Genomic DNA, 57,671 nt, shown 5'->3' with positions numbered 1-57,671 from the left:
TGCCGCGCCGCCGAAGAGCGCACTGGACCAGGGTCGAAATAGACGCCTCATAGTTCTTTTCGTAATTGTCGGATTGTCGGTCGAAGAAGGGCCGCGAAACCGAACCCGGTGACTGCCATCAGGCCGCCCGGCCCCGTAGGTGGTCAGCGAACAGCCCGCTGCCCGGCAGCGCTCGCTTGCACCTCGCTCTCTCCAATACCCAAGGCTATTCCAATAACGGCGCGTATGCCGGCCAATTGAGCCGTACGGCAGTGGCGGGTTGATTATTTCAAGTAGCTTCGCTTTAGACATGAGAAACCTCTTCATCCGCTCTCCTTGGCACCCCGTTACACTTTCTGCTTGCGGGCAAGGCGTGCCATGGGATGTAGCAAGTCACCTAAAATGTCGTGGTGCACGCCGCTCAAGACGCGCGCCACCAATCCATCCAGGCCGACAGCTAGCTTAAGTTTATTCGAGCGCCGCGAAGCCATTATCGAGCTCGGCGACGCCTCATCTCGGCGCGACAGGCGTAAGCCTTGCCTTCCGGACGCGATACAGATCGAAGCCACTTGGGAGTGCGGCTCGCGCGGCGCGGCGGATGCGGCGCAGCTTCAATCGGCGGGATCGCATTCATGGTGTAGCGTCTATGGCATCGATTTGGATCCAATTGAGCAAGTAGCATCTGACCGCGCGGCACAGGTGTCTGCGATGTCGCGGTGTTCCTGCAATTGACGTGCCGTTAGACAGACGCATTTTGCCTTCTCGAAGAGCGGCAAAACGACATGCTTCGTGCGAGGTCGACGTACTTGTGTCGGGCTACTGCCAACGTGTCGCGAAGCCGACGTCGAGCAGGAAAACTTGCAGCGCGAGAGTTGGCTCAGTTTCTGCATGGTTGCAGGCATCATGTAGTGAGTGCCGCCCCGAAGAAATGTTGTTTCGGTAGCGGCGTCGAAAGAACCGGAAGTCTCACGTGATGCGCAAGGTGTCTATTGCTGCCGTTCTAGTGCTCGTCTCATCCCATGCTATCGCGAACGACGATTTGCTGATGGCGGCAGAACGAATTTTCAAACCGATCCCATCTGCCATCCCCGCGGTAAAAGACAATCCTGTCACGACCGAGAAAGCCGAGCTCGGCAAGATGCTGTTTTTTGACCCTCGGCTCTCGGCGAGTGGGATCATTAGCTGCAATACGTGCCATAATCTCGGCACCGGCGGCGTCGACGCCGGTCCGACATCCGTTGGTCACGGCTGGCAAAAGGGACCGCGTCGAGCGCCAACCGTCTACAATGCGGTGTTCAATGTCGCGCAGTTCTGGGACGGACGCGCGGCGGATCTCAAGGCACAGGCCAAGGGACCCGTTCAGGCGAGCGCCGAAATGAATGCGACTCCGGGTCACGTGACGAGGACGTTGAATTCGATGGAAGACTATGTCGGCAAGTTCAAGCAAGCGTTCCCGCGTGATACACCGCCGGTCACCTTCGACAATTTCACGAAAGCGCTCGAGGCTTTTGAAGCGACCCTCACGACACCGGCGGCTCCGTTCGACCAGTATTTGAATGGCGATGCCAACGCGCTGGACGATCAGCAAAAGGCGGGATTGCGGCTGTTCATGAACAAAGGATGCGCCTCCTGCCATAACGGAATCAATATTGGGGGACAGGATTTTTTCCCGTTTGGTGTAATCAAAAAGCCTGATATCAAATTGCTTCCTGCGGCCGACAAGGGACGGTTCGCGGTCACCACGGCCCCCAGCGACCAATACGTATTCCGCGTCGCTCCCTTGCGCAATGTTGCCTTGCGGGCTCCCTACTTCCATTCGGGTCAGGTTTGGACTCTCAAGGAAGCCGTGGGAATCATGAGCGAAGTCCAGCTCGGCGCCAAGCTCAGCGAGAAGGAGAACAACGATATTGTTGCGTTTCTTAATTCACTGAGCGGGCGCCTGCCCAAGATCGAGTATCCGATACTGCCAACGCGCACAAAGGAGACGCCGCCACCCTCCTTGAGCAGATAGTGTCGTTCTTCTACAAACGGGATCGCTAGGCGTCGGATCGATCTTGTCTACGGTTTACTTGCGGCGCGGCTGCTGCGTTGGCAGCGGCCGCGATTCCGAGTGCATTCAGGCCCATCGAAGTGATCCCCAAGCAATCGCGACCCTCTCCATGTCGGCCGGAAGAAGCACCGGATCAGGGTGAAGAACAGCAAGCATCCCGCGATCGGCCTGAGCGCTGTAACGGAGGTCAGATGACGACAGTCATTCAAAATCTGCTCGCCCGAAAGCAGAAGCTCATTGAGCAACTTGATTTGACCCAAGACGTCGAGCAGCGCGAGGAGATAGAGCGTCAGCTTGAGCAGGTAAACACTGCCCTTGACCTTCTTGATCGACCTAAGCAGGCTCGCAAGTGAGAACACGAGACCAAAGCCCAACGCGATCTGTAGAGCTTCTGGTTTTCCAGCAAAGACCCGCTCTGGATCCTGTTGCCGAGCCTCAGCGTCGCGCCCTCGCTGAAACGTCGGCCAATGACGACGCAAGATGGCGGTTCCAGAATTAACCTGCAGCGGCGACATCAAGCTTAATGCAAGGGTTTGTTTGCGGTGGCGCTGCGCGGCGTCTAGGCTCGCCGCACCGGACATTGCCCCGTCCGGGTCCACCCGAGGCGAAGCCGTCGCGCCAATATACTCGGCGCGGCGCTTCGTTTGGTCGAAAGCGTTATCCTGCGCGCAAGCTGCTGTCCGCCGTTTCCTTCGCCTGTCTCTGAATCACTTTGCTCGCGCTAGTCGTTGCTGAGTTAACCCGCTTGGGCGTAGAGGCCGCGGCCCCGACGCAGCAACACCAAGCTGCTCGGCTCCGCTGAACGATCAGCCTTCCTCACTCTGGCGCGATCGTCGCAAGCCCAGCTTCGATGATTGCGATTTCTTGGCTGACTTGCGCGACGGTTTGTCTTGGATCGATGCCGGTGACGCTGCTTAGTTGCCTCAGCAGCTCCCGCCGGTGCGCAAGAAGCTTCTCCAGCGCGGCACGATCGTTTAGCCTGACGTAGCCGTTGACGATTAACTCAACTGAATGCGACATCTACCACCCAAACAAACAATGCTCCCAAAAGGTCGATCTAGCAGATCACGACAGCGGCGCGGAGCATCGCACAGCGAAAACCTTGATTGGTAAGACTAACGAGCAAAGCTCCTTGTCGCCATGCATTAACCGCGCCCATTCTAATAGCGGTCGCGAAGGTGCCGATGTTTCGCGTAACTGGCGCCTTCGCGGCAAGGGGCCGCCGCTTCCAGAATCGGCGGCCCCGCCCAACGCGAGCGACCAATGCCAGGGCGGCTGCCAAATGACAGGAAACGCGTCACTGTATCATCCGCGACTTTCCTTTCGAAGACGCTGGCATACGCCTCAATGGAAAAACGTGCCATCCTCCTGGCAGGCTCGTTCTTACTCAAAATGATCCGGCAAGGAGCCGTGAACACGAATAGCATTTAGCAATGTTCATCGGCCATCGTACGCAACAACTTATGATGAGCCCCCCAGACAGACGCTCATTTGAACGCATCGTTCAGGATCGCCGCAATCCTGGCGCCGGCGAGCGCAATCCGCTGGTTGGCGATCCTATGCGCCCTCGATTGATAAGCCTTCGTGAGTTTGTACGGGCCGTCGCCGCCGCGGATCGGCGGCGCGTACACTGACGTCTTGGCGATCTGGAAGCTCTCCTGAATCCAGTCGTTCTCGTCCGTCGATCCGGCATCCACGGTGCGAAGATCCGCCGCGGCGTCGATGGCATCCTGTGGTGGCGCGCTGGTCGGTCCCAACAACCCATCCCAGAAGGCGTGGAGCTCTCTGGCGCTTCCACATTTGGTGCAACTGATCTTCACGTCGTTCCCGCCGGCGTCGCCATCCTGCTCGGCGTGCGTGAAACGGGAGGTCGCGTGCAGCGGTTGGTGCAGGTCACTGATGAGATGCAGCAGCCAGGAAAGATCGTATGAGCGTACGTCGTCCGATGCCGTCTTGTCCGCAAGCGTCTTCTTGAAGACAGCGACTTGAGTCTGCGCGTTGGGCGATTGCGGCTGCTGCAATGTGGTGCCATCCGTCGAGAACGGTTCGTCAATGAAATGCCAGTACTTGTGGCGAAAGTGATCGGCATAGCCGATATTCTGCGACGCTTCGGGCGTCTGCGGCGCGACATCGCCGTTTCTGTCGCCATCGTTGTGATAGTCGCTGAGCGATTTGATCTGATCCGGCCACGTTGCCGCCTTGACGAACGCGACTTGGTCGCGCTGGTTCGCTGGCACGCCCTGGATCCAGCCATCGTATTGAGGATTGAGCTTCAAAAGGCGCGTGGCTTCCTGCTTGGCGGCTGGCGTCAGCTGATTCCAGGCCAGCGCAGCTGCCTCCATGTGTCCGAAATTATTCCAGGCCTTGGCGGGCGCCCCAAAGAGCACTGCACAGCCCAGCGCGATCCAGAAACGTGACTTCATGGAAAATCCTCACTGATGAAAAAGTTGAAAGAACTCGCTTACGTTGCGACCATGTATTCATACACGTCATTTATAACTTCGAAATGAAGGAAAGACCGTGCTTGCCACGCAGAGGTCTCCAAAGAGAGCTCATATCAAGCGCTGATCGTATTGCCGGCGAGGTTTTGCCTTAAGGGCCACCCGGTGCCATCCCACAATCACGCAAAGGTCCCAATCAGTTCAATCAGCAATCACGACCGCAGTGACGCGCGGCCTGCACGAAACCTTAAGAGCTTAAGCCGACGGAGGTCTTTCAGACCTAGAGGGCCCGCCGGGATGCGCCGCCCTATTGATCCACGACATTGTGGCGACCCCAACTTCAAGCCAGCATGAAGCGGCAGTCAGCAAGGCAACGAGCCCAACAGGAACGAGATCTTGCGCATCGCGCCCAAGGAAGGCACGCGGGTTGCGGTAAAGGAAGGCGACGTTTGCTAAGTGACAGCATCGGTAGCAATCATAGCCGCAATATTCTCTCCGCGTTACTACATCTCGCAGGTAGCCAGTACCCAACGGCCGAGAACAGGTCGTGCAGGTTCGCTCGCCGTGCGGGGTGCGGTGATTCACCAGGATGAATTTCATAGCATGACCCCGTTAGGGTGCTCCGTCCGTGCCTTGAGATTTTGCCCGTGGTTCGAGTTCGAAAGGGCGCCACTCTCGGGCGACCGCAGATCACATGCGAAAGCGCGGGGCCGATTGCGACGAATATCCTGGACTGGCAGTAACAACCGCTTACCGGATTGGTCACTCGAGAGGCATCCAAAATGAAGAACGCAATGCAATCTTCTTCAAGATCTCTGTGATACCCGGCGGTATTAGGCGGCTCGCAACCAGCGAAGCCATTTTTGATCGGCTTCCCGCCGCGCCTTGAACCGGTCGATGCATTTCTTGGAACAAAGAGCCGTTCTCCAGCAATAGTAGCGGATCAGACCGAACTTTCCACCGCAGATCGCACAACACCTTGCTGAACCATGCTCCGAATTATGGAAGCTGTTTTGCATTCTCGCCTCCTGTCGGCGTTAGTGGGCTTTTCCTTCGGCGCAGCACGACGCGCACGCGACGTGCGGCTTCACCCCGGCGTCCAGCCGTCCGGCTTGTACAGACACCGCGCAATCGCTTGATGTGCACCGATTTGACGAAGCAACCGCTCCAGTGGAGGGCTTCGCCAAGGCTGCTCACAATAAGCGTAATTTGATCTTGATTAGTGCAATCAATAGCCGTCTGAAGTCTAAATCCTGCGCTCTTCTGCCAATTTCTGACGAATTTTAACTGGATTGATCCGATGACACGCATTTGGCAGCGCTGCGGACAGTTAGCATCGATTAGCACTGTCAAAAAACGGCATTCCCGCCTCGAGCTTCTCGATCAGCATGGCCACTGCGAGCCAGCCGAGGTGTGACCTTTGTGTTTGGCGAGCTGACGTGCTGCGCTACTCTAAGAAGACGGACGGCAAGAAGACGGACGGCATGTAGAATGAAATTTTAGTATCTGCGTTTCGATATCGCACCGCTCAGAAAAGGTGGGTTGCGCGGGCGGCGGGCAACGCACAACCACCACACGACGAGATCGGTCGAATCGGACAGAGACAGGACGGTGGTCGCTCAATCGGCCGTCGTTTCGCTATGCGCTTGTGACGTCGCGCCCGTGCTCAGCAGTAAGCACGGCGCGTAGCGGGTCATGCCTTTTTGCTACGCAGCGTCGCCGCGCTCGATGTCGTCGCTAGAGCTTGATCGCGTATTCCGTGCTCACTTCCGGCCTAAGAATTACGTTATCGATCAGCCGCGTCGAGCCGACGTAGGCCGCAGCACACAAGGCAGCAGGATGACGCAAGGGACTTAAGGCCGGCTCAAGCGTGTCGGCATCGACGAGCTCGATGTACTGCAGCCGGTCGACTTCATCCAAATGCCGCCTGGCGATTGCGATAAGCTTCTCGCATTGGCGCTCGCCTGCACGAAATTCGGCCTCCGCAGCGAATAGAGCGCGACTGATCGCAAGAGCTCGCTGGCGGTCTTCTTTACTGAGGTATCGATTGCGGCTGCTCATGGCGAGCCTGTCCGGTTCCCGAACGGTTGGCACGGTGACGATCTCGATCGGAAGATTGAGATCAATTGCCATCCGACGCACGACCGCACATTGCTGGAAATCCTTCTGTCCAAAAAATGCGATATCCGGCCGCACCATGTTGAACAGCTTGCAGACGACGGTCGCGACACCACGAAAGTGTCCAGGCCTGAACGCCCCGCACAATGATTTTGCGAGCTCGCCGGGTTCGACGAAGGTCTCAAACTGAGCTGGATAGACCTCCCGCGCATCTGGAGCGAAGACGATCGCGACACCGGCCTCACGACACAGCTTTTCATCGCGCAAAAAGTCGCGCGGATAAGTGCTGAGGTCCTCGGTTAGGCCGAACTGAGTGGGGTTGACGAAGATACTTACGACCGTGAGGTCGCATCGCGCACGACTCGCCTCGACCAATGCCATGTGGCCATCGTGCAGGTAGCCCATTGTCGGTACGAAGCCAACTCGTTTGTCACGAGCTTTTGCAAGAGCGCTACGAAGCTCAGCGACCGTCGTAATTGTTTGCATGTTTGAGCTTTACATCAGGTTGGATTGGAAGGCGCCCAGTTTGCGATCGCATCGCTCAACCCTTCGGGAAGTCGATAGGATTCTTGTGGCGTCGGGAATGTACCGGTGCGGACATCTGCGGCCCAGCGTGACAGCGCCTCCTGCAATAACAGAAAACCCTCGACATAGGTGCGAACGAATTTTGGCCGATGACTTTCAGTCAAGCCAAGCACATCGTGGAACACAAGCACCTGACCCGAACAACTGGGGCCGGCCCCGATTCCAATCGTCGGTATTGTCAGGGAGTTGGTCGCTCGGGCGGCGAGCTCGGCTGGGATACCCTCCAGGACGAGAGCGAAGCATCCGGCCTCCTGCAGACAGTGGGCGTCGTCGAGCAGGCGCAGGGCATTATCGGCGTTGCGGCCCTGCACCTTGAAACCACCCATAACATTGACGCTCTGCGGCGTCAGGCCGAGATGGCCCATCACGGGAATCTCACAATCGACCAAGGCGCGCACGATTTCGGCGCGCTTGGCCCCACCCTCGAGTTTCACGGCGTCGGCCCCTCGCTGCAGGAAGCCTCCGGCGTTGCGGATCGTCTCCTCGGGACTGAGGTGGAAGCTTAGAAAGGGCATGTCGGCTACAAGCAAGGCACGAGGCTTTGTGCGCGCCACGGCTTCGAGATGATGGTTCATCATCGCCATGCTGACCGGCAGCGTGTTATCGAAACCGAGGCAGACATTGCCAACGCTATCCCCGACAAGGATGATGTCGACGATGGGGTCGGCGATGCGTGCCGTCACCGCATCGTAAGCGGTGGTCATGACCGCACGTCGTCCCTCCCCCTTCCACCGCTGCAGCACTGGAATCGTGACGCGTTCAACAGGCGAGTCCGAAATATGGCTCATCTTAAGTCCGATCCGTCGACTAACCCACATACCCAGAGTCGTCGCTTCCTTGGGAAGGCGAGAGAAATTTGTCAACGGTGAAGAGAAAAAAGAAAGCGATCTCTCCAAAGTTAACGGAGGGCGTCCAAAAACATCCAATGATTGCGCGATCATCGAATAAGACTTTCCAGATGCCACCGACATACGGACCGATTGCGCGGCGGGCGCGCGCCGGTTTGCCGGCTGGACGACCGTTCCACTTTCTCATCTCGGCGTTACCGAGAAGATCTCGCCAACTCGGCGACCCGTCGATCCCGGGATATCGGGATATCGGGCTCCACGGATGCGGTGATTTCGTAGTCGTTGATACGGAAGATACATACATTCGGCGGGCCGGTCGTATCGCTGGTCGTTGTCCAAGTCGAGCGATTGTCGCGTAGACGACATAAAAGCCGAAAACGCCGGGAATACGCATCGCGGCCCGCTGGCATCGATCCTGCACACCACAAGCGGCGTGGAAGCGGGCGCTACAACGTTGGCCGTTGGGAGCTTCGTTGCAGTTAGCGCGCGCGTCGTCTTCGTGAGGTGATATGCGATCTGGAGTTCTTGTTGGGGGAGCTGCAACAGTTGCGCTCGTTGCATGCGGTGTCGCTAATTCGGCGGATCTCGACCCGGTGATCAAGCTGCCGCCGACAGTGTGGAGCTGGACCGGAGCGTATGTCGGCGTCCACGGCGGCGGTGGCTATGGCCAAACATCCTTCAGTGACCCCTACGGCCCGCCAATCTATGGCGACGCCATCAGTACCCCTGTATTCATGGCCGGAGGTCAGGTCGGCTACAATTGGCAACGGTATAGGTGGGTTTTCGGCGCCGAACTCGACGCGAGCTATACTGTCTCCGATGGGACTAACAGCTGCTTTGCCTTCTCAGGAATTGCTGTGATCGACACTTGCAAGGCAGGTCCGAACGTCTTTGTCACAGGGACCGCGCGTGTCGGTTATACCTTTGGCCCGCAGGGCCGAACGCTGGCCTACGTCAAGGCAGGCGTGGCCTGGCAAAACAATCGCGGCGAAATCGCCAACAACAACGAATTCCGGGCGGGGACCTTCGCTGGGTACCCGCGGCAGACAACGCAATTCGACTACGGCCGTTTCGGTGGGACCGTTGGAGCGGGCGTTGAGCAAGCCCTCACGCCTGCTTGGTCTGTCAAATTCGAGTACGACTATATGGGGTTTGGCGGGCCCCATCTAGCCACCCCTCCGACCATGCAGTATCCGCCCGTTGCAGTCATCCCCGGCAACACAACCAGATTATCCAGCAACTATCACGTCGGAAAGGTCGGCTTGAATTACCATTTTGACGCCACGCCGAGCGCGCCCAAATGGTCCGACGCGCTGCTGTACCCGGAAAGCGCGCCCCCCAGCGTGAAGCCTGGCGATTGGTCGGTCGAAAGCGGCTCACGGGTCTGGCTCAGCCGAGGAACATTCCAATGGGACTTCATCCTTCCGCCCCCAATGCCTGGAGATGGCGGCATTCCTAGTTCAAGGCTCACCTATCACGGGCTGGATGGCATTTCCGGCGAATTGTTCGGGCGTCTTGATAGTCCCTGGGGGATATTCCTGAAGGGCAATATCGGCGTCGGACGTTTCAACAAAGGAAAGCTGAACGACGAAGATTCCAGCATCGGTGAAGTGGCCTACAGCAACACGCTGTCAGGCCAGGCGAATGGAAAATTCATGTATTACACCGCTGATGCCGGTTACGATTTTCTACGCGGTCGCACCTATAAGCTGGGGGCATTTGTCGGATGGACCTATTACGGTCAGAAGTCGGATTCGATGGGATGCTTGCAGACCGCCTCGTCCTTGCCGTTCCGGCCATGCGCCTTGCCGCAGCAGCTCATCGGCACTCAAGACAGCAATTGGAATGCGTCGCGCATTGGTTTTAGCGCTGAGGCCATGCTGCTTGAGCGCTGGCGCGTGACCGCCGACGTCGCTTACCTGCCATGGACCGACTTCAGTGGTCGCGACAACCATCTTCTCCGCGACAACACAACTTTCTACGATCAGCGCGGGAACGGTGGCGGGGGTGTTCAGATGGAAGGGACGCTATCCTATTTCCTCAGCAAAAACTTCAGCGTTGGCGTTGGTGCCAGGTATTGGGCAATGTGGACCAAGAACGACAGCGATGTCACCTATAACTGCAGCGGCTGCAACGGCCCCGGTACTCTGGTTCAGACCCCTCTTCTAGCGAAGTACAGCATGGAGCGATGGGGCACGTTCTTACAGGCCTCCTACAGGTTTGACTGAAGTGCGCTGCTGCCGGTGATGGAGTCCAAGATCAGGTGTTTTGTCCAGCCGGCGGTAGTGAAAAGAGACGTTCAGTCGCGAGTTTAAGATCACCCTCCCCAAGCTGATCAGGAGCGCGTGATGTACACCCTCACCGACGACCGCGCGCGCCAGGAGGCGGTGTGGCAGGCGCTGGGTTGGAAGAAGGGGTCCCATGTCACCGCAGGGCTTTGACCGAGGAGCAGGCGGCCAGTGACCGGCGCGCGCAGTTTGTCGGGACGGAAGCCTATGTTGAGGCAGGCGGTGTCGTCACCCGCGCCTACGATCCCTCACCGAGGGGTGTCAGCGACCGGGTGAATGCCGCCACCGATTAGTCTCCGAGCATACCGGCTCATCTTGATAATTGCTCTGCGGCCCTTTGGGCCACACAAGATGGCCAACTCTCGAGAGACCCATGAAATCCATTCAATGTGAAAGCCACGAGCTCGAACGACATCGACCTCCTTCACTCGGGCAAGCGTTCCGAACTTCTGCGATGTCCACGCTGCCGTGAGGTGGTCCGGTATGCGGAACGCACGCGCATAACGATCGACGGTCGCGCGGTCGCGACGAGTTCGGCCGAGACTTCGAAATGAAGCGACGTGATGCCGCGCCCCATCGCCCGGCATTACCGTTCGCCTAAATGCTTTTGACCAAGCAAATCTAAGGGGCCTGGCGTCTGAAGGGGAGTGCTTGTGCTCGGCCGCAGCCGTTTCCAAGTCTTCCGCGCTGCGCTTTTGCAGACCGAGAAATACCCCACGGGCTGCGTCCGCCCTTGCACTTGCCTCACCGGTCTCGCTGACGGGCAGGGCCTCAGCGCGGCTTTTGCGCTGAAACCTGTAACCACAAAGGAGACCCAAGATGACCAAGAACACCCAACCCAAGAGCGGCAGCGAGATTTTCGTGCCGCGGAACATGCTGAAGAAGTCGCCCCCGCAACGTGCGCAAGGGCGCGCATGCGGCGGCGGAGGTCGAGGCGCCGGCGGCCAGCATCGCCGCGGGGCGGACTCAACGCGCCGTGACACGTCCGGTCCGCCCCTCCATCACCGAAGCCCTGGACGATGACGGTGTGCCGAGCAAAGCAAGCTGCGTGCCGACCGCGAAATTAATGGGTTGATAAACGGCCGGGTAGACTACTGCTGTTTCTTTACGTTCAACTGTCCGTTCCAGAGTGTCACCTGGAACAGGCCACGTTTGCGATAGTTTCTGGTAGGCTGCCGGCACATTGATTGCAATCGTATCGAATTGCTTGCCGCACGCTTTGCGGGCTATCGAGACACCAACCTTCTTGATCTCGACGGTCGCATCAGAAGGCAGCGACGTGGACACGTCCCTTCCGCCTTTCAGCACATAAGCTCCTACGTCCACCCGATTGAGGTCTTCAAACTTGGGCTCCGGCACTTTGTGCCCGATATCTGGAGCGTACCAGGCCGTCACCTGGACAACTGCACACTCTTGGACCAAACGGCGGAATGTTGATGCAGTCCCTATCACGCCCTCTCATACTGCCCGCTCCGGTCGCCACCAGGCCACCTACCGCGCAGTTCTGCGAGGAGCTGCCGATGTTGCTCGTGTCTACCCATGCCGCGGCGCACTGGATTTCCTGCGCGCCAGCGGGGAATTCGAATCGAACGCCAGCAGAAGTCGTTTGCTCACAACCCATCGCCGCGGATGCGATACGAGTGGCGATGTCGTGCGGGTCCCCGAGTATTTTACTTGTAAGTCATAGAGATCGGCACCAGGAAGGGCGTTGGCATTGAACCTCAATCCTTCTCGGAAGTCCAGGCGACAGGCCAGAAACCGCCATCACGGCTGTGGCGGGAGCACACTAAGGAATGTACAAGACGGCAAATAGTACGAGCGCGGCAAGAGCGCAGATCACCAATGTCTTGCTGACCAGCGCACGTCTCTCGATTTGCTCGGCCGCATAACCGAAACTTCGCGCGAGATTGAGTAAGCCGTCTCGTTCGAGCTCTCCTGTCGAGTGCTCAGCCTGTAGCAGGTAACTCTGCTCCAGCCGCCGAAACACTTTCGCATCTCGCACTCTGCGCGCCTGCACAGCCATACGCATTGCCCCCATCACAAATGCCGCTCACGTCGCGGTGAAGTAATGTCGTCGCCGTTGTGAGATGCGCGAAAGCTATCCGCGAAGTGCGAGATGGATATGACTGTTAGCCACCAAATCAGATAGTTGAGACGACAGCATCTTATTAGCACACTCCGAGGATTCTGCCCTTCACTCGGAGGAGAGGCCATGAGGCTTGATGATGAAAAGGAAAGAGAAGGCGAAAAGGGAGCAATGACGGGCGGAGGAAGGCACGAATTTTTCGTGGTGAATCTGACCAATGAAAAGCTCAAGGGGCATGTTTTGTGGAGAAGCAGCCGCAACGAGATCAAGCTCGACGTCAATGGTCTTGAACCTGGCAGGAGTTCACCGCGCAAGCAGTTTTTCCCGTCCGGTGGTCATCGGGATTATTGGCGATGGTCAGAGCTAGGCAGGGAATACCAGTTGAACTGTTACGATCGCGATACTTACGCGGCTATAACCATCAGCGGCTACGGAATCGGGGTGCTTGTTACCGACACGAGCCCCGATACGTGGAAGTGGTAGCACGAACGTCAACGACAATTGCGTCCTATTCAGCTTCGGCGGAGAAAAACCGCGCGCTCCCAGCCTGGGTGCCCGACAGTGGCTGTGTAGTTCACGCCTTGAATGGTGAGATTTGTCTGCGGCTCAGCAACGCTTGGCAGCACGTTATGCAAGCGCATCCCGTGCATGAAGTCTTCCGTCGCCCACTGGTCGCCGTGCTGCCAGTTCTGGGGAAGGTACAAATCTAGATCCGGCACCGCAAGCGGCGCGTGAACCGCGAGATATGCCGGGCGGGAGGTCGATGCCCCGATGTCCCACAGCGGCGAAGGATTTGGCTGATTAACACTGGCCGTCGGCGAATGGGTGGGTGAAGCCAATATCTCCAAAAGCTCTGCTGTGTCTAAACTTTCGGTTGGTAGCTGGTCAGCTTTATCCGCTGCCCGCCAAGTCTCCTCAGGAGCGACAGCCTGGACTGGCAAGGGTAACGCTGGGCTTGGCTGATCAACGCTGTCCGCCGGCGAATGCGTGGGTGAAGCCAAAATCCCCAAAAGCTCTGCTGTGTCCAAACTTTCGGCTGGCAGCTGGCCCGTTTGATCCGAGGCATTCCGAAGCTCCGCCGGATCGTAAATCGACCGCGAGGGGGTGGGTTGATCATCCAGGCGTCGCAGAAGCTCCTCTGAGTTGACACTTGCCACCGGTGACTGCACGGTCGGAGCCTCCGCGTGTCGAGAGCTGCCCGCGGCGTCACCTTGCGCGTTGCGGTAATCGCGGATGATGTTCAACCCTGTGATTAGATTCTTGTTGCTTGAGTATAGGCGTTTCGCCCGCCTGATCAGAGACCCGTGATCTAGCTTAGCAATTCCTTGGCCTTCATCTTTGAGCACTCCAGCAAACCTGTAAAGTTTGTCGGTATAGCGTTTGACGGTATGCTCGGGGCGCCCGCTGGCAAGAACCGCACTATCGATGAGATCCTTGTCCTCCCTCGATGGAATATATTCATCCTCTCGACGAGGGACACGAGCAGCTAAAAAATCGGGCTCACGGTACTCGCGAAGCACCTCCAACACGGAGGGCATTTTCACGTCATCCCCGAAGGACTCCTTAACGTAAGCGACCAGGGAATTGTGATCGCTCGCGGCAATTGTTTGCCCCTGAGACTCGAGACTCTTCGCCAATCTGCGAAGAATCTGCTCATTGTTCTCGGCGGTACTAGGCGTCCATCTTCGACGTCCAGCAGCCGCGCGGATGGCTGCCTCGATCAGGCTCCCATCCTCTACAGAAGGAACGTAACGTCGGCAGCCATCTGAGGCCCTGGGCTCGCGGTACTTACGAAGCGCATTCAATGCGGTAACCATTGATCCATCAGTGGGAAAGAACGCGTTAGCGTGCCAGAGCAAAGAATCGTGATCAAGCGCATCGATCGTCTGGCTCCGAAACCCAAGATGATTTCCCAATACGCGAAGAGCCCAGGTATAAGTGCCGACCGTGTGCGATTGTACATTCCTCCCAAAATGCTCGGCTGCCGCGTCGATGAGGGTCCGGTCTTTTTCAGTTAGATGAGGATAGCGGGGGTCTGGGGTTGCGCCCGCGGGCGGAGCGGCATTGGCCTGGCGCCCTTCCGCCAAGCGCTGCTCAAAATCCTCTTGCCCGGCCTGTCCCGCTTGCTCTTGTTGCAATATGGCGTGATGCGCCTCCGGCCGGCCTGACACATCGAATGGATCAACGTTGTTTGCGTCCACGCCAGCCTTACCTTCACAAGGTCGTCGAAAAGGATCGTAACTACCAGGGCTAGCTTTCGAGAAGCTGACTGAAATAGACCCCGAGCGCGGGACAGGCATGGCCGACAGCGCGATCCCTATAACTCTAACTCAATATTTCTGCCTACTCTTGTGTGCCTCGATCTCTCCTAAACATCCGCGGCCCTCCGTAGCGATCCGCTGACCCGGTTGCCCGAAGCGGAGACCCAAGCCCTTCGCGACCGCCTAAAGACGGGATAGCATGCACAAAGCTAGAAGGTGAACTCGAGAGCAGGCCGAATTCGGCCGCTCCCCTATGCTGGTTTGCCCGCGCCACCATCGCGCAGACGGTGGTGAGCTCGCGTACCACCGCGCTCGGATCCAGGCCGTGACGCAAGCGTCAGGCCGACGAAGCCAACGCTGCGGGCAAGGTTTGTGATGAGTCTGGGGCCGCCGGCAAACTCCGGCGGTCTCTAGTTTTACGCGCTCTGCCGCTCGTCAGAATTGAAACGAGCGGGTCCGTATTCCGCAACAATCCACTTGCTCGTCGTGACGTTGCCGCCCATTTCGTTCTCTGTTGCCAGACGCGCTGCTTCGAGCCTGGCCTCGGCAACGGCCAAACTGTCAAATGTGCCGACCAGCGTTGTGTTCGGCAGCCGATATCGCACGTTGTTTGAGCCAAGAATCCACAGTTTCCAACCCTGCGCCGCTGCTTGCTTCAAAAAGGTGGGGTGCGGATCAGGCCTGGTCTCCTTCAAATCATACGACGCAAGATAGGTAGGCATTCGGAGACCCCCAGTGAGAGCAAATAATCACATGGTCAAATAATTCTGCAGGAATTTCAGATGATCACGACCTGACCCCGGCGAGAAAGCCATCGACTTCCAGTTTGAGACGATGGCTGCTTTGGGCCAGCGCATTCGCAGATGTCAGTACCTGCGAGGATGAGGCCCCTGTACTCGAGGCGCTCCCTGCAACCTGGCGGATGTTACTGGCGACCCGCGTCGACATTTCTGCCGCATGTTGAATATTCTGCGCAATGTGTCGAGTTGCTGTACCCTGTTCTTCGATGGCAGCAGCAATCGTCGAGGCGATCTGCGAGATCCTGCCGATGCTGCTGCCGATCTCCGCGATCGCGGTAACTGACTCCTCTGTGGCCGCTTGGATATCTGCGATTTGTTCTGCGATGTCCGAGGTCGCCTTGGTTGTCTGCCTTGCCAGCGACTTTACTTCGTGCGCCACAACAGCAAAGCCGCTACCGATCTTGCCCGCACGCGCAGCCTCGATCGTTGCATTGAGAGCTAAAAGATTTGTTTGCCTGGCAATTGCGGCGATCAGCTCAACCACGCCCCCAATCTTTAGTGCCGCCGCCGACAGGTGCTTTATCCTTCGGTCGGTTTCTTCGGCCTGACGCACGGCTCCTCTTGCAATTTCTGCAGATTGCTCGACCTGGCGTCCAACCTCCATAGCCGACGCCATCAAGTCCGCGGTACGTGCAGCGACAACCCGAACACCGCCTGAAGTTTCCTCCGAGGCTAAAGCCACCTTGTCAGAGACTTCCTGTGTATCGTGCGCCGTGTCCGCCAGGCTGCGAGCGGAAGCCTCGAGCTCAGTCGACGCGGATGAGAGTGTGTCGAGGACGCCGCTGACTGCATTTTCGAACGTGCTTGCAAGGCTCTCAAGCTCCGCCTTCCGTCGCATCCCCGCCAAGCGGTCCTGTTCCATATTCGCGACAAGATCGGCCTGCGCCTTTTCACTCAATTTAAGCTTGAACGATTCCATGGCCTGCGCCATCTCACCGATCTCGTCCGAACGGCCAAGTCCGGGTAGAGTCACCTCGAACTGGCCGGCCGCCAGTTGGCGCATCGCTTTGGTCATACGTGTAATCAGCCGCGCCATTGTCTGTCCGACAACGATGGCAACGAAGCCGATGACGAGCGTGGCAAGCCCAACTCCCCAGCCCAGCATCTGGCGGATCTGCGACGCGCGCGCTTCCGCAGCGGCAGCGCTGGCATCAGCCGCCGCGATCGCTTTCAACAGCAGAGGACGATTTCGGCCGTAGATCTGTCCGAGATCATCAACCTGGTCATCCAATGCTTGTTGCGCAACCAGGAACGCCACGAAGCTCGACCGGTAGGACTCGATAAGCTTCTTCAGTTCCGACTTGGCGGCTGGCGCCAACTCCGAAGCAGCAAGGGCAGTCTCGAACTCGGCGACGCGCTTGTCCAGCTCATCGCCGTACTTCTCCTCCCGCCGCAGCATGAAATCCTTTTCGTGTCGTCGCATCATCAGCATCAACACAGTTAGCTGCGGCTGATTGATCTGCGAAAGCCGTGATTCGGCTTCATGCACGGCGTTGCGCAGCTTGCCCTGGAGGCCATCATTTTCGGCGAATCCGAGCACGCGTTGCGCTGAAACGATGTTGTTGAAACGTGTTGCATAAAGGCCGATTCCGGCACGCAGGAACGACACGTCTTTTAGGGGATTGCTCTCGGACAAGGAGGCAACATACTCCTCGATCTGATCGAGGCCGGCCAGCTCCTTCCTGATGCCTTGGTCGTGTTGCGCGATCAGCGCTTCATCGTGTTTGCGCAAAAACTCCAGTGCAAGCTGCTGCGACTCAAGAAACGCTTCTGAGATCGCCGCCAAGTGAGCACGAAGGTGAATGCTCTGGTCTGCCTCACGCTGAACCTGAGCAACATAATTGAGCCCAAGGACGCAAGTCATCCCTGTGACGACCACGCCCGCTATTCCAAGCATGGCAATCTTGGTTCGCAGGCTTGGGCGAAGACGACGAAGAATTGGCAATATGAGCCGTAGTAGTGCAATGATTGAAGCAAGCATCTGATTGCCCATCAATCCATCATCATTTCGCCGTTTCTGATCAGCACGCTCGAAACGATGGCTCGGCGAGATGCTGACCATTCGCAGCCTCTAATTTGAGTTTGTTACACAAGATTGACGGAGAGATCGGAGTCGATGGGCATGCCGTGACAAAAGCAGGCAGGCTGTGGTTTTGCGCTCTTTGTCCTTCGGCTTGCTCTGCGCGGTCGACCGGCTTACTCGCCGATCGTCGACAGTCGAAAGACAGGTTACGACTTCGGCATATCACGCCCTCGAGCTGCAGACTCGCGCCGTAGGCGGCAGCGCGCGCATAAATCGCGCGATCTTAGGCGCACTTGCGCAGGATTCATGTCGCCGAGATCGGTAACACCGATCTCGGCGGGCATATCACCAAGAGCTTCGTTTTCCGACGCCTTTTTTGATCTCTTCCTTTTGCCGGTTAGCCAGCGGACACTTTTCGAGGAATTCGGCCAAACGATCGCGGCTCATTCATTCGGCATTGGGACCAATCGGAGACGTTCGCCAGCCTCGGTGAGGAATCGCGCGAACAATATCCGTGGAAACTGAAACGGATTGAACAAAAGTGGGGCGCCGTCCCCGAGGACACGTTCAACAACCAGGACGCCTTCGCCGCCGACGCGCAGGCGTGACACCAAGAGCTTGGCAAGGACCTCGCACCGGTCCGCCGCCTACTGGAAGACAAAGAACTGGCGGCCTTCACGCCCCACGACCCTCGGCGAACGGCAGCGACAATCGTGCAATCAGCACGTCTGCCGGTTGACTACGTCAAGGCCCTTCTGAACCACACGACAAGGGCGTGACGCGTGTCTACGCCCGTTGGCATATGTTCGAAGAGAAACGCAAGGCTGTTTTAGCGTTTGAAACACAGGTCGCCAAAATCAGGGGATGACAGCACGGTTGCGATCCGCAACCTTGAGTGTTGATTGCGTCAGCAATGCCCCGCATACTCCCACGGGGGGCTTTCCATGTCTAACTTCTCTACCCCCTGGGGCTTTGCAACGTTTGGGTAGCGCGCTGTCGGTTCGTAAACGATGACCTGCACGTCAAGATTACCCATTGCCGATTCAATCAGCGGCCGAACGCTCTTCCAATCCAAGCCTCCGTTGCCGCTTCCAAGTGGCGGGAGGGCAATCGATTTGATTTTATGCTCGCCAATAAACCGCACTAAATCTTGCAGCCCATCCTTGATCCACTCAATCTTGGAGGGATTGCGCCAATGCTGCTTAGTGGGGAAGTTTATGATCCACTTCGGTCCTCCCATCAGATCTTTTCGCTCAGTCGCGAATATCTGACCGACCTTGATCTCCTGCTTCTTGCAAGCAGCCGAATACGCGCGAAAGTTCTCAGGGAATGCGTCCTTGAACATCAAGGCAATTCCCTTACCCATCACGCCGACGGTATTCACCGTGTTGACCAAGGCCTCGGTGTTAGCCTTGAGCAGGTTACCCTCAGTGAAGATAATCATCAGAAGTACCATCCTCGCTCGGTGTCGACTTCTAGGCTCAGCTTGCGCTTAGATGCCAATTCGTTCGCCCACGATTTTTGCTTTTCGTCACAACATGCCACGCCGAGAAGAGCGTCGATTGGCATGAGTACGGCCCGTATGAATGTTGTAGGCCGTTATTGACCGAGGCGTGAAGTAAAACGGGACGTAATCGCTCAAGGTCTCTTTGGGCGAGAGGGGAACCGCCCAAGTCTTCCGCTTGTCGATAAGCTCTACGAGTCCAATGTTTACGAAGTTCGGGTCTTGCTTATCGGAGTTCCGGCAGTGCAGTCCGTTATCCAAAATCCAAAGCAGTTCAGGCAGATTGTCTTTGTGCGTGATGCGGAAGATTAGCGCATTATCCGCTGTAGCTCCGGCAGCGCCAAAACTCCCTCCCCCAGGAAGCAGAAACCTCGCCTCACAGAGACACAGGAACGGGATCTGCCCGTCAAGACGAGTCGCCAAGACTCAACTTCGTTATTAGAACATAACGAGAACATCGTCGCGTTGTCAACATAAATGTTGACATACAACGATGAAACCCGAGTTCGGGTATGCGTGATCGAACGGCCGATCGTCAACTTAATGGACCGGGGCAGCCGGTTTGGATTGGCTTGCAAAAAAAAGAGCGGGAGGGGATATCCCTCCCGCCGATGTTTCCCAGATGTTTCCTGAGTACGATTCTTGGATCGAGAGGCTTCCGGCTAAGCCATTGATTTTGGATCGAGAGGATTTGAACCTCCGACCCATAGTCCCCCCAGGCTAGGGTTCAGGGGATTGCGATCATCGCAACACCGCCGAAAAAGTTAACAAACGCTCGCTCCCGGCTTCTCAGCCCGCAGAGCGTCCCTTCCAGCCAGCGCATCGGCTGCATCCCAGATGCCAGCATAGATTTCATCAAGGTCTGCCGCTGTTGCACAGTACGGGGGCATCACGTAGATCGTGTTGCCGAGCGGCCGAAGCAGCAGATTTCGATTGTTAAAGAAGGCTTGGAGCTTTGGACCTATGTCCGCCAGATAGCCGGAGTCGCTCGTCTTCAGATCGAGTGCTGTAATCGTGCCGGTCTGGCGAACGTTTCCGAAACGTGCATCGGCCCGGAATGGCTCAATCGCCTTTTCTTGCATCACGGCCATCGCCGCCACGCGTTGGCGAGTATTAGGATCTTGCCAGAGCTCCAGATTGGCTCTTGCTGCGGCGCAGGCCACGGGATTTGCAGTATATGAACTCGAATGAAAGAACGTGCGCGTCCGATCTTTCGAATAGTGGGCATCGAAAATATCTGCGCGACAGAGTGTTACGGCGAGGGGAAGCGTTCCTCCGGTAATGCCCTTGGAGTAACACACGATATCCGGTGTGATATTGGCTTGCTCGCACGCGAAGAGTGTTCCCGTGCGACCCCAGCCGGTCATGACCTCATCGGCAATGAACAGGACGTCAGAAGCCTCGCAGATCCGCTTCATCTCCCTGAGCACCCAGGCTGGATACATCAGCATTCCGCCTGCCCCTAATATCAGAGGCTCCGCAATAAAGGCCGCTGGAATTTCGTTTCGACATGCCAACTCCAGCGCGTCCAGCGTGTCCTGCTCACGACCTGTTGCGGGAAACGGGACTGAGGTGACGTCGAACAGCAAGGATCCGTACGCCTCGTTGAAGACGCCGCGCGCACCCACCGACATCCCACCTATCGTGTCGCCGTGATAGGAATGTTGCATCACGATGATGCGTATTCGCTGCTTGCCTATATTATGCCAATAGCCGAGTGCCATTTTTAGCGCGACTTCGACGCTTGCTGAGCCGCCATCGGAGAAGAAGACATGCTCGAGCCCTGGGGGCGCGAACTTCAGGAGCTGCGCGGCAACTTCCTCCGCAGGATCGTGGGTATGCCCGGCAAAGATGATCTGATTGAGCTTACCTGCCTGTTCCTGAATCGCGCGCACGATATGTGGATGGCAGTGACCGTGCGTCACCACCCACCAGGATGAGATTGCATCGATGATACGGCGACCATCAGCGGTGTGGAGATAGGCACCATTACCCCGAACAACCCGCGTCATCTCGTCTTGAAGAGCGTGTTGCGTGAACGGATGCCAGATCGGAGACTTATTCTTTGGCATACAACTTGAAACTATCTGCACGGAATGAGGCTTTGAACGCTGCCTGCAGCGTGTCCGCGGTGAGGTCAGAGAGCCATGGCAATCGTCCTAGCCAACGCACCCGCCCCATCTCGCGGATGACGGTCTGAGTCTCGGCATTTCGCTCGCCAATGAAGGCCATCCCGAGAATGGGGATATCACGCTTTCGGAGAGCCTCTATCGACAGCAGCGAGTGATTGATGGTGCCAAGCTTTGTGCTCGCGCAAAGCACGACTGGAAGCCGCCACCGCTCGAACACATCGATGTAAAGTGTGTCGCCGCTCAGCGGCACCATCAGCCCGCCCGCGCCCTCTATAACCAATGGCCGTCCCCCGGTATCCGGCAAATCGAGCGAATCTGCTTCCACGCGAACTCCGTCGAGCTCTGCCGAATAATGGGGCGAGGCGGGCGTTCGAAGACGGTAGCGCTCTTGCAAGATGCGGTCGGCTGAGAGGCCGCCCAGCCGCGCGACGGTCTGGCTATCTGTCTCTCCATCGAGGCCGGCCTGAATCGGCTTCCAATAATTCGCGCCGAGGAGGTTAGCGAGCCCCGACGAAAATACCGTCTTTCCGATTCCGGTATCTGTGCCCGTGACCACGATCCTTGGGTTCATCAAAGTGCACCTTCCGTCTCCTCGACGAGGGCATCGAGCATTGCGCGCACGTCAGCTTCAGCGACGTTGAGTGTCAGCGAGATTCGCAAACGGGCCGTGCCCGCCGGCACGGTTGGGGGGCGGATTCCGCGGATGTCGAAGCCGCGCGCCTGCAGCGCAGAGGCGAGCCGCATCGCACGCGCGTTGTCGCCGACAATGTAGGGTATGATCTGCGAGTTCGAAGGACTTTTCCAACTGCGCTGCTTTATCTGCCGATGCGTGAACGCGACGAGCTCGATGAGACGCTGCTGACGCTCGGGTTCCTGCTGCAGGATCAGAATCGCTTCTCGCACGGCAACGGCGATCAACGGCGAGGGGGCGGTGGCGAAGATAAATGGACGGCACCGATTGACCATAAAGTCTCGCAAGACGCCGGACGCAGTGACGAGCGCACCCGCAGCGCCTAGCGCCTTGCCGCAAGTATGAACGACCAGGAGATTTTCTCGCCCCTCGTAAGGTGCGGTGAGCCCCCCTCCCTTTTCACCGTAAACGCCTGTGGCATGGGCCTCATCCACCATCAGGAACGCATCATGCCGGTCGGCGAGCGCAACCAGCTCCTTGAGCGGGGCAAAATCGCCGTCCATGCTATAGAGGCTTTCGGCCACGATCCAGACACGGCCAACTCCGCCATTTGCCCGCCAGTCACGAATCGTGCCTGCTACCGCCTCTGGGTCGTTATGCGCGCTCATCCGAAAGTCTGCGCGGCCGGCTCGCGCGCCTTCATGGATGCTCGCGTGCACCAGAGAATCGAGAACAAGCAGATCGCCTTTCTGCGGCACCGTCGTCAGGACCGCAAAATTTGCGACATACCCGCTACAGAAGAAAAGCGCCGTCTCGGCGCCAAAGAACCTGGCAGCTTCAGCTTCCAGACGTTCGTGCTCTGCGCAATTGCCGCGCAGGAGCCGCGACCCGCCGGCCCCGATCGGTGTGCCGGCCTCGATAGCTGCTAAGACAGCTTTCTTCACGCGCGGCGCGCTCGCGAGCGCCAGATAGTCGTTCGACGTGAAATCGATCCCTGCACGCGGATTGAGGCTGCGCAACCGGTGGTCCTCTTTCAGGACGTTCAACGCCGAGCTATATGGGGCAGCTTTTCCCGCGTGGATTGAATTCATTGTGCACCCTGAGGGCATTGAAATCGCGCAAAATTCTGGGGACCCGCGCAGAAAAACGGCTTCGGTTAGCCGCTTTGCGATCAAACCGGCAATATTCGATTCTCTCGATCGACGAGTACAATACGTGGTCTGAACGTCTTGGCTTCCGCTTCATCAAGTAAGGCGTATGCAAGGATGCTGATTTTGTCTCCGGGTAACGCTAATCGCGCAGCCGCACCGTTCAAGTTGATAGTGCCCGCGCCGCCCGGCGCCTCAGTGACATAAGTGGCGAATTGGGCGCCGGTTTCGACGTTGTGAATCTCGACCCGTTCGTTCACCAGGAATCCCGCCGCGTCCAGTAGCGCACGCTCAATTGAAATTGAGCCTTCATAGTGCAGATCGGCTTCGGTCACCGATGCGCAGTGGATTTTGCCTTTCAACAAGGTAATCTGCATTTCTCAACCTGATCTTGGAGGTCTGCACACGGGCTCGGTTGCTGCCGCTTTTGGTTCAGGCAAGGGCAGATGTGATGCCGAGCTTGGTCAGCAACTTGGCGTCGCGGTCGGCTTTCGGATTTTTAGTTGTCAGCAGCACGTCCCCGATGAAAATTGAATTCGCACCGGCCAAGAAGCACAGCGCGTGCAATTCGTCGGTGATGTCATGCCGTCCGGCGGACAACCGAATGACGCTTCTGGGCATCATGATTCGGGCGGTTGCGACCAGACGCACCAGCGCGATCGGATCTGGAGCCTGCGCGGTATCAACGACCGGAACCCCCTCGACCTCGTTCCAAAGATTGATCGGCACGCTTTCCGGAGGCTTCGAGAGATTGGCGAGCAGGACGAGCATGTCGAGCCGATCTTGAACCCCCTCTCCCATGCCGATAATGCCGCCGCAGCAGACCTTGATGCCCGCCTCGCGCACATGCTCAAGCGTGTCAATTCGGTCCTGCAGCGAGCGGGTGGTGATGATACTGCCGTAAAACTCAGGCGAGGTGTCCACGTTGTGATTGTAGAAGTCGAGCCCCGCCTCGAAAAGCCGCGCCGCCTGTTTCGGCGTCAGCATGCCGAGCGTGACGCAGGTTTCCATGCCAAGATCTTTGACAGCGCTGACCATTTCGCAGACCCGATCGAGATCACGGTCTTTTGGACTGCGCCAAGCCGCAGCCATGCAGAAGCGGGTTGCGCCTGCCTCCTTGGCGCGCTGCGCGGCGGTGACCACGTCGCTACAATCCATCAGGCGGGTCGCTTTCACCCCCGTCTCGTAGCGCGCGCTCTGCGCGCAGTAGCCGCAGTCTTCCGGGCAGCCCCCCGTCTTGACGCTGAGCAGACTAGCTGTTTCGACGTGGTTTGGATCGAAGTTGTCGCGGTGAACGCATTGCGCTCGAAACATCAGCTCAGCGAAGGGCAGATCATAGACCGCTTCGGCGTCAGTGCGTTTCCATGTCCCGCCGACCTGCGCGAGCTCGCAGCTTCCGTTCCGGTCAACTCCATCAAAGACGTCCATAAGCCTCGCGTCCATAATCATAGATAATCACGCGAATTATCTATCGTCAGCAGCATTGGATTGATGCTAATCGATGCGCTACCGAGGCGCACCCACTTTTCCGATAGATAATCTATGACAGCTAAGAACAGGACGACTGCTGGACGCATCGCCGAGTCGATTGGCGAGCGCATTATCAACGGCGCGCTACACCCAGACTCCCCTCTGCGCCAGGATCATGTCGCGCGAGAATTCAATTCAAGTCACGTCCCGGTGCGCGAGGCTTTTCGACAACTGGAGGCTCAACATCTTGTCGTGAGTGCGCCTCGTCGAGGCGTGCGGGTTGCACCGCTCGATGCGAATTCGGTGAAGGAGATCGCCGAGATGCGTGCAGCGCTCGAGGTGGTCGCGCTGCGCAATGCAGCTCCAAAGCTCTCATCGGTCCACCTGGCACGCATTGAACTTGCCCTGATTGAAGGAGACAATGCCCAGACGATTGAGGATTTTGAGATGGCCAACCGGGCCTTTCATTACGCCCTGGTTGCGCCCTGTGCGATGCCGCGCCTGCTTGCAAGCCTCGACGAGCTTCAGCTGGCCAATTCTCGGCTGGTCTTCGCGATGGCGCGCACGGCCGGCTGGCGCCCACGGTCCAACCAAGATCACCGCCTGATCTTTCAGGCCCTGCGAGCGCGCAACCTTGACCAAGCCTGTAACCTTCTCGCGCGTCACATTCAATCCATCGAGCGCCTCGCCCTTCAGACCTCCTGATCAAGAAGCGCCACTTCCGAGCTGAGTTGACAAAGTTGCGGGGCGGAGCAGCGCGAACAATCGATCATCAACCAGCGATGCAGCAGAGTTGTTGCGGAAGCCGCGATCCCAAGTTAGTTAAGCGCCCCATCTCTCATAGCACTCCTAGAGTATCCATGATCCGACACATCGTTTTGTTCACCGCCAAGGATGAGGCGCAGATTGACCTGATCATCGAGGGCCTATCGGTTCTGACGACCATCCCGCATGCAAGCCGGCTGGAGGTCGCTCGCAACCGCAAGAGCGACCAGCTCGGCAACGACATCGACGTCATCGTTTATGGGGAGTTCGAGAACGAGGCGAAACTGGCAGCTTACAAAGCGCATGACCTATACCAGGAATCGATCAGGCGGGTACGCCCACTCCGCGAGCTGCGGTTCGCGGCCGACTACGATGTAGCAAGCGATGTGCGATTCCTTACTCACTGCGCTGCATCCACGGGCGGGGGCTAAGCTGAGCGTCAGTTCCACGAGCTTGCAGGCTCCGATCTATCCTCGATCTCATTTGGCGGACCATCCTCGCCAGCACGCGGACGCTATTCGCCGATGACTGACAGCCCGATCCACGTCCGCGAACTGCCATGGATTGCCCCTGTCACAGCAATGCGGCGCCTCGCCGACCGACGTCATCTTACGTTTCTTGATAGCGCAGCAAGCCAGGAGCCGCTGGGGCGCTACTCATATCTGGCCTGCGACCCGTTCGGCACTTATATGGTCGCGGACGGGCGGCCGAGTTGGAACGGGCAGTGTCTTGACGACGATCCATGGGGAGCCCTTCGCAAGCTGCTTGCTAGGTATCCGCAAGAGCACCGCCCTGATCTGCCGCCATTTCAGGGCGGAGCGGCCGGGGTCTTTGGGTACGATCTGAATAGGACATTGGAGCGATTGCCGGTGCCGGCAGCCTCAGGACACCGCTTACCTCAAGCAGTCCTGCATTTCTATGACGTGGTCGTCAGCCACGATCACCGCGAGAACAGATGCTGGATCGTTTCGACAGGCTGGCCGGAGCAGGATCCCGCGCGACGAGCGGCGCGTGCACGTCAACGAGCCAATGAGTTTGCAGCTCTCCTTGCCACCTCAAACTTGGCGAGGAATGACGCCCACGGCACGGTCGGACCATGGCGCTCGAACTTTAGCCGCGCGGGCTACATTGCGGCGGTACAGCGCGTGATCGACCTGATTCTGGCTGGAGACGTCTTTCAAGTCAATATTGCGCAGCGTTTCAGCGCCCGGCTACCGACCTCATTTGATCCGGTCGCCTTCTACTGCCAACTGCGGTCATTGAACACCGCACCGTTCGCAGCGCTCCTGCGTTACGGCAATCTCACAATCGCATCAAGCTCGCCGGAGCGTTTCCTCAAACTCGACGGACGGCGCGTCGAAACGCGCCCCATCAAAGGCACAAGCGCGCGCTCCACTGAGCCCGTGGAAGATCAGCGCCAGGCTCAACTCCTGGTCAACTCCGACAAGGATCGTGCCGAGAACATCATGATCGTCGACCTCCAGCGGAGTGATCTGTCACGTGTATGCACCCCACATTCAGTTGATGTTCCTGCGCTGTGCAATCTCGAATCCTACGCCTCTGTGCACCACCTCGTATCAGCCGTGACTGGTGAACTTGAAGAGAGCCAAGACGCTGTCGCCCTGCTTCGTGCCTGCTTTCCAGGCGGCTCCATCACCGGGGCGCCGAAGGTGAGAGCGATGGAAATTATCACCGAAATCGAGCGAGTCACACGGGAGGCCTATTGCGGGGCGATCGGCTTCATCGCCTTTAGCGGCCACATGGATACGAATATTGCGATCCGCACTGTCACGATCGACGACGGCTCGGCTGTGTTTCATGCAGGTGGCGGGATAACGGCGATGTCGGATCCAGCGGCTGAATACGATGAGACACTCGCCAAAGCCCAGCGAATGTTTGATGCATTTGCCGCCTATTCTTCCGGTGACCCTTGATTGTCATCATCGACAACTACGACTCCTTCGTCTTCAACATTGCCCGATACTTCCGCCGGCTTGGTGAAGCAACGGAAGTGATCCGGAATGATGTGATCAGCACGGGCGATATTGTCCGTCTCAGGCCACGCGCCGTGGTCATCTCGCCAGGTCCCTGTTCCCCGACGGAAGCGGGAATATCGACCTCGATTGTTCGCGAGCTTTCAGGTCGCGTCCCGATTCTAGGCATTTGCCTTGGACACCAGTGCATCGGGAGTGTTTTCGGCGGAAGGGTGGCACGGGCACGTCGCCCCATGCACGGTCGGTCCTCACATGTCAGGCATGACGGCGAAGGGCTATTCGAAGGTCTCCCTTCCCCTCTTTGCGTGGGGCGCTACCATTCTCTTGTTGTTGAGATCGATCCGTCCAACACCTCGCCCCTTATGGTCACGGCGCGTTCCGACGAGGGCGAGATCATGGCCCTTGCGCATTGCGATCAACCGACCTTTGGCGTGCAGTTCCATCCCGAATCGATATTGACCCAACAAGGAGACGCTCTGCTCAGCAATTTTTTGCGATTAGCAGAGAGCTTTCGAGCGTGAATACCGTATGCCTCCGCCGTAATCTCCAGCGCGGCATTCCCGACGCTTCAAGTCGTCGCACACGGCCATCTGTTTCCGCGGGCGGCCCTTAGAGCGCGCTTTCAGCCAACGCGAGCGGCGTTTAAGTCGCTCAGGGCACGTCCGGTCACAGCCGTAACGTATACCCGGCGGCGATTTAGCACATCCGCCCCTCTTTCGTCGTCCATGAGACAACTCTGCCGGAGGAGTGCGTTTGCGGTCGGCGAGGAGACGCAACCTTACTCAAAACATCCCCTTCAGTGCGGCGATAAAGCGACTTGTATCTCACGTAGTGTCAGATTGTAGGTTTCCATGCGCAGCAACTGACCGCCCTCCTCAAGCGGGGACGACCTTATGCAAGCGCGAGAGAAAGCTTCGTGGATACGCTGGATGTCATTGGCGTCGGGATCGGTCCGTTCAATCTCAGCCTGGCGGCGCTGATTGAACCTACGCCTCTACGCGCATTATTCCTGGAGAAGCGCGGGGCATTTTGCTGGCATCCGGGATTGGCGTTGCCGAACAGCCGGTTACAAGTGTCGCCATTCAAGGATTGCGTGACTTTGGTAGACCCCACCAGTCCCTATTCCTTCCTGAATTACCTCGCAGTCAACGGGCGGCTCTACAATTTCATCAACAAACGCAACGCTTCGACCTCGCGGCGGGAGTTCACCGACTATTACCGGTGGGTCGCGCGACAACTCGGCACGCTCCGCTTTCACGAAGAAGTCTTAGATGTGGCCGCCTTCAGGGACGCCTATCGCGTCAGTACGGGCACAACCACATATCTGGCGCGCGCCGTGGTGATCGCAGTTGGCGTCGAGCCAAAAATGCCCCGGTTCGCTAAGCCCCTCATTTGCGACACTGTCTACCATGCGGCTGACTATCTTGAACGGGGATTACCTCGGACGGACGAGCATGTGCTCGTGGTGGGAGGCGGTCAGAGCGGCGCGGAGATTGTCGAGCACATGCTCATTCGCCCCGACACCCCCCGGATTACCTGGGTCACGTCGCGCTCAAACCTGTTTGCAATGGACGACACCAGTTTCGTCAACGAGGCCTATATACCCGGTTATAGCCGGCGCTTTCACGCCCTGCCGCTTGCGCACCGCCGTGCCATCATCGCGCGTGAGAAGCTGACCAGCGATGGCATTTCTGCTGAGCTGTGCAATCGCCTCTACGACATTTTGTATGAGCGAGACGTGGAAGGTGCGCTCTCTGAGAGCTTCCATTTGCTCTGCAATGTCACCCTGAAGCACATCACGCTTCTCAACAAGCGCTGGCGAGTAGATCTGACCGGTCTCACCAGGCAGCAGCATCGCAGCATCGTCGTTGATCGCATCGTACTCGCCACGGGCTTTCGGCCGCGCACTCCCCTCTTTCTGCAGTCGCTCCTAGGCAGCGCGCACATGGAGAACAACCTGCCCGTGCTGGGGGCGGACTACGCGGTCAGCTTCACCCAGAAAATGCCAGGACCGGTCTATTTGCAGAATCAAAGCCGCCTGCAGCACGGGTTACAGAGCGCAAACCTGTCGCTGGTGGCGTACCGCAACAGCCTCATTATCAACAGCCTCCTCGGACAGCCGTTCTATCTGGATCAATCTGAGCACGGGTACGACAGTCCCGACCATGCAGAGCTGAACGTTGTGTCGGAGGCAATGACATCGGCGGAAAACATGAGTGCGATTACATGAGCGCAGCACGGTCCTCTATCTTGCGTATTGTCGATGTGCCCCCTGGAGCTGCGGACCGCCTCGCCTGCAGATTGCCCTTCCGCGCCTCCGGACCATTCTTGCTCGCATCGAGTGTCATCGCGGCAGCCTATGGCTCGAGCTTCATATTGCCGGAATATATGGAAATTCTTGGGTTGGAGCGCGAGGTCGCGGGCTTCATTATCTCCAGTGGCATGGTTGCGACGATCGTGTGTTGCTGCCTAGCTGGCCGCCTGGCTCAGCGTATTGGCATTATGCCGACGATGGCTGCCGCCTCGGTCGTGATGGCGCTGGCTATGGCAGCCTTTGCCGCCGCAGTGCTAGATGCGCGACTAGCCTACGCAGACGGCATGCTCGTCGGTGTGGGATGGTCCGTGCTGTTCATCCTGTCGCCGCTGCAGATCATCCGTCATCTACGCCCCACGGCCCGTATCCAACATCTGACGATCTTGTCTGGCGCACAGATGGCCGGGCTTGGCCTAGCGGCTCCGCTCGGCCACTTTCTAACGGAATACACAGGCTCAATGGCGATCATGTACGCATTGTTCGCAATCGCCTGCGTCATCGCGACCATCTGTATAGGCGTGGCACAACATGCCATGTTGAACGTCCCCTCGGTGCCCATGCCTCACATCGAGGTCACCTTGGCCAAGACGATCGCCCTGCTTCGACACGCCACAGTCAGGCCGATTCTCATGATCGCGGTTGCGGCCTGCATTTTCTCAGGGCTCTCGACATATCAGAGCGCCTATGCAGCATCACGTCACCTCAATCCCGACCTCTTCTTCCTCGTATTCACCGTGACCAGCGTGGCGCTTCGCTTTTCTGTCGCCCATATGCTGGATCGAGTGCCCATCGACCAGCTTGCGCTCACGCTCTTTTTCGCGACCGGCGCCTCGCTCGCGTTGTTCATTGTCAATCCTGGCGATGATTTGCTCTATATCCTGGCCGCCGCAATCTTCGCCGCAGGCTACGGGCTCAGCTATTCCACACTCAACGGAATAGGCGTCAATCTCGCCGGCGAGCATGGCCTCTCCGTACCAGTTACCTCTCAGATCTTCACCTTAGCCTATTTTCTCGGATTGTTCGGCTTTCCGGTTCTTGGAGGGCAGATAGTCGCCGAATTTGGCCCCAATGCGATGTTGCTCACGCTATTGGGTGCGACCGTACTTAACGGAGTATTGGCAACCGCACTCCGCCCAAAGGCAACAGGCTCTCTGTAACCTAAGAAAGGAGCTCGAAAAATGCTGACCGACGCACAAAAAGCGAAATGGCATAGGGACGGATATCTTCGGCTTGAGGGCTTCTTTGATGCGCCTACGCGTAACAGGATCTCTGATTTCGTGGAGGACGTCGCGGGCTGGGACGTAAGCACCGACAAATGGATGAAGTGGTTCGAGAAGACCTCCGATAATCGTAAGATTGTCTCAAAGGTCGAAAACTTCCTGGACTACCATGATGCTTTACGCCAGACGCTGCTGGCCGACGGTCGCATTCGCACCTCGATAGAGAAGCTACTCGATGAAGACACGCGGATGCTCAAGGAGCTACTGATCTTCAAGTATCCTGATAGTGGCGGCTACCGCCCACATCAGGACATCTATCATGTCCCCCACAAGCTCCCGGAGCGAATGGTGCATGCCATAGCAGCCATTGCTGTCGACGATGCGGCTCCCGACAATGGAGGTCTATTTTTCACTCCGGGGCGGCATAAGGAGGGGGTTTTTCCCATGGATGCCGGCGGCGTCATCAACCCGGACGTGGCCGAGAGCTTTGAATGGGAACCGGTGCCGTGGAAGGCAGGCGACGTCTTTATTTTCGACGACTACGCGCCCCACTACTCACTACCGAACAAGAGCGATCGCTCTCGCCGCGCGCTCTATTTGGTGTTCCAGCGGGCATCCACTGGCGGTCCTGATCGTGCCGAATACAACCGAATGAAGCGTGCCTATAACCCACCAGAGGGCAAGGTATCTGATCTTGAAGATCTGAAAACGCCTAACGGCATCTTTTATCGTGACGACCGCAACTCCTGAGGAAAGACGTGTTTACGAAGCAGATCGATCGCTCCCTGATGCGAACCGAATATGGCGCGCTGGTTTGTCGCTTGCTGGAGCATTTGCCGGATGATCTCAGCCCCGAGTTCGGTGCCTCGGTCGTTGAGGTCATACCCGGTGGCGCGGTCGATCTGCACGCACACCACGAGCACGAATTGTGGGTGCTGATCTCCGGTGAGGGAGAATTCGAAGCTGGCGGGCAGACACGGTCGGTGAAAGACGTGACTTTATTCTACATGCCACCGCATCAGATGCACGCGATCCGCAATCTCAGCCAGGAGAGCACCCTCAAGTTCCTGTCTATCTGGTGGGATTGACATGCGGACCTATTTCGTATGTCCAGCTCCCCCCTGCCCTAACGGCAAATTGCATCTCGGTCACGTCGGCGGCGTATACTTGCTCGCCGATATTTTCGTGCGCTTTCAACGTATGGCCGGCCATCGCGCGCATTTCATCACCGGCGCGGATGAGCACGGCACGTATACGCTCGTAAAGGCGCGAAAGCTTGGGCAAGGCGTTAGTGAGGTCGCGCAAAAGCACATTGACGAGATCCTGCGGTGCTTGCGTGCGCTGCACATCACGCCCGATGTCTTCGTTCGCACGTCCAGCGAGCTACATAAGGAGAACGCTCTTGCGATTTTCCGCGAGCTGCAGGAGGCCGGTTACGTCGAAGTCCGCAAGGGTGTCCAGCTCTATTGCGAGCATTGCGACGAATTTGTCGCGGATTCGCTTGCCACCGGGAATTGCCCGGCGTGCAACTCAGCTACCGACAGTAATTTGTGTGAGAACTGTGGCCTGGCAGTTCGACATGATACGTTGCGCAATGCCAGGCACACCACGTGCGGCCACAAGCTTGAACTAAGGTCCATTGAGCAGGCCGTGTTCGATACGCCCCGCCTCACCCAGGCGCTGGACACAGCTATTGGACAAAGCGCCTGGTCCGCGCCCATACGAGACAAGGCGCGAGCCTGGCTCGCAAGCGATATGCATGGTCTGCCAATGTCGCGCCACTTCAGTCATGGTGTGGAGCTACTTGAGCCTGAACCTTTGTTCGGCCAAACCCTGCTCACATGGTTCGAAGGCTTGTGGTGCTTCGACACCGGAATTCGTGAGCAATGCGCCAATGACTTTCGGGATGCAAAATCGACCATGCACGACCCCAGCACCCGGCTTATGTTTTTCATGGGCCAGGACAACCGCTTCTATTACACGATAGGCGTGACTGGCGTCCTGCTCGCGCGCGGCTATCCAATTCCCACAAACCACTCGGTCCAGGATTTCTATAAGCTCGAAGGCGAAAAGTTTTCGACCAGTCGCGACCATGCGCTTTGGGTCGACGAGGTAGCGCGCGAAGTGGATCCCAACGTCATTCGTTACGCGCTCGCTCGAATTGCACGGCCATTCGGCAGAGACGAAAACGAGTTCGATGTTGACGGACTGATCACGGCGGCATCACACCTTCAGGTCTTTGAAGATGCATTGCGCCAATATGCGAGCAACGCTCGCACGTTGGACAGCAGGCGTCTGCGATCTCGTCTGCGCATCCTGGCTCAGCGCTACGCGGATGCAATCGAGGACCTCCGCTTCTGGGATGCGCTTGATTTCGTGGACAGGTACTTCGAGACGGCCGATTTTGCGCGTGACAACAGCGGCATGTGGAACGCCATGGAGATCTCGCTGTTCCTGAGCCTGCTGAACCCTGTGGTACCCGAGCTAGCCTTGCGATATGGCCGGCATTTCTTCGGTGCAGCATGGCAGCCGTCCTTCGGCAAATTGGCAGCAAAAGCTAGCCTGCCACCAAAGATAGACTTCCCGGGCCTCAACGCCGCGGTACCACCGCATTTCATCGCAGCGTACAATGAGCGTTTTCGCATACGCCAAGCTAAGCAAAATAGCGGGAGATGAACGAGAAGCCATGAACTCGCCTGTCTCGACGCGAAGCTCCCTCGCTCAGGGCTTTGCAGCATTCAACTACTCAAGTGCGAAGCGCGCCATCAATTTCGCCTATGGGCTCCCCGATCCCGCGATGTTCTCAGAGCTGGCCTGGCCGGACGCATTGAGCCAGAATACCGGCGTCACCACCGCCGATCTGCTTCAGTATACGGATGCGGTGGGTTTGCCCAAGCTGCGAACAAAGCTCGCAGAACGCTATAATGTGCAGCATGAGGAGGTTATCCTTACCGCTGGTGCTTCACAGGCTCTGCAATTGATCGGCGACGCCTGGCTCGACCCACGCGATATTGTCCTAACCGAGGACCCGTCCTACATGGGTGCACTGCGCATCTTTTCGATCGCGGGGGCGACCATCCTCCAGCTCGGGATGAGCGCTGATGGTGTCGATCTAAACGCGCTTGAATCGACCTTGCGCCGCGAGCCCCGCGTAAAACTTTTCTACACGGCGCCAGCATTTCATAATCCGACTGGATGCCGGATTTCGCGCGCCCATATGGCCCGAGTTGCAAGGATGCTAGCCCGGCATGGGGTGACGTTGGTACAGGATCTCGTCTATTCGGAGTTGCCGTACGACGGTCTAGCTGATTGGCTGCCGCCGGGCGGCAACGTCATAAATGTCCACAGTATCTCCAAGGTCGCGGGACCCGGGTTGCGAGTGGGCTGGGTGCTTGCAGATTCAGATGTCATTGACAGGCTGGCACGTCTCAAATGCGACGGCGGTGTCAGCCCTATTGTCAGCAATATCGTGTTATCGTTGCTCCAGTCAGGCGCACTTGATAGGCACATTGCGCGATTACGCCAGCATTATCGTGCCAAGCGGGACAGCTTGCACAGGCTGCTGCAAAGTAGCCGGTTTTGCGCGCCAGAATATCTCCTTCCAAGCGGTGGTTTCTCCTTTTGGGTACGGCTCGCCGGCGGAATTGAGGCTGAGACTTTCATTGAGGCTGCGCGCTGCGAGCACGACGTGCACCTTGTGCACGGCCGTCATTATGGCCCACGAAGTGGCCATCATGTGCGCCTGTGCTTTAGCTATCTCCCGACGAACGTCATCGAGGAGGGACTAGCGAGATTGGATAAGCTCCAGGCAAAGCTGCACGGGCGATCGTTACGAACGCTCGCCGAAAACGGTCGATTCGAACTGTGACATACCTTAAGTTTCTGGTTGGTAGTTATGCGCCGGTTCAAAACGTAGGCGAGTTTGAGAAGTTGCATTTATCAATATGCGTTGCCTTGGTGTCTAACATGCCTCGCGAACGGTGGGGATGGCTTCCAACGTCCGGCAACGATAATCTTCCCTTATGAGCGCCGTTAGGGCGGCGAACAGCCGAACAAAAAATTCAAAACTAAGCGGCAACAGTAACTCCAGTTAGGCGAGGACTAGGCCCTCGACTTTGGCCGAGTGTGGCAAGAATCACATTGGCCGCGCCAGTCTCGTAGTGATCGGTCAGCAGCAGCGGCCGAGATGACCGTCGGCTTTCACCACCATGCACGGGCTTGATTGACGAGTGGCGCCTGAGCTCGCGTTTGATTACGCCAAAGACACAGCGCTCCTGGCAAAATCAAGAGTAAGCTTTTACCGGATTGGCATGAAATTCGAGGAGGCGACCGCAGCAATCGTGGCCTCGACTTCGTCGCGATTGGTGGCAAAGGCCGCCAGCCGATCGCGCCAGGCCGGCTGGGCGTTTCGACAGCAGAATGTCCATCATGACGCTGCCGTACGTCGCGCTACGCGGGCCCAACCCCGCTCCGCAAGAAACAGGCCTCTCGATAGCCACACCTGTTGCAAAGCGCGCGCACGGTGTCCGATGTACGACGATGTGTGAAGATGCGAACAGGCTGGTTTGGGCGACCACGTTTTAGTTCAAAGAGTTCCTTCTTTGGCACGACTAATGCTTTGGGTCAGCCGGCGACGCCGCCGGACCACGATATACCCCTGGGGCAAGCCGATCTGTCGATTGGTTATCCAAAGCATGGAGCAGCAGATAGATGACTTGCATCATGGTCTCATTCCTCATCCAGAACCAACTGCAATGGAGCTTGCAAAAAGTCGTGCCGATCCAGCGGCTGGCGAACCATGTCGATAACAATGCCGCGTTCAACCAGCCACCCGACCGTGCTTTCGTTCCGGAAATTCTGCCTCGAGTGCTGTCAAGGCTCCCATCATCGCGATCGGCCGCTTGCCTTCTAGCGCTGGTCCTGACGTGCGCCTCCTTGACAGATGGCATGTCAGCCGAGACTTCTGCGAGCTCCGCACCACCCAGCAGCTTCACGCTCGGTAACGGCCTGCAGGTCGTGGTGATCCCCGACCACCGCACGCCCGTGGTCACGGAGATGATCTGGTACAGGGTCGGCTCGGCCGACGAGACGCCTGGCAAATCGGGGCTCGCCCACTTCCTCGAGCACCTGATGTTCAAGGGCACTTCGAGGCATCCGGTCGGCGAATTTTCCCAGACGGTGCATCGCGTCGGCGGCAACGAGAACGCCTCCACCTCGGTCGACTACACCAACTACTATCAGCGCGTACCGCGCGAGCGGTTGCCGACCATGATGGAGTTCGAAGCCGATCGCATGACGGGGCTCGTACTCAAGGACGAGAACGTGCTGCCCGAGCGCGACGTCGTGCTCGAGGAACGCAACATGCGCGTTGCCAACAGTCCCGCCGCCCGTCTGAGCGAGCAAATTCAGGGGGCACTCTACCTCAATCATCCCTATGGACGGCCGGTGATCGGCTGGCACCAAGAGATCGAGAAGCTTAATCGCGAGGATGCGCTGGCGTTCTACCGCCGCTTCTATGCGCCAAACAACGCGATCCTGGTGATCGCCGGCGACGTCGAGGTCGGCGACGTGCGCCCGCTGGTTGAGCGCAATTTCGGCCCGATCCCGGCACAGCCGGCGATCCCCGCGCAACGCATCCGTCCGCAGGAGCCGGAGCCGGCCGCCCCGCGCACCGTCACGCTGTCCGATCCGCGCGTCGAGCAGCCCGGCGTGCGCCGCTATTACCTCGTGCCGTCCGCCACCACGGCGGCGGCCGGCGAGAGCGCCGCACTCGACGTGCTCGCCCAACTGATGGGCAGCGGCAGCAACTCCTATCTCTACCGCGCGCTCGTCGTCGACAAGCCGCTCGCGGTCTCGGCCGGCGCCAGCTATTCGAGCATCTCGCTCGACCCGAGCCAGTTCTCGATCTCGGCCTCGCCCAAACCGGGCGTCAGCTTCGCGGAGGTCGAGCAGGTGATCGACGGCGTGATCGCCGACATTGTGCAGAACCCGATCCGCGCCGAGGATCTCGAGCGGGTCAAGACCCAGCTCATTGCTGAGGCGATCTACGCCCAGGACAATCAGGCGGTGCTGGCGCGCTGGTATGGGGGCGCGCTGACGACGGGTCTGTCCATCGAGGACATCCGCAGTTGGCCCGATCGCATCCGCGCCGTCACCGCCGAACAGGTGCGCGCCGCCGCGCAAAAGTGGCTCGAGAAGAAGCGCTCGGTCACCGGCTACCTGATCAAGGACACCGCCACCGCCAAGCGCGAGGAGAAGCGTTCGTGACCTATCCCTTCCTCCGCATGCGCGGCATCGCGCTCTCCGTCGTCACCTCGGTGACGCTCTCCTTGGCGTCCATCTCGCCGTCGCAGGCCGCGGCCAAGATCCAGCACCTGACCTCGCCCGGCGGCATCGAAGCCTGGTTCGTGCAGGACGCGACCGTGCCGCTGATCGCGATGGAGTATTCCTTTGCCGGCGGTGCATCGCAGGATCCCAAGGACAAGCCGGGCGTGGCCAACCTCGTCGGTGACCTCCTCGACGAAGGCTCCGGCGATCTCGATTCCAAGACCTTCCACGAGCGGCTCGACCGCCGCGCCATCGAGCTCTCCTTCAGCGCCAGCCGCGACACCTTCCGCGGCAGCCTGCGCATGCTCCGCGACAACAAGGACGAGGCTTTCGACCTGTTGCGGATGGCGCTGACCTCGCCGCATTTCGACACCGCCGATGTCGAGCGCATCCGTTCCCAGGTGATCTCGGGCCTGCGCCGCGACAGTACCAATCCGACCGCGCTTGCCAGCCGCAAGTTCCTGGCGCTCGCCTTCGGCGATCATCCCTACGGTCGGCAGACCAACGGGACGCTGGAAAGCGTGCCGACCATCACGGTCGCCGACATGAAGGACTACGTGGGCCGCGTGCTGGCCAGGGACACGCTGAAGGTCGCGGTCGTCGGCGACGTCGACCCGGCAACGCTCGGCACGCTGCTCGACAAGACCTTCGGCAGCCTGCCTGCCAAGGCGAACCTCACCGCGGTCCCCGACGTCGAGCCGGCCGCGCCGCCGCAGCGCGCCTTCGTGTCGCTCGACGTGCCGCAGACCGTGATCACCTTCGGCGGCCCCGGCGTGAAGCGCAGCGATCCGAATTTCATGGCCGCCTACGTCGTCAACCACATTCTGGGCGGCGGCGGATTGTCCTCGCGGCTCTATCGCGAGGTGCGCGAGAAGCGCGGGCTCGCCTATTCGGTGTTTGAACAGCTGGTATGGATGGAGCACTCGGCCGTGTTCGTCGGCAACACTGGCACGCGCGCCGACCGCGCCGGCGACACGCTCGACGCCGTCGAGAAGGAGGTGCGCCGCATCGCCGAGGAGGGACCGACGCAGAAGGAGCTCGACGAGGCGAAGTCCTATCTGAAGGGCTCGCAGATGCTGGCGCTCGACACCTCCTCCAAGCTCGCGCAGGCGCTGTTGCATTATCAGCAGGACAAACTGCCGATCGACTATATCGAGAAGCGCAATGCCATCGTCGATGCCGTGACGCTGGACGACGCCAAGCAGGCCGCCAAGCGCCTGTGGGGCCAGGGCCTCCTGACCGTCGTCGTCGGCCGCGCACCCCAGGCGGCGGCGCAGCCCGCCGCAGCGACCACGCCGAAGTCGAACTGAAGTGCCTTATTGCCAGCAGCGTTCCATAAATCGAGTTCGGCACCTCGCGTCTGTTTAATGTGTGGCGCTTCGCGGGTCCAGCGCAAGCCGCATCGGACCCGTTAAGCGTCCTGAATGGCAAAACTAGGAGACGACGCGTTTTGGCTCTATAAGATCTCTGGCACGGGGCTGGACTGCATTATTTCACAATGAGCGTTTTGAACCCGGAGGGCCGCCGGCAATGTTGCCGGCGCCTCCTTCAAGGAGAGAAGCGGATGAGGGGTGGCCTCCCTATGTTGCGACCAGCGCCACGTCGCGGCCTGGCTTGTGATGAACTGCTAGTCTAACGGGCCGTACTGCGCGGGAGAGCGTCAATGCGTGATTGGAAGAGCGAACTCGATGCGCTTGTCGCTGAAGCGACGGCGTTCGCCGGATCGCTGAAGGTGGAGATCGAGCAGCCCCGGCCTCAACCGAAAAAAGTCGTCGACCGGGGTGGCCTCAGCGTGCCCGACTATGGTGGCAGCGAACGCGATCAGATCAGGAAGCGGGTCGAGACGTTCAAAGCGCATCAAGAGCGCTTCATGCGCGAGCGTGAGGAATATGCCAATTCACTGCTGCGCCGGATCAGGCCGGTCACCAAATCCTAGAAGAGCTCGTTGAACCTTTCATGAGCCCGCTAGCTCGCTTAAGTTGTGCAGCTCAAACAGTACGTGCCGGGGCAACCTGTGGTCTGAAAGTTTTCCGCCGTTTCGGCCATTGATAAGCTCGCCGTAGACTTGCGGCCGTCCCGAACCGGCTCATTCCGGTGCGGGAGTTCTCAGGCTCGCGTTGTGCTAGGTTTTTCCGCCGCATATGTGCCCTCATTGCGCTAGAAAGAGGCGTTCTTTTCTAGAGGACCAAAACATCATTCGGATCCGCTATCCTCCAGCAAGGGATGGAAAGTGCAAGCACCGACAGACAGAAGGTTGCACATGGGAACCTCTAGCCTCCGATAAGCCGACGAACTACAAATCACGAGATTTCGGCGATCCCACGCGCCAAGCTCGTCCACCAGGTATAAGACGGCTTTCCCGATCTTGATGTATGCAGGCCCTGTTCGCCTCGCGCGCAAATTCCGCAGCGTGCCCAGCGTGAACTAGCCACCGTATCGTGCAGACACTTCCTCGGAGGTAAGGAATTTGATGTCCGTCTTGCGGCAGTGCTTTCCTTTTTGGCACGGCCCAAGGACTGGACGTGTCAAGACACGGCGCAGGTCCGATAAAGTAGCTTCGCAGTGACACATGCGGGCTCGATCATGTGGCCGGTGTATCCCGGCGGCTTTTTCAAGCCGCCGAACGTGTTGCCATAACGTGTTGCCATACGGTTGCCCGGCGCACCTTGCGTTCCGCACAAGCTGGCCTCAGCTCGCAGCCGGTAGATGACGCGGTGAGTGCATGCACCAAACTCAGATGGCGCTGAGCTTCCTCCCGGCAATGTACTTGACCTCGGGTGCTTCCGCGCGGTGTTTCTACCGCGCGACGCGCTCACTACCGTCGGTGTCCGAGCGGGATGCCTAACTTTCGCGCCTTTTGACGCAGCGATCCGGTCGTTCGCTTTGTAAGCTTTGCGATTTTCGTAACGGGTGTCTTCGCCCTCGAATGTGCGCGCAGTTCCTTTACGTCTGTCTTTGTGTACTCGCGACGTACAATTTTCTTGTTCAGCGTCTTGGGCATAACAACTCCGTTGGGATTCTGTGCACACATCTAGCAGGGATGAAGTGGAGCTGCCAAGCAGGCGTGGGTTGTATACGCACGGCCCTCTGAACCCACCGGGTAACCTCACTTTCTTCCAAGGTTAAGGGCGGCTCGCCGCTAGATAGAAGCTAAGCTTGCGGTTTGGCCAAGCGAATATGTCATGGTGAGCAGAAATCTGGGCGTTACAGACTGATTGTGCACGAACGCAACGGCGAACGAGCGTTCGCAAAGTACTGACCTTGAGGAGCCTGCGCCCGATTCCGACCTCACGCTGATCCAGGCCGCCAAACCTCCGGCCAGCAATTTCAGACTGGTGTTTGAAAGAACGGGCGGACCTCGCTCAGGTCGTCTCATCCAGCCAGCCAATCTTGCTTTTCAGGAATTGGAAGCCCAGCACCTGAAAGCCGGCATGTTCCTTGTTGTCCCGCCCATAGCCGTGACCGCCAGCGTCCGGCTCGTAGAGATAAGCCTCATAGCCCATCCCTTGGAGCTTGGCCACCATCTTGCGAGCGTGTGCGGGATGGACGCGATCGTCCCGCCGCGTCGTGGCGATCAGGATCGGCGGGTAGTTTTGCCCGGGCTTGGCAATATGGTAGGCGGAATAGGTCTTGAGCCATTCCCATTCTTCGACCTTGTCGGGATCGCCAAATTCCGCGATCCAACTCGCGCCTGCAAGCAGCCTCGTGTAGCGGCGCATGTCGATCAGCGGAATGGTACAGAACAGCGCGCCGAAACGCTCAGGGTACCGCGCCAGCATATTGCTGATGAGAATGCCGCCGTTCGATCCGCCCTCGGCCGCGATCCGCTTTGCCTGTGTGACGCCGCGGCGGACAAGGTCGGCGGCAACGCTTGCGAAATCATCATGGGAGAGCCTTTTGCCGGCGAGGCGTCCAGCATCGTGCCATCGCGTGCCGAATTCGCCGCCGCCCCGCAAATGTGCCTGAACCGTGGTGCCCCCACGCTCGAGCCACAGCTTGCCGAGCGCGGAATTGTAGTACGGCTTCACTGAGATGCCGAACCCGCCATAACCGCTCATATGGACGGGCGCACCGCCCGTCTCCCGTTTCGGCCCGGTCTGCACATAGGGAATGCGCTCGCCATCGACCGAGATCGCTTCATGCTGGGTGACCACCAGACCATCGGCGCTAAAGGTCTTTGGAGCTTCCTTAAGCACCGCTGGACTTGCTACGCCTTGGTCCAAAAGCATCAGTAACGGGGGCGTGAGCGGATCCTGGATCCTCACAAGCAGGTCGCCGTTGCTCTCGGATGGATCGCGGTCGAGCGGCGAGACATCAACGAGGCCCATATCGGGAAGCATGCTCAGCGGCTCGCGGCTCCAAGTCGTAGTATATGGCGTGCAACTCTCGAAGACCGGCCGCAGCTCGTCTAGGATGGAGAGGACAAGCTTACCGCCCGACCAGAAGAATCCCTGCAGTGCTCGCCGCGGGCTTGCCAGAAACAGCACCGCGAAGTTACGCTTCCCAGCGAGAAAGGCGCTCAACGATATGCCGATCAGGGTATCTGTCGGGTAGATTACTCGATCGATTGTCGCGGCCGAGCGGAGCTTCACCGCCAGCCAATCCTGATGCGGCTGCAGCCAGATATCGGTAGGAAGGTCGAGCTTGATGTACGCCCCTGACTCGGTTCCAAGCCATGTGTGGGAATTGAAGAAATTCAGCTGATCGGTGAACCAGACGCGTTTCTCTTGGCCGGTTCGATCGATCCTGCAGCTGACACCAATGTGATCGGCGGTCGTCTCAAACACCACGGCCGCTTGTTCAATGGGGTCACCGCGGCGCCACAATCGGACGGTCCTAGCATAGCCCGACAATGTCGCCATGCCCTCGCCATAAGCACTGGACAATAGAAGTGTATCCTGATCGACCCAAGCGGCACTACTCTTCGCTTCCCCAAGCACAAAACCATCAGGCACAAAACTCTTCGCAGTCAGGTTAAACTCTCGCAGCGTCACTGCATCGCTGCCGCCCCGTGACAGAGCGAGTATCACTTGTGAGCTACCAGGCAGCATGGCGGTCCAGCTTACAAGCCAGTCCTCGCCTTCCATGGCCGCGAGCCGATCCACATCGATTAAAACCTCCCATGACGGCTTCGACTTTCGAAATTCTTCTAAAGTCGTCCGACGCCAGAGGCCCCGCGGATTATCGGCATCTTTCCAAAGATTGTAGAGATGGTCGTCGTGCCGGCTGACATAGGGTATATTGTCCGCTCGGTCATAGATCGAAGCCAGTTCGTCGCGATCCTGGATGAATGTCGCTCCGCCGAACACCTGCAGAGTTTTGCCATTCTGCTGCTCAACAAAGTCGAGCGCCCGAGGTCCCTCTATCTCTTCCAGCCAGAGATATGGATCATCATCAGGAGCGGAGAGCGTTGGCTTCCCACCGCTTACCTCTGCCGAGCTTGCTTCAGACACAGTTCTCTCCAGTCTTGTCACTGCGCTTTCGATACGCCAGCATCATGTGGTTTGCAGCCTACAACCTGACGCGCCAGTCACTTCAAGTTCATTGTTTCGAACAAGCAGCACTGCAATTGCCGGTGGCCCGGGGCTGGCCCCGCCTGAGGAGATGGATCCTCTGCGCATTAAGAGCGGATAGCAGGCTAAGAAGCTGTTCGGATCGCCGCTTCGTGTAAACGGATGACGGGGGGCATCCTTACGGAGGCGCGGCGGGCTTTGCACCCCTTGCGCTCGAATGCGACGATCAGCCGCTCGTTCAGTGGCTATGAGACACGCAATTGCCGCAGCCGGAGCGCCGATAAGCCAGTTTCAAGAGCGTCGGGGGCCCTTGGCGTGTACGATCGCGGCGCAGGGGTCCACGACCTCGGCCTGGTCGAGCTGATCGAGCAACTGCCGCGCATCCGTCGATTCCGTTACGTCAGGACCTCAACATTTGATCGGGACCGAGTTTGATAGCGACTTCTTCTGGCATCAGCAGCCTTCCGTCCCAAAAACGGACAGCCGCAGCGACTGACCATCGATCCGCTCCCAATTCTCGGCAAGGGTCGGCCGCAGCGCCATCCTGCGCGCGTAATCGACCGCGATGAGAGAAACGAAAAGCTGGCGCCCTGACACGGCAACTGGCCGTAGAAACCGCGATGACCAATCGAGGTGCTGGATGCCAGGACATCCCACGTTCGAGCCACCGGCGCGTCGGGTTCTGAAGCGGTATCCCGGAATGACGGCACCAAGTCGCAAGGCACATCATCGTCAAGTCTCGCGCAAGCGGCGCGAGGAGTGGCTGGCATCACATAGGGGCCCGTCATGCGAGCCATGTCCGGTGACTACGCCATGTCAAAAATCCCAAAAGCCTCAGCATTATCCCCATTTGGCAGCGGATAGCACGGGTGTTCTCCAGTCATGCAAGATGCACCCCCAATTCCGCGATCGGCACGCCTTTTGCTGGGATGAGGATGAAAGCTCCGCAACCAATGTTGCGGGCAGCGAACTGCGCCAGGAGTTCACGATGAGACCTGCTCGTTGTCATATCGCTTTGAGGCTCGTCAACCCAGGCTTTCCCTTAGTCCGCATTGCTCACGCGGTGCAGACGGTCGACGGCTCTTTGCTGATGATGACGATCATCGAGTATTTCGTCAGCGCCGCATATCGGCTGTATCTCCACCATATGTGCAGGACCATGAGGCTTTGATCGGATGTTTTTCCTGATCCTTCAGCACCCCACGGCCTTGAGCGAGCCGCTGCCCGAAAGCGGAGTCGATCCATGCTTAAGGTGAACTCCACAAGACAAGCAGCTTCCCAGACACGATTGTTGCGATTGATCGCTTTCCTCTACGGCTTATTCGCTTACGCGGTGTTTCTCTTTACGATTGTCTACGCTGTCGGCTTCGTAAGCGGCATAGGCGTGCCGAAGACGATTGACACGGGGCCGGAGGCGTCGGTTATCGATGCGCTCTCCATAAACACGTTGTTGATGGCTCTGTTTGCTATCCAGCACACCGGCATGGCACGCAAGGGGTTCAAGAACTGTTGGACACGATATGTGCCGACCTGCATTGAACGAAGTACTTACGTGCTCTTGGCTAGCCTTTGCCTCATGTTATTATTCTGGCAGTGGAGGCCGCTTCCGGCGGTTGTTTGGCAGGTCGAGGACCCCGACGTATTCGTGATGATCGCGACGCTATCATTTGTCGGCTGGGCGACTGTGTTCTCCAGCACTTTCCTTATCGATCATTTCGAATTGTTTGGAATGCGTCACGTCACCGCCAATCTCAGCGGTCGCGGCATACCGGCGCCGCAGTTCAAAAAGCCCCTGTACTACAAATTCGTGCGACATCCCATCTATCTCGGCTTTATCATCGCGTTCTGGGCCGCGCCGGTCATGACAATCGGGCATTTACTGTTTGCGGCCGTGACCACCGCCTACATCTTTGTCGGGATCTTCTTCGAAGAGCGGGATCTTCTCCAACTATTCGGGGAGCAGTACCGCCAATACAAAAGACAAGCCGGCATGCTCATCCCGTGGCGCAAAGTCGGCTGATAGGGATCAGATAGAGAACAGGAACTCGCCACCAAAACGGTGCATTGCCAGACTCCCAGTCATCCTAGGAGACTTGCGAGCAGCCCACGATCCAACTCAGGCACCGCTATGTCCGACCGAAGACGCAGCGCTCCTTAGGCATTCTGACGTTCGCTGCTACGCGTTCGGCAAAGCATCGCCGAGCAAGTCCGGTTCAGTGTAGCGAATTGTTTCAGCGCGCCCGTCTCGGTGCCGTCGAACCCGTGAGAATATAGCGCGCCACTCTCCACGGACCGATCGCCATCCAGCGCGGCATCCCTGCGCCGCTTATTCTCGCTGATGGACACGACAGCTTCGAGGAAAGCACATTTGTTGTCGTTGCGTGTCTAAGTGCAATCGTGTCGCACTCCATTTTTTGTCATCAAGCATGCGGGTGACCATCCTTCATCAACGAGCTTCGACGTACAGCCACCTACTCCAGTCGGAATTACCGCACGCATCTGATGCAATTCGATGCGTGCGTTGTTAGGGACGTTCAAGCGTACAACCTTACGCAGCGTCAGGATCAAGCCGATTCTTTGAGAGCGAATGTTGCGCTGCAGTTACAGCAATTCGCGTCGGCGCTGTTATGACGCGAACGGCCGGGGGCCACTAAAGGAAATGAAGCTCGAAATGAAGAACTTGTTGCTTACGACTGCGAGCATCGTCGCACTCACCGCTGCGGCGCCTGCATTCGCCGCGGATCTCACCGCACAGCCCGTCTACACCAAGGCGCCACCGCCACCGGTCGCGCTCGCACTCTACGACTGGAGCGGCTTCTATGCTGGCGTCAACGGCGGTTGGGGTTCGAGCCATAACTCCTGGGATTTTGCAGGCACGACGCCTGAGGGCTCCCACGACGCAAGCGGCGGCACGGTGGGCGGGCAGATCGGCTATCGCTGGCAGATCGGCCAGACAGTGCTTGGCGTCGAAGGCCAGGGCAACTGGGCCGATTTCAACGGCTCCAATGTCAGCACTGCTTTTCCGACCAACAGGAACCAGACAAAGATCGACTCGTTCGGCTTGATCACTGGCCAGATCGGGTATGCGATCAGCAACGTCCTGCTTTACGCCAAAGGCGGCACCGCGATCGTGAGCAGCAGCTATCAGGTCGACGCCGTTGCTTCAGGCACGCAGCTTGGGAGCGCGGACACGACACGTTGGGGGGGCGTCGTTGGTGCCGGATTCGAGGTCAACTTGACGCCGAACTGGTCAGCTGGTCTTGAGTATGACCATGTGTTCATGCCGACTAGCGACGTGAACTTCACCGCTGCCGGTGGTGGCTCGTTTGGGAACGATCGTATCCGCCAGGATTTCGATCTCGTGACCGCGCGAGTCAACTACAAGTTTGGCTGGCCCGTAGCTCTCAAATAGCGATCTCCTCACCTCCAAACGCGATCGAGAGCCCCGGCCGCAGCCGGGGCTCTTTCTTCATAGTTCAAGAGCGCAAGATCACTTAGGTGCCTCTATTTTCTGAAAAGTGCCCGCTTTAACGTCCTTATGTCCGTTCTGAAACTTCAGGGATATGTCGACCTGCTGGATGTGCTGAGGCACAGCGAGTGCGCAAGGCGCCATAGTGTAAACCGCCCCACAACTACGCTCGAGTGTGTCACCGGCGGTCTGTGCAAAAGCTTCGGCTTCGTTAATCCAGCGCCTTACAGCAAATAACACGTTGCGACGTGCGGCTTTTGCGACCTTGATGGCGCCGATGCTTTGGCTTTCGGCAATCATGGCACACAGCAGACGACGTTTCCATTATGCCAGCGAGACACGCCTGCACCACCTCTCCAAAGACGATCCGCAAAGTGGGATGTGTGAGACCTGGATTATCCGCCCGCGCCCAATTAGAGTGAGGAGCACGTTAGCGACGCTGATTGCCTCGAAAATTGGATCGAGCTCGCGATCATCAATTCTCCGCATCATCAACCAGCGCAGCTTCAGCGAAGTCCCACCTCGCCTACGCGCATTGTTTACACCTGATGACGACAATAGCTAGACGTGCATCGGCAGACATTGCTGTTTGTGCAGATACTTTGCACCAAGTCGCGCTCGCCAAAGCTTACCCGCTACCTCCCAGTACTGGGACATGCTGACGCGTAGTTCGGCAGCAACGCGGCAAGGTGTAAGGCTTTTCTAGGGCTTCAGTGTTCTGCAGAAGCGCGGCTCCTTCGCAAGTCTGGAATACCTAACAATCTGTATCATAAGCACATCGCTGTCGCTCCTGTGCGCGAAACGTTAAGGAAAAGACCGTGCCAAAGCATATCTTTTACTAAGTGGTGTCGAGCGCGCTAGCTAGCGGCGCGGGCACAGCTGGTCAGCTGACGACGGCCTATTGAGTAGCAGCATCCATCGGTCAAGGTCACAAGGAAGTAGATGTCGGGGAATCCATGTCAACCAGGCCAGCCTTTTGAGGCCATACCGGCGCGCGGCTCGCTTCTTCCGCAAATCAGCTTGCGACGTTTGTGGTCACGTTTCTATCGAGCGGAGGCTACACCGTTAGGCCACCAACGGCGTTGCCAACGCAGGCTCTGAAAATTCAATGAGCCCAAGACGAATCGCCTTTACAAGACCATGGGTCCGGTTCGCTGTGCCGAGCTTTCTTATTGCGTTCTTCACATGGAAGTTCACCGTATTCTCGCTCACGTTCAGTATCTTCCCGATTTCCCAGGACGATTTGCCCACCGCGACCCATCGCAGGCAATCCTTTTCGCGCTCCGATAGGCTCACTTTTCTGTTCGAGCCACTGTCCGAGGGCCTCGCGATCTCCGCAAACGCAATATGGAAGTGCCAAGCCAGCACGTTGAGATGCTTCACATTCCTCTGAGGATCGGCATCATCAAAACGGGAGGCGAATGATATCACAGATATTCGCCCTGATGGCCCAAACAATGGCACGCCGACACCATTCTTCAGGCCTGCCTCTCTGGCCTCTCGTAGTACACGTTGTTCACATGCCTGCAGTTGATGTTCTTTGGCGAGCTCGTCCCATAGAAATGGCCCCGCAAACATCGGTGTCCGCCGGACCACCGGATCGACGGTGTAGTACTTGCGTTCCAAGTAGCGCTGGCACCACTCGGGGGGAACCTTCATAGCTACCAGAGGCGGTGGACACCCCGGTAGACGAAGCGGCTCCGCGAAAGTGAGTGCTCCGTAAGCGATCTCAGTGAACCCCTCTTCGCTCGCACAGCTCACAAGCAGATCAAACAGGGCTTTGAGAGATTGCGTTCGATTCGCGCATTCGACGAAGCTGAAGAGATTCATATGGCGCCTCACGCGATCGAGCCGGAAGACCGTTGCGCGCCGTTCGAACCAGTCTGTTTCAGACGGAGGTTCGTTGCATTCCTGACATGCGCCAGCTCGCAAGGCAGTCGCACGGGTGCGGCGATAGCTACGGGTCGAAAGGGGCCGTCAGCGCCGGTAGGACATGCACACGCTGCCGATATGGAAAAAATCGGAACGCCGGCGTGTTTCCGCCGGACCGTGCGGCGGTCTCCAAACTGCTTCGGCGCGCGCCCAAATGATGGGGGATCGCGCGGGAAACGCCTGCGCCGAAACTTCGTGCTAGACTGAATAGCCTTGGCGGTCTCCCCGCTACGCCAAACAGAGGTCAGCCAATTGCTCGATCGCCCATGGGGCGATACCCAGAGTTCCGGCCTTGGGCGGGCACCTGAGCCGCAGTGCTCACATCGGCCTGTTGGTGCCGGGCTCCAGCTGCTTGACGTCACCATCGATGCGCTTGGGAGCGAAGATGAGTTCGTCCGGTCTCGATCGGCAATTGATTCTTGCGTATCGCGACTGCCAACGCATACGTGACCGGCAGCGGGCCGAACTCGGCGTCGCCGACGTGATCTTTGAAGCGCCTGGCGGTCGCGGATCCAAAGGACCCGAGTTTGGATAAGGAATGCGCTCCGTTTGCTGTGCCTATTGTGAGAACGCTGCGGTTGCCGTCGAGCTATTCGCCCAGGCCCCCCGTTCCCTTCAGCGCGAGCCGATCGAACCGGCTGATACCGGTCACCGCCCTGACGCCTGCTGACATTGGCGAGAACCTGCACGGCGGTTAGGGCCAGCTCCGGAACCAGATTGATGAAGATGACACTGAGCATCCGCTTCTCCAAGAACCTTGCAAGGGACGGAAACGAGCACAGCAAGTGTCGTACCAGTCGCGCCCCTCGGGAAACTCAGCCGTCAAGACAAGCAGTTTAAGAGAACGGGTCTTAACCGATTTGACGCACGGCGACATATGTCGGAATTGCGACAGCACCGTTTGCACCAGTAACGACATCCCTCGATGTAGACCAAGGAATCTCCTGATATAGCGCGCATACGATTTCCTGGTCGTAGAAAACGGCTGAACGCGCGCAGCTTGGGGCTGCACGACCACACGAGCGACCGAAGCTCTTTACCGATGCGCCGAACGAAGCATGCATTGCCGACCCAGTTCGGATCTCGCAATATAGTTCTCGCCGACCGGCGCGAATCCGGAAATTCTATGCCCTCGGTTGCCGCCATGCGGAGCTTTGCGCTCCAGTCAACTACTAACGTTAGCGATTGATCGAGATAGCAGAGACGTGCCAATCAATACTTGATCAAGGGGCGCAGATCCGGCCTCAGGAAATTCGGCATGCAACATAGATCTGTTCGCGAAGTCGGGCCCGATCGAGGCGTGAAAGCGCTGCCTGCCGATATACTTCGACCTCAGATTTGCTCCAACGACGACCTTTCCTTTCTCATGGAAGCCCATGATGGGCTTTCGGGAGCAATCGCTCAGCGCGCGGGTTTCAAAGGTTTGTGGGCTTCAGGCCTATCAATTGCCTCCTCTCTCGGCTACCGCGATGCCAACGAGGCATCATGGAGCCAACTCGTCGACGTCGTCGAACGCATAGTCGACTCGACCGAGCTGCCGGTGCTCGTTGACGGTGATAGCGGTTTCGGCAATTTCAACAATGCGCGTCTCCTCGCGCGCAAACTCCGCCAACGTGGTGCGGCCGGTCTGGCGCTGCAGGACAGCTGTTTTCCAAAAATGAACTCGTTCGTTGGCGAGCGACACGCCATAGCTGACATCGACGAATTCTCGGGCCGTCTGCGGGCCGTCAGGGATACAGTTGGGAAAGACTTGGTTCTCGTGGCGCGGATAGAAGCGCTGATTGCCGGTCACCCAATGGAGGAAGCGGTTTCGCGTGCTCACGCTTACGCGGATGCGGGAGCCGACGCGATTCTCATTCACTCGCGAAAGAGCACAGCGGAGGAGATCCTTGAGTTTGCGGGTGCTTGGCAGAACCGACTGCCCATCGTGATCATCCCAACAAAATACTATCAAACGCCGGTCTCTGCATATCGCGATGCGCGCATCTCCACGGTCATCTGGGCCAACCACTCCATGCGAGCTGCAATAGTTGCCATGCGCAGGGTCTGCGGTCGCATCATGGCCAGGGAAGGCATCGCGAGTATCGAACCTCATATTGCGACGCTCGACGAGGTTTTCAACCTATTGGGGTACGATGAACTCGTCCGTGCAGAAGCGCGATATCTTCAGCCTAATGACAAAAAATAGTAGGTCCTCATGCGCTACGGACTCATGAACTTTTGACGGATTAACGCCATGCACCAGTCCTTATCATCGTCACCTACCACTGAAATCTCCAACGCAGCCCCTATTCGTGGAGATATTATTGATTGGCACGACCAGCCCCTATTCCGCGACGGCTTGCGCTCCCGTCTCATCGCATTGCTCGACGGCTAGGCACTGAGAAAACGCACCGAATTCATTTGGCGTCCAGAAAACGATTAGGCAGGAGCTCTGCTGTGTGCTTTTGTTCAGTACCGGGGAGTTTCTTTGCTCAAGTCCAACAGACTCCGGCCACCCAACAACAATCCCATAAATTTTGAGGGAGAGCGCTCGTGTTGGCGCACCGGACAGCTTTGGTCAAATTGTGGGGCCGCACTGCGACCAGGACCGCCGCAAAGGCGGGTACTGAGCGCGGCGAGGACATTATCGATCTGACCGCAGAAGAGATCTGGAGCGAACTCGCCCCAACGGTGCGCGAGGGCGCGATCGCAGCGATCAGCGGCAACCTCAACCGCTATACCGACCCGATCGGGCTGCTGGAGCTGCGCCGCGCGCTTGCTTGCAAGGTTTCCGCCGAGACGGCTCAGCCATGGTCAGCAGACGAAATCGCTGTGACGAGCGGCGCCAAGCAGGCGCTCTTCAATGCGGCCCTGGCCCTTCTGAATCCTGGCGACGAAGTACTGATCCCCGCCCCATACTGGACGACTTTCCCAGCACAGATCATTATTGCCGGCGGCAGGCCGATCTTTGTTGAGAGTCGGCACAACAATTACGTGCCGAGGCCTATAGATCTCGCCGCCGCCGTTACTTCAAGGACCAAGGCGATCGTGGTCAACACGCCAAACAATCCGACAGGCACGGTCTACGACCGCGCCACCCTTGGCGGCATTGCCGAACTCGCGACGGAACGGAAACTCTGGATCATCTTCGACGAATGCTACGGGGCTTTCGCTCACCCCCCACATACGCATCATTCGATCCTATCGGTGGCGCCCCAGGCACGCGATCGCACATTGATCGTCAATTCCTTTTCGAAGTCGTTGGCCCTGACCGGTTGGCGGATTGGCTATCTAGCTGGCCCCAAAACCATTGTCGGCGCGGTTAAGGCGCTACAAAGCCATACAACATCGAACCCCAATGTCATTGCGCAGCATGCACTACTGCATCATCTTAAATTCGGCGACGGCATCTTCCAACAGCAATTGCAGCGCCACATGGAGAAGGCGCGAGCGCTCGGGCTCTCGATTCTTTCAAACCTGAAATTGGTGTCCCCGCCTTCTGCCCAAGGCGGATTGTTTTTCTACCTCGATCTCAGCGGGCTCCAGCGGCGTCCCACGGCCAGCGGATGCGAATTCAACCCCGATGACATCGCTGATGCGCTGCTGATGAATGCTGGTGTGGCAACAGTTTCGGGCACAGCCTTTGGTGACCTCTCTGGCCTCCGGCTCTCCTACGGCATCGATCTTGAACTGCTCGGCAAGGGCTTGCGGCGCCTGACCGCAAGTCTGAACGAGTGGAACTAAGCTTGGTTTTACGAGTGCCGATATGATTAGAGCTGCGTTTTCCGAGCCCCGCCCTCGTGGTTGCGGCGGGATGCGGCTCGCCTGCGTCGTCCACGCGCGACACCTACCCTCCGGGAGCGGGACCTCCGATCAAGAGGCCACATCGGTCACGGCATCGGAGCCCGCGGACGTTTGTCCTTTCCCAGAAAGCCGGCCAAACAGCCGAGGCCAGAGGCATTTGGCAACAGTCCTCAACGCCAGGGAACGGCGGCCGGAAATCATTCGACGACGAAAGGGAATAAAATGACCCCCAAAGTCCCAAACAGCGCAGTCATTCTCGCCGCTGGCTTGGGCTCGCGGCTACGGCCGCTGACCGATTTCTGCCCAAAGCCGCTGGTGGAGGTCAATGGCACGCCGATCATTCATAACGCCTTACGAAACCTGGATGCGGTTGGTATCGGAGAGGTGACCATCGTGGTCGGTTACCGCAAGGACGCCATTCAATATGCCTGCGGAAGGCGCTTTGGCAAGCTCAAAATCAACTATCTCGAGTCGTCGGTATTCGACTGCACCGGAAGCGCCTTTTCTCTGTGGCTGGCACGTGACGTGCTGCTCGCTGGGGACTGCCTTGTTTTAGATGGGGATGTCTTCTTCGAACAGGATGCATTGCGCTATTTGATGGCCAGCGAAGTACCCGATGTGGCCGCAGTAGCTCCCCTTGGCGAGCTGACGGAAGGGGCGGCCGTTTTGTTGTCGGATAGCGGCCTCATATCGAGCTTCTGCATGGGCAAAACTGCGACAGGCATCGTTACGGATGGCCGAAGGGCTTTTAAGACGATGAACCTGCTTCGATTTTCGGCATCGACTCTCAAAACAACGATCGTCCCAGCGCTAGACGATATTGTCACGTCGGGAGCCATACGAGCCTACACTGACGAGCTTGTCGCCTTTCTCATTGAAAAACGAGGTCTGCAGCTTGGTGCAGCCCAGTGTGAAGATCTCAGGTGGTGCGGAATCGACAGTGTCGAAGATCTGCGCAATGCGGAGCTCATCTTTCAACGCAGGAGCCCTCCCCTAGCATCGAGGCAGGAAGACAAGTGAGAGATCAGATGCTGAAATCCCATTGCAATCCAGCGGACGATACGACCACAGGTCTCCTCTTTTCTTCAGCGAACTTATTCTGGCACCTCGAGCTGGCCATTCCGGCGTGACAGCGCTTTGGGCTGATCTGCCAGATCACCTCGACGGAGACGCGGCTGATCGCACTATGGACTGCGACGTAGATGTTGCGAAGACCGGCAGCGGTGGTGCCGGCAGTGCTGATCGTTCAACTGAGCAATGCGTCGGCTTTTGCCCTGTGATGTCAGCCGCGCTACTCGCAGCAGGCGCAATGAGGCTTAGCCATTCTGCCAACTTCTGTGGGGCGTCCGATGGGCTCTTCTTACGGGTGCTCTTGTCATTCGATATGGCGTTACTCGCCCTCTCGCTTCTTCACCTATCTTTCATTCCGCTAGGGCTTTCCGCCTTTCGGCAAAATTTGCTCTTCGCTCCTCATTGTTGATCACGTGACCTAAGTTCGTATGCCTTCACGAGCAAAGCCCTGTACACCGAATCGGCATCTTCGCCGCTCGCCGTGCAGGAGAAGTTAGCCAGTCTCACCGACGCCGCCCCAGCAAGCCATCCAACTGCGGCGCCAACGATCGAACAGTTTTTATCGAGCTTGCGAATCGCGTGGAAAGAAGGAGCGGTCCGCCCGACCGACAGACCAATTGCGAAGCCGAAGCGTGAGCGACGACGCCCTGATCCGCTCGTCAAGGCTACGCCACAACTGCGCGAATGGTTCGAGGCCGAGCCGTGGCGAACCGGCAGCGAACTCCTTTGCAAGCTTCAGGCAGAATGCCCCGGGGTCTACCCAAGCAAAGTACTCCGAACTCTTCAACGTCGTCTCAATGCCGCGCGGCAATCAGGATGGAAGTTCCCATCCAGATTGTATAGCTCAAATCGTGGCGCAGCGAGCAAGCAAGCGCACTGTTGTTTAGCTCCCGAGAAAACGCAGCACAAACCGACGTGATCGATCCATCACCGGAAAGCCCGCCGCTGCTGGATGAAGGAACGACGGTGTAAAGTAGACCGGTGATCGACCGTGCTCAAGGCTGGCGCGTTGCGCCACCGCCTTCGGCGGCTGGCGGCCTTGACCACGCCCGATCACCGGTCTGTTGGCTTTGCAAGCGCTCGGTCGAGGACCGAGCGCGACATCGGCACGCTCGAAATGCCCACCAGTAGTGCGACCGCCTTCCTTCGGTCTCCTGGGTAGGGAGCAAAATAGATGAGGCAACAACAGGTCTATCGGGAACATCGCTAGATGCGGCAGTACGCGTTCTCATCCTGATTGTCGCGCCATAGTGAGCAGGATCACCTAGCCATCCAAATTCTCGCGTAGCCGCAGCGGCACCCCCAGCACGAGCGTTTCGAAGTGGCCAATGATCATCGGTGCTATTGCTGATGAGCCGTACGCTTTCTTCCACGCTGAGGAGTGCAATTGGTCCGCGGTCGACGAAATGATCGGCTCCGATGTCGCGGAAGGTGTCCACAGAAGAGCTACTCGCCTGCCACCTTGCCCAAGCTGACACAGGAGCTGGCTGCACGCGGCATCAGGACAGACTTGCGGGCGGTGTTGACTTTTGTTCACACCGAGGGGCTGAGCTTCAAAAAGAACGCTTCTACCGACCGAGCAGGATCGCCCCGACGTCGGCCGTAAGCGTACCCGCTGGAAAGCACATCAAGGCACGATCGACGTCGCGCGATTGGTTTTCTCGACGAGACGTGGATCAAAGCCAATATGGCACCGCTGCGCGGCTGGGGGCCCTGTGGGCGGTGCCTTCTAGCGTCTGCACTTTTGGTCATTGGAAAGCCATGACCTTCATCGCGGCGCTGTCACGATCGGATCGGCGCGCCTTGCGTGATCGATGGTTTGGCATCCGCCCTCGCACCGGGCGAGATCGTCATCCTCGACAATCGTGCCAGCCACACGGGCAAAGCGGCTCGCCAAGCCATCCGCGCCAGAGGGGTCCACCGGATCATCCTGCCGCCCCATAGCCCTGACCTCAATCCGATCGAGCAGGTCTTCGCCAAACTCAAGCACCTCTTGCGAACTGCAGAGCCTCGTGAGGTGGAGGCAGCCTGGCGAAAGGCCGGTGAACTCCCTCGATCTCTTCTCCAAAGAGGAGTGCACCAACTACTTCAACTCAGGTTACGTTTGGTGTAAAAATATCATGCTCCAGCGCAGGCGCGTCCGCTGCAAGGACGTTTGCGGCCTGGTCGCAGAAGCTTACGGCCGACGATCCGTTCACCCGCATCGATCTGAACTTGGTCTCGCCCGTGCAGCCTAACGATGCTCAAGCAGCAAAAGTAATCATCGCGGGGCAGATTCTGACTTAAATAGTAAAAAGGCCTCCGATGGGCATATCGGAGGCCTTACTTGGAGGTCAAACTTAGATCTATGAAGTTGCTTTCTTTCTCCTTCTGCTAGATTGACGGAGACTTAGAAATTGCGCTGAGCGCGAAGCAGCATGCTGACCGAGTTCTGGTCCTTCGCTTCGTACACGGCCGCCGGCTTGGCAATCGAGGCCACCCCCGGTGAAGTGAACGTACCCGAGTACTTCTGGTCGAGATGGCTCCAGTTGACGTCCGCCGTGAAGGCCAGGTTCTTCACCGGGGTCCACACGGTATTGACACCGATCACAGCGAAGTTGAAGTCCGGGTTGCAGGCCCCAGTCAAAGCGAGCAACGCAATTGCGTTGGCGCAGATCGCGACCTTGCCACCGAAACCGTACTGCACAGCGCCGTAACCACCGTAGATGGCGCTTGCCCAGTTCGGGTTCCAGTTGTGGGTGTAGCCACCACGGAAGCCCCAAGTCTTGACGGTCTCGATGCCGCTGCCACTCACGAACACGCCGTCAGCAATGCCGGCGATCCCGAGGCTCTGGTAGGCTCCAGCCAGGCCAGTACCGCTGTACATAAAGAAGGTTTGCGGGAATAAGCTCTGGAAGTTGTAGCGACTCGCACCATCCGTGTAGACGGCCTGCAAGTTGATCGAATCGCCAGGCCCAGTCGGGACATTCTTGATCGACAACGAACCCTGAACCGCCCAGCCCCACTTGTCGCCGGGGTGACCGGTCGGCTCTGTCGCGCCGTAGTAAGCCGCATGCAGGTCATGCGCGGCAACCGAGAACTGAGCCAGACCCCAAGCCTGGTCAACGCGCACCGCACCGATGACGTCGGGAGCACGCGTTCCGCCCCAATCGTTGTTGCCGTAGACGCCCTGGATCATGTTGGCAGCAGTCGCACCCGACAGGTTCCAGAGGTTCGACTGGCTCTGCACAGTCGCATCCTGCAACGCCACCGAACCGGTGATGCCCTGGCCGAAGTCAGCCGTATAAGCGACCTGGTTCACGCCGGTGACGTTATTGCTGCCGCCCGGAATGGTGTCAGGACCACCAGCCGGATAGCTCTGCCACGGGGCGTCGAAGATTGAGACCGTGCGACCGAACGTGAAGCCAGCGAACTGGATGAACGCATGGTAGAGGCCGAGCGTGCCGCCGCCGATGCCGTCGCCCGTGTAAGCTGACGGGTTGCTGCCGGTGTAGGTGCCAGTCGTCCAGGTGAAGACCATATCGGCGTAGGTGCGAACCACGCCGTACTCGGTCGCGGTGCGGGTATCGACGGTGAAGTCCATGCGAGCGCGGCTGAACCAGTAGTTGGTCAGACGGTTATTCGCACCCTGGGGCGCGCCTTGCCTGAACGAGTAGTCGCCTGCGCCAACCGTCGTGTCGGCGCGGACGTAGCCGCCGAACTTGATGCAGGTGTCAGTGCCCGGCATGTAGTAGAATCCGGCACCGTACAGGGAGCAGATCTTCACGTATTCGACCGCTTTGGCCTTCACGGGAAGATCGGCCGCATGTGCTCCGCCAACGGCGATCAGACCAACCGCCGAACCGCGCAAAAGGCTCTTCAACATGTTCATCAACTTTCTCCAGATTGTTCCACCTCAAAGTGGCCGCTCAACCACCTACGATAGAGACCAACCACTTCGGCCTCACCCTGACGCTTCCCGAACTGCAGGGCCTTCCGTGAACGCTAACTGATAGATTGAACCAGCCGGCGTCGCCGTGCGGATGATTCCGCCGCTCGCGTTCTTACGTTGACAGATTGCATTTGTTATTGGCGCACAAACTCTGTACGTAACGAACAAATTCATGCACGCGCCCCGCAAGCGTGTTCTAATCGTGCCATAAGGGTACGTGTCGTACCGACGATGTAAGGTACGTTTCGTACGTTGCCCGATTTGAAGAGCGTAGCGAACAGGGCCGGCGACTCATCAAGGAGACGCCGGCGCCGATATCGATTTGCTCACTTGCGTGGCGGGTAACTGACGGTGATCCAACAGGCTTAGATGAATCTCGATCGCTTCCTGCGTGAGCGAAAACCAATCCGCCCGCCAGGCAACGCCTCAGCGCGCGAAGAGCCCGAACCGAACCATGCGCTGCCGGGCTTCTCAGGATCAAAGAGCCGCACCTGGAATCGGCCACTGCGGCCTCGGTACTCGCCGATCCGAAGACAAGTTCGGCTAGCTTCGCCGCGTTTTCTTGAGGGATCGCCTACCATGGCATCGCGGGCAAGGCTTGCGACATACCATCCGCCCCCGTGCGCCCAATAGGCAATTCAATGGCGGCAACCGCGAGAGGTCAACACGCTGAGCCGTCTGTGCCTGGATGAGCAACAACCCGTCGTGTTTTCGAGCTTCTAGTGTCCCGAGTCACAAGTTCGCAATCATAGATTCGCAGTAGATTCGCGTCGCTGTGCCAAGGATGGAGGCAAACGGCGACGGAGTCTCCAATGGCTGTCCAGCAACTTGCCCCCCTGATATTGAGCGATGATGAGCGGGCCGAACTGACGTCGTTGACGATGCGGCGGAAGACGGCGCAGGCGCTGGCTCTGAGAGCCCGGATCGTCCTGACCTGTGCGGAAGGTGGTCAGAACACGGAAGTGGCGGCCAAGCTCGGGCTGGA

General features: G+C 58.2%; 44 protein-coding genes and 3 pseudogenes (1 of these 47 running past the window's edge). 24 read left to right on the top strand and 23 right to left on the bottom strand.

Going from position 1 to position 57,671, the window contains the following annotated elements; translation table 11 throughout:
• A protein-coding gene (locus QQL28_RS40865) for a lytic polysaccharide monooxygenase (RefSeq protein ID WP_284274774.1) crosses the window boundary here: on the bottom strand, window positions 1-51 show its 5' portion. Its footprint begins 654 nt before the window's first position; only the first 51 of its 705 coding nucleotides appear in the window; the start codon lies at window positions 49-51; its stop codon lies off the left edge, out of view.
• Between the two features lie 901 nt (window positions 52-952).
• Between QQL28_RS40865 and QQL28_RS40860 the strand changes: the two genes are divergently transcribed.
• Window positions 953-1,990 (top strand): cytochrome-c peroxidase, encoded by a 1,038-nt coding sequence (locus QQL28_RS40860; RefSeq protein ID WP_284274772.1) that lies wholly within the window; start codon window positions 953-955, stop codon window positions 1,988-1,990.
• 47 nt (window positions 1,991-2,037) lie between these two features.
• Here the strand turns inward: QQL28_RS40860 and QQL28_RS40855 are convergent, their stop codons facing one another.
• From QQL28_RS40855 to panB, 5 genes are all read right to left on the bottom strand, one after another.
• Entirely contained in the window at window positions 2,038-2,610 is a 573-nt protein-coding gene (locus QQL28_RS40855) for a hypothetical protein (protein ID WP_284274767.1), read from the bottom strand.
• Between the two features lie 235 nt (window positions 2,611-2,845).
• Window positions 2,846-3,049 (bottom strand): hypothetical protein, encoded by a 204-nt coding sequence (locus tag QQL28_RS40850; protein ID WP_284274765.1) that lies wholly within the window; start codon window positions 3,047-3,049, stop codon window positions 2,846-2,848.
• Window positions 3,050-3,516: 467 nt separating this feature from the next.
• A complete protein-coding gene (locus QQL28_RS40845; protein ID WP_284274763.1) occupies window positions 3,517-4,452 on the bottom strand; it encodes a S1/P1 nuclease in 936 nt (311 codons plus the stop codon).
• A gap of 1,755 nt (window positions 4,453-6,207) precedes the next feature.
• Complete coding sequence (gene panC / locus QQL28_RS40840) at window positions 6,208-7,074, bottom strand: pantoate--beta-alanine ligase (protein ID WP_284274761.1); 867 nt, start codon at window positions 7,072-7,074, stop codon at window positions 6,208-6,210.
• Window positions 7,075-7,088: 14 nt separating this feature from the next.
• Window positions 7,089-7,961: a 3-methyl-2-oxobutanoate hydroxymethyltransferase gene (panB, locus tag QQL28_RS40835; protein ID WP_284274759.1), complete on the bottom strand. Its 873-nt coding sequence runs from the start codon at window positions 7,959-7,961 to the stop codon at window positions 7,089-7,091.
• Window positions 7,962-8,614: 653 nt separating this feature from the next.
• On the opposite strand from panB, the gene QQL28_RS40830 reads away from it, so the two are divergent.
• Window positions 8,615-10,249, top strand: coding sequence for an outer membrane beta-barrel protein (locus tag QQL28_RS40830; protein WP_284274758.1), 1,635 nt, complete (start codon window positions 8,615-8,617; stop codon window positions 10,247-10,249).
• Between the two features lie 1,026 nt (window positions 10,250-11,275).
• Here the strand turns inward: QQL28_RS40830 and QQL28_RS40825 are convergent.
• Both QQL28_RS40825 and QQL28_RS40820 read right to left on the bottom strand, forming a co-directional pair.
• The gene (locus tag QQL28_RS40825; protein ID WP_284274757.1) at window positions 11,276-11,704 is read right to left on the bottom strand and encodes a hypothetical protein; all 429 of its coding nucleotides are present in this window, start codon (window positions 11,702-11,704) and stop codon (window positions 11,276-11,278) included.
• A 391-nt stretch (window positions 11,705-12,095) separates the two neighbouring features.
• Window positions 12,096-12,338 carry a hypothetical protein gene (locus tag QQL28_RS40820; protein WP_284274756.1) on the bottom strand — a complete coding sequence of 81 codons (243 nt, stop codon included), beginning with the start codon at window positions 12,336-12,338 and terminating at the stop codon, window positions 12,096-12,098.
• Between the two features lie 183 nt (window positions 12,339-12,521).
• On the opposite strand from QQL28_RS40820, the gene QQL28_RS40815 reads away from it, so the two are divergent.
• Window positions 12,522-12,878: a hypothetical protein gene (locus QQL28_RS40815; protein ID WP_284274754.1), complete on the top strand. Its 357-nt coding sequence runs from the start codon at window positions 12,522-12,524 to the stop codon at window positions 12,876-12,878.
• 29 nt (window positions 12,879-12,907) lie between these two features.
• Here QQL28_RS40815 and QQL28_RS40810 read toward each other — a convergent pair whose 3' ends face one another.
• From QQL28_RS40810 to bioB, 10 genes are all read right to left on the bottom strand, one after another.
• Window positions 12,908-14,596 carry a hypothetical protein gene (locus tag QQL28_RS40810; protein ID WP_284274753.1) on the bottom strand — a complete coding sequence of 563 codons (1,689 nt, stop codon included), beginning with the start codon at window positions 14,594-14,596 and terminating at the stop codon, window positions 12,908-12,910.
• A gap of 476 nt (window positions 14,597-15,072) precedes the next feature.
• Window positions 15,073-15,378: a hypothetical protein gene (locus tag QQL28_RS40805; protein ID WP_284274752.1), complete on the bottom strand. Its 306-nt coding sequence runs from the start codon at window positions 15,376-15,378 to the stop codon at window positions 15,073-15,075.
• A gap of 64 nt (window positions 15,379-15,442) precedes the next feature.
• The gene (locus QQL28_RS40800; RefSeq protein ID WP_284274751.1) at window positions 15,443-17,518 is read right to left on the bottom strand and encodes a methyl-accepting chemotaxis protein; all 2,076 of its coding nucleotides are present in this window, start codon (window positions 17,516-17,518) and stop codon (window positions 15,443-15,445) included.
• Window positions 17,519-18,386: 868 nt separating this feature from the next.
• A complete protein-coding gene (gene darG, locus QQL28_RS40795) occupies window positions 18,387-18,923 on the bottom strand; it encodes a type II toxin-antitoxin system antitoxin DNA ADP-ribosyl glycohydrolase DarG (protein ID WP_284274749.1) in 537 nt (178 codons plus the stop codon).
• Window positions 18,924-19,010: 87 nt separating this feature from the next.
• Entirely contained in the window at window positions 19,011-19,406 is a 396-nt protein-coding gene (locus QQL28_RS40790) for a DarT ssDNA thymidine ADP-ribosyltransferase family protein (RefSeq protein WP_284274747.1), read from the bottom strand.
• Between the two features lie 341 nt (window positions 19,407-19,747).
• A complete protein-coding gene (locus tag QQL28_RS40785) occupies window positions 19,748-21,055 on the bottom strand; it encodes an adenosylmethionine--8-amino-7-oxononanoate transaminase (RefSeq protein ID WP_284274745.1) in 1,308 nt (435 codons plus the stop codon).
• Entirely contained in the window at window positions 21,042-21,686 is a 645-nt protein-coding gene (bioD, locus tag QQL28_RS40780) for a dethiobiotin synthase (RefSeq protein ID WP_284274743.1), read from the bottom strand. Before bioD ends, QQL28_RS40785 begins: the two co-directional genes overlap by 14 nt.
• Window positions 21,686-22,837 carry an 8-amino-7-oxononanoate synthase gene (locus QQL28_RS40775; RefSeq protein ID WP_284274741.1) on the bottom strand — a complete coding sequence of 384 codons (1,152 nt, stop codon included), beginning with the start codon at window positions 22,835-22,837 and terminating at the stop codon, window positions 21,686-21,688. The genes bioD and QQL28_RS40775 overlap by 1 nt, the downstream gene beginning before the upstream one ends.
• A gap of 80 nt (window positions 22,838-22,917) precedes the next feature.
• On the bottom strand, window positions 22,918-23,271 hold the full coding sequence (gene panD / locus QQL28_RS40770) for an aspartate 1-decarboxylase (RefSeq protein WP_284274740.1): 354 nt from the start codon (window positions 23,269-23,271) through the stop codon (window positions 22,918-22,920).
• A 55-nt stretch (window positions 23,272-23,326) separates the two neighbouring features.
• Complete coding sequence (gene bioB, locus QQL28_RS40765; protein ID WP_284274738.1) at window positions 23,327-24,322, bottom strand: biotin synthase BioB; 996 nt, start codon at window positions 24,320-24,322, stop codon at window positions 23,327-23,329.
• 114 nt (window positions 24,323-24,436) lie between these two features.
• On the opposite strand from bioB, the gene QQL28_RS40760 reads away from it, so the two are divergent.
• The 13 genes from QQL28_RS40760 to QQL28_RS40700 all read left to right on the top strand — a co-directional run bounded on the left by QQL28_RS40760 (window position 24,437) and on the right by QQL28_RS40700 (window position 38,920).
• Window positions 24,437-25,069, top strand: a complete 633-nt coding sequence (locus tag QQL28_RS40760) for a GntR family transcriptional regulator (RefSeq protein WP_284274737.1) — start codon at window positions 24,437-24,439, stop codon at window positions 25,067-25,069.
• Between the two features lie 155 nt (window positions 25,070-25,224).
• Complete coding sequence (locus tag QQL28_RS40755) at window positions 25,225-25,560, top strand: Dabb family protein (RefSeq protein WP_284274736.1); 336 nt, start codon at window positions 25,225-25,227, stop codon at window positions 25,558-25,560.
• A 93-nt stretch (window positions 25,561-25,653) separates the two neighbouring features.
• On the top strand, window positions 25,654-27,063 hold the full coding sequence (gene pabB / locus QQL28_RS40750) for an aminodeoxychorismate synthase component I (protein WP_284274735.1): 1,410 nt from the start codon (window positions 25,654-25,656) through the stop codon (window positions 27,061-27,063).
• Window positions 27,060-27,644, top strand: a complete 585-nt coding sequence (locus tag QQL28_RS40745; RefSeq protein ID WP_284274734.1) for an anthranilate synthase component II — start codon at window positions 27,060-27,062, stop codon at window positions 27,642-27,644. The genes pabB and QQL28_RS40745 overlap by 4 nt, the downstream gene beginning before the upstream one ends.
• Window positions 27,645-28,039: 395 nt before the next feature.
• Entirely contained in the window at window positions 28,040-29,353 is a 1,314-nt protein-coding gene (locus QQL28_RS40740) for a lysine N(6)-hydroxylase/L-ornithine N(5)-oxygenase family protein (protein ID WP_284274733.1), read from the top strand.
• Entirely contained in the window at window positions 29,350-30,594 is a 1,245-nt protein-coding gene (locus QQL28_RS40735) for an MFS transporter (protein WP_284274732.1), read from the top strand. Before QQL28_RS40740 ends, QQL28_RS40735 begins: the two co-directional genes overlap by 4 nt.
• 21 nt (window positions 30,595-30,615) lie before the next feature.
• Entirely contained in the window at window positions 30,616-31,407 is a 792-nt protein-coding gene (locus tag QQL28_RS40730; protein ID WP_284274731.1) for a phytanoyl-CoA dioxygenase family protein, read from the top strand.
• Between the two features lie 8 nt (window positions 31,408-31,415).
• Complete coding sequence (locus QQL28_RS40725; RefSeq protein WP_284274730.1) at window positions 31,416-31,745, top strand: cupin domain-containing protein; 330 nt, start codon at window positions 31,416-31,418, stop codon at window positions 31,743-31,745.
• 1 nt (window position 31,746) lies between these two features.
• On the top strand, window positions 31,747-33,333 hold the full coding sequence (locus QQL28_RS40720; RefSeq protein WP_284274729.1) for a class I tRNA ligase family protein: 1,587 nt from the start codon (window positions 31,747-31,749) through the stop codon (window positions 33,331-33,333).
• Window positions 33,334-33,343: 10 nt separating this feature from the next.
• Complete coding sequence (locus tag QQL28_RS40715) at window positions 33,344-34,525, top strand: aminotransferase-like domain-containing protein (RefSeq protein ID WP_284274728.1); 1,182 nt, start codon at window positions 33,344-33,346, stop codon at window positions 34,523-34,525.
• A gap of 1,079 nt (window positions 34,526-35,604) precedes the next feature.
• Window positions 35,605-36,924, top strand: coding sequence for a M16 family metallopeptidase (locus QQL28_RS40710; RefSeq protein WP_284274727.1), 1,320 nt, complete (start codon window positions 35,605-35,607; stop codon window positions 36,922-36,924).
• The gene (locus tag QQL28_RS40705) at window positions 36,921-38,294 is read left to right on the top strand and encodes a M16 family metallopeptidase (protein ID WP_284274726.1); all 1,374 of its coding nucleotides are present in this window, start codon (window positions 36,921-36,923) and stop codon (window positions 38,292-38,294) included. Before QQL28_RS40710 ends, QQL28_RS40705 begins: the two co-directional genes overlap by 4 nt.
• 353 nt (window positions 38,295-38,647) lie before the next feature.
• The gene (locus QQL28_RS40700; RefSeq protein WP_284274725.1) at window positions 38,648-38,920 is read left to right on the top strand and encodes a hypothetical protein; all 273 of its coding nucleotides are present in this window, start codon (window positions 38,648-38,650) and stop codon (window positions 38,918-38,920) included.
• A gap of 257 nt (window positions 38,921-39,177) precedes the next feature.
• Here QQL28_RS40700 and QQL28_RS40695 read toward each other — a convergent pair.
• Both QQL28_RS40695 and QQL28_RS40690 read right to left on the bottom strand, forming a co-directional pair.
• Window positions 39,178-39,456: pseudogene (locus QQL28_RS40695) on the bottom strand (DNA-binding protein).
• Between the two features lie 890 nt (window positions 39,457-40,346).
• A complete protein-coding gene (locus QQL28_RS40690) occupies window positions 40,347-42,437 on the bottom strand; it encodes a prolyl oligopeptidase family serine peptidase (RefSeq protein WP_284274723.1) in 2,091 nt (696 codons plus the stop codon).
• A 949-nt stretch (window positions 42,438-43,386) separates the two neighbouring features.
• Between QQL28_RS40690 and QQL28_RS40685 the strand changes: the two genes are divergently transcribed.
• From QQL28_RS40685 to QQL28_RS40675, 3 genes are all read left to right on the top strand, one after another.
• A complete protein-coding gene (locus QQL28_RS40685; protein WP_284274721.1) occupies window positions 43,387-43,668 on the top strand; it encodes a hypothetical protein in 282 nt (93 codons plus the stop codon).
• A 72-nt stretch (window positions 43,669-43,740) separates the two neighbouring features.
• Complete coding sequence (gene mddA / locus QQL28_RS40680; RefSeq protein ID WP_284274719.1) at window positions 43,741-44,517, top strand: methanethiol S-methyltransferase; 777 nt, start codon at window positions 43,741-43,743, stop codon at window positions 44,515-44,517.
• Window positions 44,518-45,168: 651 nt separating this feature from the next.
• Window positions 45,169-45,909 (top strand): outer membrane protein, encoded by a 741-nt coding sequence (locus QQL28_RS40675; protein ID WP_284274716.1) that lies wholly within the window; start codon window positions 45,169-45,171, stop codon window positions 45,907-45,909.
• A gap of 78 nt (window positions 45,910-45,987) precedes the next feature.
• On the opposite strand, the gene QQL28_RS40670 is transcribed toward QQL28_RS40675, so the two are convergent.
• Window positions 45,988-46,266 (bottom strand): hypothetical protein, encoded by a 279-nt coding sequence (locus QQL28_RS40670; RefSeq protein ID WP_284274714.1) that lies wholly within the window; start codon window positions 46,264-46,266, stop codon window positions 45,988-45,990.
• A 765-nt stretch (window positions 46,267-47,031) separates the two neighbouring features.
• Entirely contained in the window at window positions 47,032-47,796 is a 765-nt protein-coding gene (locus tag QQL28_RS40665) for a helix-turn-helix transcriptional regulator (RefSeq protein WP_284274713.1), read from the bottom strand.
• A gap of 1,360 nt (window positions 47,797-49,156) precedes the next feature.
• Here QQL28_RS40665 and aepX point away from each other — a divergent pair.
• The 5 genes and pseudogenes from aepX to QQL28_RS40640 all read left to right on the top strand — a co-directional run.
• Window positions 49,157-50,086, top strand: coding sequence for a phosphoenolpyruvate mutase (gene aepX / locus QQL28_RS40660; protein ID WP_431309722.1), 930 nt, complete (start codon window positions 49,157-49,159; stop codon window positions 50,084-50,086).
• A gap of 347 nt (window positions 50,087-50,433) precedes the next feature.
• Window positions 50,434-51,624, top strand: a complete 1,191-nt coding sequence (locus QQL28_RS40655; protein ID WP_284274712.1) for a pyridoxal phosphate-dependent aminotransferase — start codon at window positions 50,434-50,436, stop codon at window positions 51,622-51,624.
• Between the two features lie 282 nt (window positions 51,625-51,906).
• Window positions 51,907-52,704, top strand: a complete 798-nt coding sequence (locus QQL28_RS40650) for a phosphocholine cytidylyltransferase family protein (protein WP_284274710.1) — start codon at window positions 51,907-51,909, stop codon at window positions 52,702-52,704.
• 532 nt (window positions 52,705-53,236) lie between these two features.
• Window positions 53,237-53,727, top strand: a pseudogene (locus QQL28_RS40645) (hypothetical protein); the annotation flags it as partial.
• Window positions 53,728-54,214: 487 nt separating this feature from the next.
• Window positions 54,215-54,857: pseudogene (locus QQL28_RS40640) on the top strand (transposase); the annotation flags it as partial.
• Between the two features lie 287 nt (window positions 54,858-55,144).
• Here QQL28_RS40640 and QQL28_RS40635 read toward each other — a convergent pair.
• On the bottom strand, window positions 55,145-56,626 hold the full coding sequence (locus QQL28_RS40635) for a porin (protein WP_284274708.1): 1,482 nt from the start codon (window positions 56,624-56,626) through the stop codon (window positions 55,145-55,147).
• Between the last annotated feature and the right edge of the window lie 1,045 nt (window positions 56,627-57,671).

Source organism: Bradyrhizobium iriomotense, from assembly GCF_030160715.1.
Lineage (GTDB): Bacteria > Pseudomonadota > Alphaproteobacteria > Rhizobiales > Xanthobacteraceae > Bradyrhizobium > Bradyrhizobium iriomotense.
This window is presented reverse-complemented; position numbering and strand designations above follow the sequence as displayed.

Excerpts from the sequence above, each read along its gene's own strand:
- QQL28_RS40860 (WP_284274772.1), top strand. The coding sequence starts at position 953 with ATGCGCAAGGTGTCTATTGCTGCCGTTCTAGTGCTCGTCTCATCCCAT.
- QQL28_RS40855 (WP_284274767.1), bottom strand. The coding sequence starts at position 2,610 with ATGTCCGGTGCGGCGAGCCTAGACGCCGCGCAGCGCCACCGCAAACAA.
- QQL28_RS40850 (WP_284274765.1), bottom strand. The coding sequence starts at position 3,049 with ATGTCGCATTCAGTTGAGTTAATCGTCAACGGCTACGTCAGGCTAAAC.
- QQL28_RS40845 (WP_284274763.1), bottom strand. The coding sequence starts at position 4,452 with ATGAAGTCACGTTTCTGGATCGCGCTGGGCTGTGCAGTGCTCTTTGGG.
- panC (WP_284274761.1), bottom strand. The coding sequence starts at position 7,074 with ATGCAAACAATTACGACGGTCGCTGAGCTTCGTAGCGCTCTTGCAAAA.
- panB (WP_284274759.1), bottom strand. The coding sequence starts at position 7,961 with ATGAGCCATATTTCGGACTCGCCTGTTGAACGCGTCACGATTCCAGTG.
- QQL28_RS40820 (WP_284274756.1), bottom strand. The coding sequence starts at position 12,338 with ATGCGTATGGCTGTGCAGGCGCGCAGAGTGCGAGATGCGAAAGTGTTT.
- QQL28_RS40815 (WP_284274754.1), top strand. The coding sequence starts at position 12,522 with ATGAGGCTTGATGATGAAAAGGAAAGAGAAGGCGAAAAGGGAGCAATG.
- QQL28_RS40805 (WP_284274752.1), bottom strand. The coding sequence starts at position 15,378 with ATGCCTACCTATCTTGCGTCGTATGATTTGAAGGAGACCAGGCCTGAT.
- QQL28_RS40800 (WP_284274751.1), bottom strand. The coding sequence starts at position 17,518 with ATGGTCAGCATCTCGCCGAGCCATCGTTTCGAGCGTGCTGATCAGAAA.
- darG (WP_284274749.1), bottom strand. The coding sequence starts at position 18,923 with ATGATTATCTTCACTGAGGGTAACCTGCTCAAGGCTAACACCGAGGCC.
- QQL28_RS40785 (WP_284274745.1), bottom strand. The coding sequence starts at position 21,055 with ATGCCAAAGAATAAGTCTCCGATCTGGCATCCGTTCACGCAACACGCT.
- bioD (WP_284274743.1), bottom strand. The coding sequence starts at position 21,686 with ATGAACCCAAGGATCGTGGTCACGGGCACAGATACCGGAATCGGAAAG.
- QQL28_RS40775 (WP_284274741.1), bottom strand. The coding sequence starts at position 22,837 with ATGAATTCAATCCACGCGGGAAAAGCTGCCCCATATAGCTCGGCGTTG.
- panD (WP_284274740.1), bottom strand. The coding sequence starts at position 23,271 with ATGCAGATTACCTTGTTGAAAGGCAAAATCCACTGCGCATCGGTGACC.
- bioB (WP_284274738.1), bottom strand. The coding sequence starts at position 24,322 with ATGGACGTCTTTGATGGAGTTGACCGGAACGGAAGCTGCGAGCTCGCG.
- QQL28_RS40760 (WP_284274737.1), top strand. The coding sequence starts at position 24,437 with ATGACAGCTAAGAACAGGACGACTGCTGGACGCATCGCCGAGTCGATT.
- QQL28_RS40755 (WP_284274736.1), top strand. The coding sequence starts at position 25,225 with ATGATCCGACACATCGTTTTGTTCACCGCCAAGGATGAGGCGCAGATT.
- pabB (WP_284274735.1), top strand. The coding sequence starts at position 25,654 with ATGACTGACAGCCCGATCCACGTCCGCGAACTGCCATGGATTGCCCCT.
- QQL28_RS40735 (WP_284274732.1), top strand. The coding sequence starts at position 29,350 with ATGAGCGCAGCACGGTCCTCTATCTTGCGTATTGTCGATGTGCCCCCT.
- QQL28_RS40730 (WP_284274731.1), top strand. The coding sequence starts at position 30,616 with ATGCTGACCGACGCACAAAAAGCGAAATGGCATAGGGACGGATATCTT.
- QQL28_RS40720 (WP_284274729.1), top strand. The coding sequence starts at position 31,747 with ATGCGGACCTATTTCGTATGTCCAGCTCCCCCCTGCCCTAACGGCAAA.
- QQL28_RS40715 (WP_284274728.1), top strand. The coding sequence starts at position 33,344 with ATGAACTCGCCTGTCTCGACGCGAAGCTCCCTCGCTCAGGGCTTTGCA.
- QQL28_RS40710 (WP_284274727.1), top strand. The coding sequence starts at position 35,605 with ATGTCAGCCGAGACTTCTGCGAGCTCCGCACCACCCAGCAGCTTCACG.
- QQL28_RS40700 (WP_284274725.1), top strand. The coding sequence starts at position 38,648 with ATGCGTGATTGGAAGAGCGAACTCGATGCGCTTGTCGCTGAAGCGACG.
- QQL28_RS40685 (WP_284274721.1), top strand. The coding sequence starts at position 43,387 with ATGCACCCCCAATTCCGCGATCGGCACGCCTTTTGCTGGGATGAGGAT.
- mddA (WP_284274719.1), top strand. The coding sequence starts at position 43,741 with ATGCTTAAGGTGAACTCCACAAGACAAGCAGCTTCCCAGACACGATTG.
- QQL28_RS40675 (WP_284274716.1), top strand. The coding sequence starts at position 45,169 with ATGAAGAACTTGTTGCTTACGACTGCGAGCATCGTCGCACTCACCGCT.
- QQL28_RS40670 (WP_284274714.1), bottom strand. The coding sequence starts at position 46,266 with ATGATTGCCGAAAGCCAAAGCATCGGCGCCATCAAGGTCGCAAAAGCC.
- QQL28_RS40665 (WP_284274713.1), bottom strand. The coding sequence starts at position 47,796 with ATGAATCTCTTCAGCTTCGTCGAATGCGCGAATCGAACGCAATCTCTC.
- aepX (WP_431309722.1), top strand. The coding sequence starts at position 49,157 with ATGCAACATAGATCTGTTCGCGAAGTCGGGCCCGATCGAGGCGTGAAA.
- QQL28_RS40650 (WP_284274710.1), top strand. The coding sequence starts at position 51,907 with ATGACCCCCAAAGTCCCAAACAGCGCAGTCATTCTCGCCGCTGGCTTG.
- QQL28_RS40635 (WP_284274708.1), bottom strand. The coding sequence starts at position 56,626 with ATGAACATGTTGAAGAGCCTTTTGCGCGGTTCGGCGGTTGGTCTGATC.